This is a genomic window from Deinococcus sp. Marseille-Q6407, from assembly GCF_946848805.1.
Taxonomy (GTDB): Bacteria; Deinococcota; Deinococci; order Deinococcales; family Deinococcaceae; genus Deinococcus.
Map to the genome: position 1 here is coordinate 1 of NZ_CAMPFU010000005.1, position 53,249 is coordinate 53,249.

Here is a 53,249-nt window from a genome sequence, read left to right on the forward strand (position 1 = left end):
TGATGGTCTTCCTGGCCTTCACCCTGACGACGCTGCACCGCTCAGAGGCCCTGACCTTGAAGGAAGCTGCACGCTTGGCTCTCTACGCCTTGTTCCCCGAAGTCAGGCTCAACCACCTGCTGGGCCAAATTCAAAAAGAGCAAGAATTCCTCCACCAGCACGGCTATTCGCTCAGCTATGCAAGGTGCAAGTTATGAGTCTAAAGGAAACCTGGTACCCTGACTACCCCTCAAAACGTAGGCTAAACCGTGCCAGACGTATCCAGTTCTTAGGGCTTGGATGCCTGAGCAAATCTCTCCACCCATACAACTCCAGTCAAGACGGATTCTTGCTGGCGTAGCAACTCGTTTTTGACAGATGCTGCCCTTCTTACGCTGACAAAATCTGTGTCTCTGAAGGCATCAGTAGAGTTTTGAGGGGTAGTCAGTTTTCACCTGTCCCCAACGTATTCCAGCACCGACTAGAACAGAGAATGCCGATTCGATACACTTCTTGGCCGCCCCGAATTCAGGTCCCTATCTTTCAGGTTGTGTGCGAGGCCCCTGATTTCCATTTCTCCCGAATCACCTTTTCAGCTCAGTCCCAGGTGAATCTTGAGCTTGCGGTCAACGTCGCTCAGCTGCTCTTTGGTCAGGCTCCCCAGGTAAGAGCTGAATCTCCTCCTGTTCAAGCCGCGGATGTAATTGAGCTGTATCCGGCTGGTCTCCGGTAAGCCGCAGGTTCCGACCTCCAGCATGACGTCAAAGGGATACTCACGGCTGACATTGCTGGTGATGGGGGCAACAACCAGGTGTGGCAAGGCCTCATTCGCCAGGTCATTGGTAAGGATCACTGCAGGACGCGTCTTTGCTGGCTCCCCCTGCACACTTGGCTCGAAGTCGACCCGGTAGATATCACCGCGCTTCATCGCTGTTCCTGCATAGGCAAATCTAGCCAGGCTTCTGCCTCTTGCTGAGCTTCCTCATCTTGAGCGTAATCCTGAGCGAACTGCGCATATCCGGCCCGGAGTTCTTGCTCCTGCAGCGCCAGAGCCGCAGCTTCGACGGCTGCACTAAAAGAAGGCAAGCCATGGCGCTGTTGATAGTGCTCCAGAAACCGGGCTACCTGTGGTTCAAAGGCCACATGTTTTCTATGGGCTTGAGTCATGGATATATTTTGGCACACTCTTTATGTGCTAAATCTGAACACACCCCGCTGACACCGCCTAGTAGGCCTAAAAGGTCATAAGTGGCTTAACTTCCGCTTGGTTATGCCAAGTGTTCTTGGCGTAAGGTATTCTGACTTGTCTATGGACTCCGCCTCTCCGACCTCCTGGGACATCATCCGGTACGCCGCTGATCCCTTAAGCACCGCCCGCGAGTGGTCAGAACTCCCGGAAGATGATCGCCGCCGCCGCGCCGTCCAGGCGGCTCAGGCTTACGACCTGCCGCCGCTCTGGTCACTGACCCAGGCACATCTCACCCTGTTCGGCAGAGCTGGCGCTTCGGCGTCCAACCGTACGCTCAGGACGTACAAGCAGGGCATAGCAAGGTACCTGGACTTTGCCCAAAGCCGCGCCGTCAGTCTGTTGCGCCCTTCCAGAGACAGTGGTGCGCTCTATATACGTACCCTCGAAGCCGAAGGGCTGGCCCCCAGTACGGTACAGGTCCACCTCGCCGCTGCCCGCGCCCTTTATAAGGCCCTGCGCTGGGCAGGAGTCACGGACCGTGATCCCTTAAGTGATCTCAAACCGGCTCCTGAGAAAACGGCGCCCTGGGATAAGAGACAGCCTTACCGTGAAGACGAACTGCGCCGCTTGCTGCAATTTGCTTCCCTGCGGGACCGTGTGCTGATTCTCCTATGCGCCCATGGTGGCCTGCGTATCTCGGAAGCGGTAGCCCTGCACTGGGAGGATGTCCAGCTGGCGGCCGGCCAGCTCACGGTGACAGGCAAAGGTGGAAAGGTCAGACAGGTTCGCCTTAGCAAAAGCCTGAAAGGCGAACTCCTGCCGCTCAGGGATCAAGCCCAGCCTGGAGATCAGGAGCCTGTCATCGGTGCCTCTCAGACTGCTGCCAGAGAGCGGCTCAGAAAGTTATGCCAGGAGTCAGGGGTGAGGTATCTTGGCTGGCACGCGATGCGGCACTACGCTGGCACCCGGCTCACCCGGCAGACCGGCAACCTGGAACATGCCGCCCGGCACCTGGGCCACAGCTCGCTGGAGACCACCCGGATTTATGCCAAATGGGCCGACAGCGCCTTGGACGAGGCCCTCGAAGGCTGGTAATTAGGCTCAATCCCAGGAAGATTGTTCAGGTTCCCAGACTCCAGAGGACCTCATCTGACGTTGGTTATCGCATTCCTCCTTCGTCCAGTTTTCTGGATATCGCTTCGCCAACTACCAAGCGCTTTTGTTGCTCCAGGGCTGCTTGTTCCATCTGCCCGCGGTTTTGGTTGAACCAGATTCTCATCTCCGGATGAGCAGCAAGAGTGCGGCCAATCTGAGACTCTGCCTCAGCCTTTCGCCCAGCCAAGAGCTTACTGGTGTAGTAGCCACTGAGCGGCGACTGCCAGCCTTCGTCCAGCTGCTCGCCTGGGTTACTGAGGTAGCTCTGAAGCCACGCCAATTCCATGGCTGCGTCCTTATTAAGAATCTCTGGATACTTCGCTGTCTGATATGTCAGGCGTTCCTTCCTTTTATCCCAGCCCCAGACGGAACTCAGGTAGTTGAGACTTGCCATACTCCAGCCTGGAAAAAAGGTAGAACTCTGGGTCACGATGATCTCCTGAGTTCTGTCTCCGTCCAGGTCGCGGTACTTTGCAGTACCGTCGAAGGCACCGATGAGTTTGAGGGCACCACCATCTTGCGTATAGATGGCATTGACATAGCAGCAATGCGCTCCCCCGGAGTCGAGCGTGACAACCAGTTCCTTATATCCACCAGGGCGCAGTGGAAATCCAGCTGTTCGAATGCGGAAACCACTTAACCGCTGTTTGACCTTGCCGCTTTGGGAAATCTCCAAGGTGCTTCCGTCGCCTTCAAGATGATCATCTACAGTTTTCAGGGTGAAGTTTCCCCATGTTCCTGTGGTCACCGTAGGCGCGGCCAGCACGGCACTCTGAAAGGCGAAAAGTAGCAGGAGCACTCTGCGGTACATGACCCTAGGCTACTTATTCAGTGTCCGCTCTGCTGCACTTTTGCGCGTTATCAGTGACAGTGCTTCCGCGCCTGCTATGCCCGGTGGCAACGTTGCCACCGGTTCACTTTCCGGGTCTTCAGCAGTCACAATAGAGATATGTCAATGCGACAAACTCAGGTGCTGCAGGTATTTATCCATGCGGGCGGTGCTTCCAAAACCAGTACGGTAAGGGACGTCGGGTATGAACTGTCCCGGCGCGGGAAAAAGGTTTTGCTGATCGATCTCGACCCCCAGGGTAACCTGACCGAGTGGCTTGGCGTCGACAACGTGCAGCCTGAACAGACAGTCAAAGATGCCCTGGAGAAATACCAGCCTCTGCCGGAACCGGTGCAGGTCCACGGCATGGACCTGATTCCTAGCCATATTGACCTGGCCTATACCGATGTCAGCATCGCTGGCCTCCGTAAGGTGCGGGCGCTGCGAGTCAAGGTGACGTCCTTTCCAGTACGGTGTCCCGCACATGCTGAGCAACAGCGCGGGTCATGAGAGGCGGCACGCTGTTGCCAATGCCGGCCCAGGACTTGATGAACGTATCCACGTCGTCCTTGCCAGGAGCGAACTGGTAATCGTCAGGGAAGCTCCCCAGGCGTTTCAGCTCGGCCACGGTCATCAGGCGGGGAAAGCGCCAGTGGAACATGCCCCCGTGGGCGTCACCGTTTTTGTTCAGCCCCATGGTCTTCACGATGGTCGGGCTGGTCCGGTCAGGGTGAATCTTGCGGCTGGAGAAGAAGTGGCCCTTCGGGTGGATGTCTCCGAAGTCCTGGCCCGGCTTGACCTTCGCGTACACCGCCAGCCACTTAGGCTTCAGGATGCGGTACCCGTCAGGCGTCTGCGGCAGGTCGCACAGGGCGTCCCGCACAGTGATCACCCGGCTGAAGGGGCGGGGCAGGGTGGGCTGGATGCCCAGGTCCTCGCGGACGCCGATGACAATCAGGCGCTCGCGGGCCTGCGGCACCCCCAGGTAGGCAGCGTTCAGCACCCCGGCCACAGTCCGGTAGCCGGCAGCCTGGAAAGCCTGGATGGCCTCCCGGTAGACACCGCGCATCTTGCCCGCCACCATGCCCTTCACGTTCTCCATCACGAAGGTGCGGGGGCGCAGGCCTTCCAGCAGCCGCAGGTATTCCCGGAACAGCTGGTTGCGCGGGTCATCCATTTGGCGCTGCCCCATTAGGCTGAAGCCCTGGCAAGGCGGGCTGCCGTCGAACAGATCCAGTTCGCCGGGCTGCAGGCCGCAGCGTTCCAGCACCTCATCCACGCTCAGGGCCGCGATGTCACCGTGGTAGACATCCAGCTCCGGGTAGTTGAGGCGCAGGGTGGCGGCGGCGTGGGCGTCCCATTCCACCGCCAGCAGCTCATGGAACCCCGCCATGTGGTAGCCGGTACTGGAGCCCCCCCGGCCTGCGAAGGTGCTGATCACCGTCGGGGCATCCGGTGCGCGGGGGGCGTGGGCAGCGGTGGCCGCAGCGTCCAGCTCGGCAGCATAGCTGCTGGACTTCACGGCTCGAAGGTCTCGCCACAGTGGGGGCAGGTGACGGACCGGGGCTTACTGTCTGGGGCGCCATCTGCGCTGGGAATCTCGGCAAACGACTCTGGCAACGCGCCGCCCTGCTGGGCCAGCAGCACTTCCAGGTCCTCGTTGGTGAAGCCGATACCGTCCAGGCCGAGGTCACTCTCGGCTATCTGCTGCAGTTCGTGAATCAGGCGCTCGCTGTCCCACTCGCCCAGTTCCTCGGTGCGGGTGTCGCTGATGGAATAGGCCTTCCACTCGCCTTCCTGCAGCGCAATATGCACCGTGGGCACGGTCCATTCGCCATCCTCACGGACGGTGACCCGCTGCGGGGCCGCCTGGTCATCTTGGCGGGCAATCAGCAGGGCGGCCAGCAATCCGTTGCCCACCACCACGCGGCCGGAGGTGTCATCAATCACCAGAGGGCGGGCGTACCCGAAGCGGGTCACGCTGGCGCGGATCTCCTCCAGCTTGTGGCGCCGGGGGGTCTCACCCCAGGCGCGCTGGACCAACTCGGACAGGGCATGGTGTTCGATGCGGTGGGTTGCGGTCATACCAAGCCTCTCCTTTCCGCTTTCAGCTCGTCAAAGCTGCGGCCATCGCTCTTGCGCACGGCACTCAGGCCCGTCTGCTCCTGGGCCCGCTGGACAATCACGTCCACATAGCGCGGGTCCAGGTCGTTGGTGCAGCAGACGCGACCAGAGGTGTGCGAGGCCAACAGCGTCGTCCCGCTTCCCCCGAAGGGGTCGTACACCAGCTCGGTGGGGCGGCTGCTGGCCTGAATCAGCTTCCGGAACAAACTTTGAGGCTTCATGGTAGGGTGCAGCCCATTTCGGTTCGGTTTCTTCACCCGCACCACGTCGCTCGCGTCACTCATGCTCTGCAGCAGGGCCACCAGCTCGTCCTTGCTCAGCCTGCTGTAGTCCTGGGCCGCGTCAATCACGGTAGTCTGCGTAAAATCGCCGTTGAACCAGTGGCCGGCGCCGGGCTTCCAGCCATAGATGATCGGCTCGTACTGGTTGTTGTAGTCCTGACGGCTCAGCACGGGCGCGTGCTTGACCCAGACCAGCACCTGACTGAACTTGAACCCCGCACCCCGGAAGGTGTCGTGGAAGGTGGCCGCCTCGCTGTCCGCGTAGGCCACATAGATGCAGGCACCTTCACGCATGGCCCCGAAAGTCGTATCCATCGCTTCGGTCATGAAGTTCCGGAACTCCTTGGGCGTCATGGCGTCGTTGGCGATGGTCAGCCGGTCCTTGGTCTTGCCCTCGTAGGCCACGTTGTACAGTGGATCAGTCACCACCAGGTCGGCCAGGCGCCCGTCCAGCAGGCGGCGGACATGCTCAGGGTCCAGGCTGGAGCCGCAGCCGACGCGGTGGGGGCCGAGGGTCCAGATGTCGCCCGGCTGGCTGACGACCAGCACTTCGTCCGGCACGGCAGGGACGTCATCCTCGTCGGCGGTGACGTCCTTATTGGTCATCGCCGGCTCCAGTTCGGCCAGCAGGTCGCGCAGTTCGGCATCGGTACTGCCGGTGCCGAGCAGGCCCAGCTCGGTGTCGTACAACTGCTGCAGCAGGCCGGCCAGGGCCCGGTCGTCGAAGCTGCTCTTACGGGCCGTCAGGTTGTCCGCGAGGGCAATGCGGGCGGCCGATTCGTCGTCCACGTCCACCCAGGCCACGGAGATGGTGGCGAGTCCCGCCTGCTGGGCAGCCTGGAAGGTGTGGTTGCCGGCCAGGACGTACCCCGTGGATTCCTGAACCACGATGGTGCCGTAAAAGCCGTTCACCTGGATGCTCTCGGCAATGGCTTTCACGTCGCCCTGGTTGTAATTCCGGGGCCAGACCTTCAGTGGGCCACCCTGGACAGGGACTGCGGGGTCCAGGCGTTTGTTGACCGTCTGCGGCTCACTCATCCTTGCCTCCGGCGTGCATGTAGGGGCGGGCGCTGCGGTAATCCAGCTCATCTTCTAAGGCCAGGCGGTGGCGGGCGGGCAGCTGGGAAGAATGCTCGGCCCAGTCGCGCAGGTTGTCCCAGCTCACACCACGCAGGTACATGCGGAAGGCCGCCGGGGTAGGGAAGAGGTAGGCGGCGTAGGCGATATGCTCCGGCGCACGTGGATCGCGCCGGCGAATGCGGGGTTTAAACACGTGCCCTCCAAGGCAAAGCCCCCCGAACCTGAACGGAACGGGGGGCTGGGTTATGGTGTCTACAGATACACTTCGCTATAGTAAAAAGATTTTAGCTGAATTTGGGGAAGGGTGCAAGGGCTACGACTTTTGGCAGAAGGTCTTGGCGATTACGTCACCAATGGACTTGGCAAAGTCGGCCTCTATCGGGGCGTTCCAGACAATCCTGGCGGGTTCTTGATCAAGATTCAGCAGCACCTTGTTGCGGAAGTTCACGTCGTAAATAACCAGGCGGGCTTCCCCTATACGCGACGAGCTTCTGCCCTGATAGTTCTCCCAATACTCCGCGTCGCCTTTGATGCCGATGCTGGCAAGGTCAACCAAGTCATGGGAGTAGTCGGGAACCACCTGAAAGCCGCGCCGTGTTAAGTCGTCACGCAGAGCTTCGGTCAGTTCGTAACCGGCGGTGCCGCCCATCCTTTCCACCGTGATACCTAGAACGGGGAAGGCCTTGGCTGCGCAAGTCTGGACGGCCGGGGCAGTGACCTTCAGTTGAGCGTGCGCGGCGCCAAGGGTGGAGAGCAAAAGTGCAAGGAAAATGCGTTTCACGCCCTCAATGTACGCCGTATAGGCTGGCGATCATGCTCCAAATGTGCTCTGGGTCATCTCACCAACCGCTACCCTGAAGGGGTGAACCCGCAGGATTTTGCCGACAAGTGGCGCCAGCTCGCGCCCCACACCTCCGAGCGTGCCGGCTACCAGGAACATTTCCGTGACCTGTGCGCCCTGGTCGGTGAGCCGACCCCCAGCAGCGACACCACCGGCCAGGACTACGCCTTCGAGAAAGCCGTCAAGAAGGCGGGGACCGGCGAGCAGGGGTTTGCCGACGTGTTCAAACGCGGCCACTTCATCTGCGAGTACAAGGCCAAGGGCAAGAGCCTGGGCAAAGCCCTGCAGCAGGCGCTCCTCTATGCCCGCGAGCTGGACAACCCGCCGCTCCTGATCGTCAGCGACCTGAACCACACCGAGGTCCACACCAACTTCACCGGCAGCAGCCCGCGCCGCTTCGACCTGAGCCTGGACGACATCACTTACGACCGTCCCGTGGCCGGTGACCTGACTGCCCTGCAGATTTTGCGCGCCGCCTTCACCGACCCGGCCCGGCTGGACCCCCGGCAGCTGCGTGAGCGGGTCACCCAGGACGCCACCGCGAAGATTGGTGAGGTCGCTGCCAGCCTCAGAAAGAGTGAGGCGGGCAGCCAGACCCAGATTGCCCACTTCCTGATGCGGGTGGTCTTCGCCATGTTCTCTGAGGACGTGGGCCTGTTGGAACGCGGGCTGCTCACCCGGCTGCTGGAGGCGGCCCGGCGCAACCCAGCCCAGAGTCAGGGGCTGTTCAGTCAGCTGTTCGGGGCCATGCGGGGCGGGGGGTACTTCGGTGTCTCGGAGATTCGTCACTTCAACGGCGGTCTGTTCGACGATGACTCGGCATTGCCCCTGACCGTAGAGCAGATAGACGACCTGCTGGCGGCGGCGCGGCTGGACTGGTCGGAGGTGGAGCCGGCCATCTTCGGCACGCTGTTCGAGGGCAGCCTGGAGAAAGACGTACGGAAGAAGCGCGGCGCGCACTACACCGGGGTGCAGGACATTCTGCGGATCGTGGAGCCGGTGATCATGCAGCCACTGCGCCGGGAGTGGGAGGCAGTGAAGGCGGAGGCAGAAGCGCAGGCCCAGAAGCGTGGGGGGAAGCGCAGGGCCCTGGAGACGGTGCAGGCGTTCCGGGAGCGGCTGGGGGCGGTGCGGGTGCTGGACCCGGCCTGCGGGTCGGGCAACTTTCTGGTGGTGGCGCTGACCCTGCTGCTGGATCTGGATCAGGAGACGCGAGTAACGGCGATGGAACTGGGGGCGGGAGCTTTCGATGTGCCGCCGATTGTCCATCCCCGGCAGTTTCATGGGATTGAGATTGAGCCGTTCGCGCATGAGCTGGCGAGTGTGAGTATCTGGATTGCCTTCTTCCAGTGGCAGGCCGCGCACGGGGGCCAGTGGCCGACGCCGGTGCTGCAGCGGCTGCACACGATTGAGAACCGGGACGCGCTGCTGAATGAGGACGGGACGGAAGCCGCGTGGCCGCAGGCAGACTTCATCGTGGGCAACCCACCGTTTCTGGGGGACAAGAAACTGAAGCGGGTGCTGGGGGATGACTACGTGGCCGCCCTGCGGGGAGCCTATGGTGAGCGGCTACCGGGTCAGAGTGATCTGGTTTGCTACTGGCCGGAGAAGGCCCGCGCACTGATTGAGGCAGGTGAAGTGCGAGCTGCTGGCTTCGTGACCACCAACTCCATTCGGGGCGGGAAGAACCGGACGGTGCTGGAGCGCATCAAGGAGACAGGTGACCTGTTCATGGCCTGGAGCGATGAGCCCTGGTTACAGGACGGGGCAGCAGTGCGGGTGAGCCTGTTCGGCTTTGATGGGGGTCAGGAGAAGGAGAAGATCTTGAACGGTCAGCCGGTGGCCGCCATCAATGCCGACCTGAGCAGCCGAGTGGACGTGAATCAGGCGGTGCCCCTAAAGGAGAATGAGGGACTGGCCTTCATCGGTACCCAGAAGGGTGGCAAGTTCGAGATTTCAGCCGCGCAAGCAGAGCGTTGGCTGCGGTTGCCTAATCCGGATGGGGTGAGCAATGCCGATGTGATTCGCCCCTGGGTGAACGGGATGGACCTGACCCGGCGACCCAGGGGCATGTACATTATTGATTTCAATCAAATGACGGAGTCTGAGGCGGCCCGCTACGTGGAGCCGTTCGAGTACGTGCGGCGGGAGATTAAGCCAGGGCGGGACGTCAGCAAGGATGCGCCATCTAGAGAAAGGTGGTGGTTGCATCAGCGTTCCCGGCCAGAAATGCGGGAAGCTTTCCAGAGCCTGAAACGCTATATCGCCATTGCCCGTCTGGCCAAACACCTCCTACCGGTCTGGATGGACGTGGGCACCTTGCCTGACAGTCAGGTGGTGGCTGTGGCTGCTGACTCCGATTTCACCTTTGGCGTGCTGAACTCTTCCATCCATGCCCAGTGGGCCAGAACGATGGGAACCGCGTTGGAGGACCGCCCCCGCTATACCCCATCTACCTGTTTCCAGACCTTCCCGTTTCCCCGGCCCACGCCTGAGCAGCGGGCTGAAGTGGAGAAGTGGGCGCGGTATCTGGACAGTGTGCGCAGCAGCTTGCTGGCCGAGGACGGTGCAACCCTCACCGGCATCTACAACGGGCTGGAGTCTTTACGGGAGAATCCCGATTCCGGCCACCCCGTCATGCCTCTGCTGACTGCCCACACCCGCCTGGACGAAGCCGTGGCCGCCGCATACGGCTGGGAGTGGCCGCTCACTGAGGAAGAGGTATTAGGGCGGCTGCTGGCATTGAACGGAGAACGGGCACATGCAAATTTAGTCACACGGTAAGACAGACAGTGAAATACTTGGACTATGCCAAAGCGCACTGAGGGGGAAGGGACGTCTAGACGAGGGCATGTGTGGACGGCAGACAAGCTTGAATTCCTAGAGAGGTATCTGCCGGCTTTCCAGCTGGCCTGCAAGCGATTCTGGAATGAGCAGGAAGGCCATACCAACACGTATTACGTCGATGGTTTCGCAGGTCCTGGGAAGAATGACATTAATGGCGTGCTACGCAAGGGATCACCCCTCATAGCGGCCAGCGTGAAGCCTCCGTTCAAAGAGTACTTCCTCATCGAGAAGGGTCTCAAAAACGTCAATCAGTTGAAGGCAGAGCTTGCGGCGGATGAATACAGCGGCATCCGTCAGCATATCCACCTTCAACGTGGGGACTTCAATAAGGAAGTGGCGTCCATCCTGCGGCAGATGCAGCGCAACCTGCCCACCTTCTACCTGATGGACCCCGAAGGCCTAGAGCTGGAGTGGGAGACAGTGCGGCAAATCGGTGATCGCCCAAAGGCAGACCTATTCATTCTCGTCTCCGCAGGTGGCGTAACTCGCTGCGCAGGAAGCCCTCCGACGCACGACAGGGTGACACAGTTTTACGGGCACGAGCGTTGGCGTCCTATCGCAGAAGGACTTAACCCCCAGACCGTAATGCGTCAATCTAAATTTGAAGCCTTTCTGGAACTGTACTTGGAGGGCCTGCGAGGCCTCGGGTTCAGCCACGTTGAGCGCTACTTGATTGCGACCAACAGCAAGAACAGCAACCTTCACACCCTCGTGTTCGCCTCAAAGAATGGTACGGCCCTGCGCATTGCCGAGGACATTCTGAAGAAGATTGAGCGGGATAAGCAGGGAATGGACCGCTTGTTCTAAGTCAATCTGCCGCCGAAGGTAGAGGTCTGGGCATCTGGCTCCACTCCATTCCATCCAACAGGCGTCCGTTCGATTTAGGGCGGGCGCCTCCCCATTGCTTGTGGAAGAAGGCCACATCGGCGGACAAGCACTGATCACGGATACTCCGCACCCAGTCTGGGTCTATCGGGCGATGCTTTGCGCCCGATTCCCCACCAGTAATGACCCAGTGGATGCCCTCAAGATTCAGGTCCAGGGGGCCGAGCAGAGGCTCACAAGAGAGAAAACGTACTGAGCAAGGCACCGTGCGTAGAGCGTCCACGCGATGAACATATTTTTGCGTCTCGACGGAGACGCCCATCCAGACATTGTCAGGCCAATCCAGATAGGGCGCCAGCTCTTGCATCCGCTCAGCACGCTTAGTCAACACCTGAAAAATATGCTGGGGGCAATCCGCCATGACCTCGAAGATTTGCTGCAGGTAAGACAGTGGCATCTGTTCGTGGAAAAGGTCCGACATAGAGTTCACGAAAATTCTGCTGGGCTTTTTCCACGACCTGGGCTGTTGCAACCGGTCCTCGTGAAGAGTGAAGGCAAAGCCGTTCGGGAACGTCCCCTTGAAGCGGCGAGTAATCTCTTCCGCATAGCAATGCTTGCAGCCGGGGGAGACCTTGTTGCACCCAGTCGTTGGGTTCCAAGTCTTGTCAGTCCACTCAATCCCGGTTTTCGTACTTGCCATATATTTCTCCAAACTTACGATTTAGACGAAGTATAACTGACTGTGCCCTGTTAAATCTGAGCACTTGAGTAGGATTATTCACTGCGGCGCCCGGGCCTCCATCACCAGGCTCAGCCGCAGCGCTTCCAGGGCCTTGAGCGCCTCCGGGAAGCGCTTCTTCACGTGGTCACGCACCACCAGGCTGCCCTTGTGGCTGCGGTACACCAGCTCTTGTGGGTCCGTCTTCGACCCCGGCTTACTCTCTGCCCGCGTCAGCAGCGCCACCAGCTGGCGCCAGGCTTCGGCGTCCACCGCCAGCCCTGACTGCACCTCAATTTCCCGGCCATTCACCACTTCCACCGTGGCGCCGCGCTCATCCCAGACAGCCACCAGGTTGAACGTGTAGCGCCGCAGCGGGTGCCCTGGCGTATAGGGGTCTGGCTGCTCAATCCAGAAGGTCTCCGTGTCATGCCAGCGGCCGGTGTTCTGGTGCTCACGGCGGGCCAGGCGGTACCGGCGCTCATGGGTCCAGTAGGCAGCCTCGGCGGCGTATGCCCGCTCGGCCAGGTCCAGGGCCTGCATGGGGTGGCCGGCCAGCACCGCGTGGGTCACTTGCCGGGTCAGCGCATGGAAGGTCTGGAACGCCTCGGCCATGCGGGCGCTGTTCCCGTCGGCGGCCGTCAGGGTGGGCCTGTGGCCCCGGTCCCGGTAGCCCTGCCCCGTGTAGAGGGCGTGGGCGATGCGGTTGACCGTCTCGCGCTGCTCCTGCGTAGAGGGCGGCAGGTGCAGGGTCCACGCCTTGTCCGTGCGGCCCACGTAGAGTTCGGCAGCGTTGGGGCAGGGGCAGCGGTAGGCGCGGTCGGCGTGCTCTGGCTTGATCGGCAGTTCGCGGCCACAGCCACGCACGGGGCAGACAGCGCAGTGGGTGGACTGCGGCAGCTGGCGCTGGCGGGGTTCGGCGGCCAGCAGGCGGGCCTGGGTCAGCACCCCCTGCGGATCATCCTCCGCGAGTCGGGCTGCGAAGTCCTGGACCTGCCGGTCATGATCGGCCAGCTCCGAGCGCATGACAGCGGCCTCTGCGCTGTCCTCATCCATGTCGGCCAGCAGCGCCTGCCGTTGCAGGGCCGCCCGGCAGACCTTGACCAGCTCTCCGAAGCCTTCAGGGGGCTGAAAGGGAGCCTTACTCACCCGCAGCCTCCTGGGCAAGAATGCGCCGCGCCAATTTCTGGACGGAGGGCAGGCCGTGCACAGCGTCGTAGAACGCCTCCTGGGCATTACCCGCAGCGGCCATTCCAGCTTCCAGCAACCGGACGGTCAGGGCCTGCTCGGTGGTCAGCGGGGCATGGAGGTCGCGGGGAGAGTCGGCACGGCTGTCGAGGACCAGGCGCCCGCTGCGCCGGGGCGGCGCGGGCTCTGCAGGGCCGTCCGGGATGGGCGGAGCGGGCTGGAACTGGGGAGAGCTACGGGTCACCGACTGCGCGCCCAGGCCCCGCAGGCTCTCCACCGTGGCGGGCTGAAACTGGACCACGGGTGGCCGCGCATCTCGCTCACCGCTCAGCCAGGCCTGAGCCTCGGCCACGTCGGCTGCCGTGTCCTGCTCGTGGGGGTCAGGGAGGGGCGTGGGCTGGGCTGGACGCGGTTGCTGAGCCAGCTGCCTGAGGACGTCACGCTGCATTTTCTTGGATTTGGACATGGGAGTACCTCGGAAAAAGAAAGACGCGCCCAGGGTGGGCGCGCGGCGGAAGGGGAGCGCAGAACAGAACTACACAGGCTTGCCTCTGTGGACCGCCTCCTCGGCAATCCACATGTAGCAACGACACTGCGGCGCGGTCAGCAGGTTGCTGCCGCCGTAGCTCTCGGTGGCTGGTCCGGTCAGGCCAGGGCGGTAGCCGGCGGGGCCACCTGCGCCGCAGGGCCGCCAGGTCTGGTACTCGGTGGCCTCGCAGCGGTCAGGCTTCTGCCGGCGGCGCCATAGGTCCCTGGTGGCTGCAGGTCTTCTCGCTCACCGCTTCCCGCCCTTGATGATGTCCTGGGCGGTCAGGCGGTAACGCCGGGCCATCAGCCGCACGTGTAGTACGTCGATCCAGTCGAAGACCCGCAGCCACCAGGGACCGGCGAGCCACTCGCTGTAATTGAGTCCGTCCAGTTTTTCCTGCACCAGATGCACGGCCCGCGCTCGCTGCGGCTGATGGTTGTCGTCCATATACTGGCCGTACTTCCGCACGCCGATGCGCTCGCGCTCCAGTACCGCTGGGGCCAGATCCGGCGGCAGCCTGGCGGCCACCCGCTGCGCGATGCGCGGGCGGTGGCCCTCCTGGGCCGCCTTCTCTTCCAGGCTCTGCCACGCCGCGCTCAGGCTGCGGTCCAGTTCGGGATCGCGGCTCATAGTCTGCGTCCCCCATGCCGGTACCCGCGAGTGGCGTTCTTGTCCAGCACGCGGGTGATGACGTCCTGGGCGGTCAGGTTCTCGCGTGCAGCGAAGTGCTCCAGCAGCATCAGAGCGTACAGGGCCAGTTGGCCGAGGTGGGGCAGGACTGCGTTCAGGGTTTCTGGCCCTGCCTCTGTGGGATTGGCAGGCGCATCCCCACCTGGGGACTTGCGGAACGCCTGCTTGGCATCCTCGATCAAGCCGTACATGTTGTCACGGTGCAACATATCGTTGCCATGCATGTAATAGCGAAACGGGACGGCCATCACCAGGGCCAGCGTGAACGCCCCGCGCTCCAGCAGCTCGCAGGTGTCCATCGTACGGATAATGATGTCAGCCAGTTCGTTCAGCGCCTGCTGCTCGTTGCCCGGACGGTTCTCCAGCTGCCACTCGCGGACCTCGGTGCTGATGAGGCTGATCTTGGTGAAGGCGTCAGCTTGGGTATAACCATCGTGCCAGCCGTTGGCGCCGTTGATGGCATAGGTGCGTTCGGCAGCGGCGGCCAGGAAATCGGGGTCGGTCATTTGGCCCTCACCAATCCCTTCAGGCGACCACCGGCGCGAATGGCGGCCGCGAGATTCTCCACTTCGCCCTGGCTCAGGCTGTTCAGGTGCTCCTCGACCTCGAAGCGGGCGCGGCTGGCAGCCAGCTGCTCATCCCGGCGGGCGTAGAACTGATTTCTGGGAGTACTGGCGTCGCCTGCGCTCCCAGACATCAGCTGGGCTTCAAACTCCCTGAAGCCCGGCGCCAGCAAGCTGAATGCCTTCTCCCCATAAAGGATGCGGCACTGACCCAGGATGTATGCTCCCCGACCGATTCCCACTCTGATCGGCCCTTCTGGGGCGGCGGGGTCAGTGCCTCCCGTAGTTTCAAGGGTAGGGAGCTGCTGAAGGTGAGGGGCGAGGCGGAGCAGCTCACCTTCGGCCCGCTCTGAGATTGAAGCAAGCCCTTCGGCTATGGCAAGAAACTGCGCGGTGATCGGTTTTTTCGTCATCTTGAATACCTCGGAAAATTTCAGCCCCAGCGTGGCGGCTGGGGCAGGGAAGAGTAGATTCAGCGTTCGCCAGGGCGCGGCGCCCGGACGCGGTAGGGGCCAGGCGGCCACCACAGGCGGCACTCCTGCTCGGCGATCAGGTCACGCACCCGCTCCAGGGCACGCTCACGGTGGAAGCTGGGCGGCAGGGCCAGCAGGCACCGCTCTAACTCCTGCAAATCAGCCAGGGTGGACATGGGCAGCCCTTTGCCGGTCATCGAGATACTGCTCGCCCGCCGGCGTCAGGCTGTAGCCGTAGCGCCGGTCGTGCAGGGCCAGGCCTCGCCGCGCCAGCCGGTGCAGTCGCTCCGGCACTTCGGTCATGGCTTGGCCCTGCGCTTCCAGGCGCGTGCGGACCACGACGGGACGCAGGGGCTGGGCGGAGAGGGCGGCAAGAAGGTGCAGGTCGGCGCTCATGCAGGCTCCTGAGTGTCCGCTGCGGCCAGAGCATCCTCCGCTTCCAGGGCCGTGTCAAAGCACAACAGCAGCGGCACCAGCGCGTCGGCCGGGCCTTCCACGGCGTAGGTTTCATTGGGGGTATAGATGCCCACCACGGTGCCCTGCCGACCACTCCGCAGTCGCACGACCCACCCCCGCGCGTAGCACAGCCGTTCCACTTCATTCATCAGGGCCTCGATATGCGCCTCTGAAGGCTTCAGCAGACAGATGCGGTGGGTGCCCGCCTTCGGTGAGGTCAGGGTCAGGACGTCACCTTCCACCTGCATGACCAGCGGCAGCTTGTCACTCAGGCGGCGGCAGGTGTCAGCAAAGTTGGTGCTCACAGTTTTGTCCATGGTTCTCCCTCAACTTTCCCCGCGTAGATCTGCGGCATTTCCCAGCCCGGCACTGGGTGGGGGTCGTAGCGACTGACCGCCCAGCCGGGGTCGGTGCCTTCGGCAGCGCAGCGGTCCAGATACAACGGCTGGCGTACCACCTGATGCAGCAGGAACAGACCGTCCTTGACCCGCGCCAGCTCCGGCGAGCGGGCCTTGAAGTAGTTGGGCCGCTCGCCGGTCACCAGCGGGCCCAGTTCCGCCAGGCGGTCGCGCAGCTCGCAGAACTCGTCAGTAGGCAGACCTGCCAGAAAGGTGAGCGTGACGCTATCCGTCTGGCCGATCAGGAACCGGGCGCAGACCTCGGTGGCGTCGCGCATCAGCGCCAGCTGCTCAGCCGTGACGGTCAGGGTGTAGTGGGTGGGCGGCTGGGCCGCCGCGGCTGGAGCCTCGGTCATGACTGCTCCAATCTGCGGAGCCGGAAGGCACCGATGCGCGTCACTTCATGGTGCCGCAGCACGGAATCCACCAGCCCGTCCGCGAGGTCGGCCAGGGTTCGGGCGCACTCGGGGTCAACCTCAAGAAAGGCGTCCACGAGTTTCTGGCCCGTCAGCACCTCCCCCAGCGGCACAAAGACATCGGCATAGGTGTCGCATTCCAGGTCGGCAATGCGGTAGGTGGCACCCGCAGCTGGCTGCGCCGGCGGCTCCGGCTGCACCAGCTCCCGTGTCGTCACCGGCCCGGTCTGGGTGACGCTCACCAGCTGGCAGATGTAGAACGCTTGCCCCAGATGTGCGCCGGCCAGCCGCTCGGCTTCTGCCCTGGCGCGGGCAGGGTCGTCGAACCGCACACGCGGCGGGGTCTTGCCTTCGGGGTTCCAGATGATGTACTGCACGGGTTCGGTGGTCATGCTTTCTCCTTATGGTCGGATGGATAGTGGCCGCAACAGGCACAGCGCACATTGCCTGCGCTGTCCAGTACCGGGTCGCAGGCAGCGCAGGCAGTAGGGGCCGGCAGGGCGCAACGGCAGTTGGGGTTGGTACAAAACGGGGCGTAACTGGGACGCCGACGTTTTATGGCCCATGGCAGCAGGGCCAGCAGCAGAACCAAAGCCAGGGTGGCGAGCATCAGTCCACTCCCAGGCCTGGCAATTCGCAGGCCGTGCCCTTCCTGGGCACCCAGTACCACTCGTGCACCTCGCCCGCGAGGTAGGCCAGCAGCTGAATGCGGCCCTGGCGCCAGCCGCGGGCAACGTCGGCGGCGTAGCCCTGCTGGCGGTGGGCGATCATCCAGCCGCGCTGCTCTGGGCTGGGCGTGTTGCCCTTCAGGTCCTTCAGTTCAATCCGCAGGCCGTGGTAGCCGTGCAGCGGCACATCCAGCAGCAGATCCGGGTAGCCGGCGCGGGTGCCCATGCGCTTAAACTTGGCGCCTTCAGGGCTGTAGGTTCTGCCCTTACGGGTCACGGTCTGCCGCTTGCCCCCATTGGGCGAGTGGTGCAGCATCTGCAGCTCCGGCAGGTCCGTGAGGTGGTTTCTGGCCCAGCTGATCAAGGTGATCTGGTGCTGATCCTCATCCCAGAGTTTTTCGGCGGCGTCCCGGCCCTGCTCGGCCAGCCGGGCGTCCTGCTCGCGGACTTGCAGTAAGAGATCACAAGCACTCATGATTTTGCCTCCGTTTCCAGAGCTCGTCGAGCCGCGCCTCACCCGCTGGGGTCAGCAGCAGCCCTGACGTGCGGTACAGCCGCCCCCAGCCCTCCCGCTGGAAGGTCGCCCACAGGCGCTGGGCGCCGGGACCGGCCAGGCTAGGCGCCTGCGCGCCGGCCGTCAGCACTTCCCTCAGTTCCGGATGCCGCTCACAGAGTCGGGTCACCGCCTCATTCAAGGAAGTGGGCTGCCGAACACTCAGGCAGCCCAGCAACAGACGTTCCAGCTCAGAGGTCAAGGCTGCACCTCACGGGGGTAGCCCAGCTGCTGGAGCTGGACGCGGTACCCGGTCACCTGTGCTTCCAGCCCCGGCGCCAGCGGGCCGCACTCATCCAGCTCAGCCAGGGCGCTGCGCAGGCCCGCCAGCAGCAGATCTATCTGCTCTACTTCCGCCTGGGGGCGGTTGCCGCGTTTTCCCCAGCGCTGGTGCCTTGGCGGCCGGGGAGCGTGAACCTCGCGGGCCGTCTCGGCCAGCAGCAGGCCACCGGGCAGCAGTCGGCCCCGCACCTCTGCGGCGAAGGCCTCCGGGCACAGGGCAGTCAGGACAGCGCTCGTCGCGTGCATGGTCAGCTTGAGGGGCCGGACAGTAGGCACATCCGGCCAGACACTCACCTGAATGATGCCGAGGCTCCGGTCCAGCCTCAGTACCCGGCCGACAACGTACAGCTGCGAGCCGTTGGCGCGCCGGCCGGCACCCCGGATGCGGCCTTTGGGGGCCTGGAAGCGCACCAGCTGGCCGGCTGTGTTGCTCCAGGGATGGCCAGTCACGGTGAGGCGCTGGCCGGCGCGCCCGGGCGGCCCCTTAAAAGAAACACCCGAGAGGCTCAGGCCTTTCGGGTGTTCGGCGGCCCACCCGGTCAGGGTCAGCACAGCGGTATGTCGGAGTGGGGGAGAGTCATTCACGGGAGAACTCCTTTTCGGCCTGACGGGCCACGATGTAGGCATCCTGTAGGGCGAGGTCGCGGAAGTGGCCGACCTGCACGTCCAGAACACGTGAACAGTAGTTGGTGAGGTAAAAGATGTCCTGCGCGTCTGGCTGCAGCAAGGAGCGCATGCGGCCTACGAAGCGCTGGGCCTCCGGCATCGTCATGCGCTCCGCGCCGGCTGGGCGCTGGTACCGCTTCGGCGGCGGCCCCGCGGGCTTAGGCGGTCGCTTCCACATGGGGCACCAGTTGCTGGGGCGCGCCGCCCGGCCCGAGGCGGGTGATGACCACCTCAGAGCCAGCCTGCAGCAGAGTGAAGCTTTTGACCGGCAAGGCCAGCGGATCAAGTTCAAACCCGGCCAGCCCTGCGGCGTAGGTCAGCACCTCGTCAGGACCGTACTCGGTCCAGGCGCTGGCGCGGCGGCCAGCATCCAGCTGGGCCTGGAAGATGCAGGCCAGGCGGTCGGCAAAAGTCTGAACCTGCTCAGGCGTGTAGCGGGCCTCGCTGCGGAGGTTCAGGCTCAGGAGGGCAGGGAGGTCGGATCCGGACTCGCCTGGGCTGGGGTCACTGAGGAACTGCGCCCACCAGTCGGCCGCGGCCTGGGCGGCCGGCCCAGGGACGCACTCCCGTGAACCGGGGTGTAAGTCGGGCATGGGGAAACTCCTTGAAGGACATAGGGTAAGGGCTCAGAGTCCCAGGTCACGAAGAGGTGACCGTGAGGGGCCTGGGGGTCGTTTCGGTGGTTATCAAGTGGCATAAGTACAGGCTGCACCATCCCCCGGGCATATCCCGGACCGCCCCTGTTAACGACCCGGCCGGGTCACTGCCCCATAGGGCAGGCTGAGGCTTCACCTCAACCAGTCCGCTGCTCAGATGCCAGGTAAGGCCGCAGGGTACTGGGGGTCATGCTGCTGCGGATGATGTCGCACTGAATGTCGCGGTCGCTCAGCAGGGCCACGGTGATTTTCAGCGGCGTGACTGCCACGATCTCGTGCGGCTCCCGCATGTAGACGACCTGGTCACCCACCTGCCACTCGCTGCGCCCGCTGACGCGCAGGCTGCCGGCCACTTCGCCGGCTGGCCGTTGCTGCACCATCTCGCGGACGGCCAGACGCTGCTCGGCATGTTCCTGCAGGAGACGCAGCAGCTCGGTGGTGTAGTTCAGCCCCGGCAGCCCTGGGTTGGTTTCCTGCTCACGGCGGCGCTGGGACATATTGCGGCGGGCCTCGTTGTGAAACTCGCGCAGCTGCTCCAGGCTGATCAAGCTGGCAATCTCGCGGCGGTCCAGGCCACCGACGACTTCCGTGCTGAGAGGAGGCATCTTCTTGTCTCCCAGCTGATACGGCGACAGCCAGCGTTTGTTCAGGTAGCGGTCCAGCTGGGCGTTGACAGCCGCCACCGCGCCCGCCGGAGCCGCGCCGCCCGGAACTTCTTCACCAGCAGTGGGCTGGGTATCCTGCTGCCCGCCTTGGCCGATAGCTGACTCAGAAAGGTCAGGCCCGTGAAGTGAGGCAGTGTTTGCGGGCTGTGCTGTGATGCCCTCTTCCTGCCCGCCTTCGGCTTCATCGAGTAGAGCCTCCAGCAGATCTTCTGGCGAAGCCTCCTCAGAAGAAGAAGCGTTCAGGGTGGCGTCCTGCTCCCCAGCTTCCAGTGCGGGTGCTTCTTCTTCTGAATCTAAGGAAGAAGCTATGGAATGAATCTCTTTATTCATCCGGAAGTTTTTCCGAATGGTTATTATCTTCGCTTCCATTTCCATCCGGAAGTTTTTCCGAATGGCTTCCAGACGCATTATCTTCGGGTTTTTGCCCTGTGCCGGGTTCTGGCTGTTCGGCGCCCTCTTCAGTGGAGCCACCATCTTCACCCTCTGCCGGGTCGAGGTCGGGCTTGGTCCGTGTGGCTGCCCAGGCATCGACTGCCGCTTGGACATTGGCACGGCAAAACAGGTACTGAAGCTTGCGGTCGTAGGGCTGGTGGGGGTTATTCCGCAGCTTGAGAAAGCCCAGCTGCTCCAACAGTTTCATTTTCTGCGAGACCGTCTTGTCGCTGAGGGTACCGAGCAGGTCCTCGGTGGCGATCTCTGTTGCTGAGCGGTAAATCCACAGGCCCTCATCCTGATCTGCGGCCTCTCCATGCGCTTTCTTGGTGGAGTTCTGGGCGCGGGCCTGCGCGCGGGCCTTGAGTTTGTACTTGTACCACTGCTCGCCCCAGTTCAGCAGGATGGCGGCACTCTTGTCGCCGTTGGTGATTGCGAGGTAGGACTCTCTGATGACCACGAAGGTCTCTCCAGCTGGTCGCTGAATGATGTCGGTTGAATCACTCACGTAAATCCTTCAACGCTCTTGGGGTTTCCCCCCTAGTGGGCCTATGATTGACCCCTGACGTGTAGGCGCGTTACACTACACGTAAGCGAAGGCCGCCGCCTAAGCGACAACCACAGCAAAAAGTTGTTACCACAACCCTGGGAATTCCCTCGCAGAAGATTGGCGTCAGATGCGGGGGTTTTCCCTTTTCTGGTCTCTCGCCAGAATCGGGTTGCCCCTACAATAGCGTCTGACCTGCGTGAATGGAAGATAAGACTCATAAGTTGCACCTTGCATAGCTGAGCGAATAGCCGTGCTGGTGGAGGAATTCTTGCTCTTTTTGAAGCTGGCTCAGCAGGTGGTTCAGCCTGACTTCGGGGAAGAGGGTATGTAGGGCCAAGCGGGCTGCCTCTTTCAGGGTCATGTCCTCAGAGCGGTACAGCATGGTCAGGGTGAAGGCCAGGAAGACCATCAAAATCCAGCGGTCCAGACCCCTGGCAGTTCGCAGCGCGAACTGCGCCAACCCAAACTGATGCTTTCCCTCCTTAAAAAAGGATTCCAGCGCCCAGCGCCGTTTTCCTTCAGCAAGGATGTCCTTCCCCTCCAGCAGCTCGGATGACACCGCGAAGAATTCACGGTCCCCACGGTCTATTCTCCCCAGGGTCAGCGTTTCTAGAGGCCAATTGGCGAGGTTGACATACCCTCCGTGCGGACAATCCGCCACTGTCACCCGCCCAGGATGATCCGTGCGTCGGTTGCTCCGCACACCCACCACGAACTCGAAACCGAGACGCTGCACACCGTCCAGAAAGACAGCGGATTCGAATCCACTGTCTGCCAGTACGCAGACCTGAAAGCGCTTCCCGACGAAGTTTGGCACCTCTTCCAGCAGGTCAAGGGCTAACGTGACGGGAGTGCTGGTGTACTTGCCCTGGTAGACCCGGTAAGAAATGGGGAACTTCAGTTCCCCATTTTCGGCGAACAAGACCACCAAATGAATGCCGTGCCTGCCGTTGTAGACGCTGACGTAGGGCAGTTGAGTCCCCACCTTTTCCACCGTGGTCAGATCCACGCTGAGACGCAGACGAGGTCTGCGTTTGTGACGAGCCGCGTCCAGCAACATGCGCCACTGGAAGTCCTGCATCTCTTCCCAGCAGCGGTCTGAATTCCAGTCATAGATGTTGAAGAAACGGCTGAGTGCACTGGGACTGACTCCCTCAGCCTGGCTGAAGTTGGTCTTCTGACCTGGACTGTGGAAGAGGTGCAGCGAAGCTTGCAAGCTTCGCTGCTGATACAGCGTCTCTGGAATATCCAGAATCCGCTGTGAGAGAATATGGGTGCGCTCCCCTGAAACCGGTTGATTCACACTTCCAGAATTTCAGCTCTGGGAGCGCTTTTTGTCCGCCTATTCAGGTGCAAGTTCTGAGAATAACCGTTTTTTGCTTTTGAAACGATTCATAGAAGTTATGTCGCGGAGAGAAAAATGGGGGAATATAATATAACCCAAGTCGTATCCGGCAACTACTTATCTTTCCTCTCTTCGTCTGATAATGATCCTAAAGTAGGGTGCTTTTCCGTTAATTCGCAGATCTTTCCCGTCATTCCCCTTGCGAAATCCTACGATCTCAAATTGAGCAGGATTGTGTTTATGGAGGAAGGTAATGGGCACTCCCATTAGTCCGAACCAATCAGAAGGGATATCCTTGGTTTTATTGACGTTGATACCATCGAGGTTGTCATAGTGAGGATAATCAGCCTCGTTAGCGCTGTAGGTCTTCACGAGAGGAATATCCTGATGACGTCGTTCAGAGTCTAAATTAGTGAGCCAGAGGCTGTTATTTGTGGACACGATCCGCTCGCCTCGGTCATTCAATCTGGCTTCGGTACCATAAAGCTCATAATGATCAGGAACAATAAACCCAGAAATATCACGCCCCAAACCGACCCCGAGCCAAATCTTGCCAGCATGAATGAGTCGGAATATCTCCTTGTAGGTAATGGCATTGACGGTGGCAATAATCAAGAAATCTTTGTTAAAAGATTCTATGCACCCAACAAACTCGCGAAGCAAGGAGTATGGGGGATTAGTAACAATGATATCTGATTCCCGAAGCAAAGCAACACACTCATCGCTTCTAAAGTCCCCATTCCCTTGCAGTAGTGTTAACTCATCGTTCTTCCAAGCGACAAGCTCATCTGGATTCCCTGTGTATGAAAAATAGGTACCGCAATTGCTACCATCCACTGCATATCCGGTAGCAATGAGCCGCCTTAAACCAAGACGGGTAAAGTTATCTAAAAAATATCGGACAAAATTACTCTTTTTTGGGTGATCTGTATTACAATAGACGGTCCTGCCTTTGAATTGGCCCTCATAATATTGAAGCTCACGGTCAATATCGACCCTCTGAGTATAAAACTCATCCTTCTTGTTCTTTTTTGCTTCCGTTAAGAAAGAGCGATCGATAAGTCGTGACATTACTGCTGGTTACCCGTTTCATTCTTTGTCATCTGGCTGAATAAGTCACTTGCAAGTAATCTAATTGATGTTCTAGCCACGTCTAGCATGACATCCGCCATTTTGTCTGCATCCCATTTCTGACCACGGCCTTCAGTATAAATTGAAGCTGCCTGCAACATTATCGCTTGATTTCGGCTAATCACACTGATATTTTCACATAGATTCGTGTTGATTGGCATTGAATAGTTAGCGGCAGTAAGGCGATCAATCCTATTCAGATTACTTGAGTTATACTCGAGTATAACTGTTCGTCCGTCTGGGCGAGTAACCTCTATAGTTTCAGTGAGAAAATTGGAACCCTCCAGAAACAATACGTAAGGAAAGTGCTGCTCGTCTAGCATATAGTTAGCTATTTCTTTTATATTTTTGTGAGAACGCTCTATTGCATTCCCTGCTGCCATAATGTCCTGATCACTGTTTTTACCGACAAGAACACCTAGTTTAATATTTTCGACATCTTTTCCCTGATATTTTGCTTCTGTGACTAGAACGATACGCCATTCACCTTTATCGTCTTTGACCTCAATGATACCGCCATCCGGACGTATTGCTGCATTACTGACGAAAAGCTCATGCCCAAGCCTGTCATCTATTGCATGCAAGCGTTTATTGATTGTCGATTTGCTTAACGAAGCACGCTTGCGGAACTCCATCATAGGAAACTCTATGCAAAGCATTTCCATGACCTTTGTCGCGACTTCCCCTACGTCTAGGTCATGCTTGCGAGCCAACTCACTAAAAATGCCTTCCACGCCTTTGCTAGCTATGTGCTGAGTAGTCAATCGATCTGTTTGACCTTTTTTGCGTGCCACTAGTGAAACCTCCTGAAGACTGAACGAGAACTCAAGCCATTAAAATACAGTACATGGGTGGATAGTCTCTCAGTAGGTGACAACTTCAGTTCGACCTCGTTCCAGACGGCAAAAACCAACAGACGGCCCCATCAAGCTTGATGGGGCCGTCTGTGTGCGGTCTTCTGAGAGTGTGAAAACAACAGAATCCGCTGCTCAGCAGGCTACCGCACTCACCCAGCACTTCAAAGCGCACGCCAGTCATCTCCGCATTGACACCCTTCAGCGCTTGATTGACGTCCTTCTGGCGATGATTGCCGCGAGGAGCATCAATCATCACGACCTGAGTGCCCACATGCCGGGTATCAGCATGCCCCAGGCTAAGAAAAGGCGGGCAGACCGCACCTTCCGGGATGAGCAGCTGGACATGGACTTTTTCATCGCTCTGCTCGTCGTCCATCTTCCACCGGGGAAGGTGTTGCTGAGTCTGGACCGCACCAATTGGGAGCATGGGGAAACGCCCATCAATTTTCTGGTGCTTGGAGCCGTGGTTCATGGCTTCACCCTGCCCCTGATTTGGGTTCCTCTTGATGAGTCTGGGAACAGCCACACCTACGCCCGTATGTGGTTGGTATTGAAGCTCCTCCGCGTCTTGCCAGCGAAACGCTGGCAAGGCCTGGTGGCTGACCGTGAGTTCATCGGTGCGGAGTGGTTCCGTTTTCTCCGTCGTCAAGGCATCAAGCGGGCGATCCGCATTCGGCACAGCGACATGCTGGACGACATGAATGGGAAGGAATGGTTTAAGCACGTCCAGCACGGTCATTTCCATGAAATCGACGAAAAGGTGTTCGTGTTTGGCGAACTCATGCGGGTGGTCGCGACGAGGTCATCCACAGGTGACCTCGTCATCATTGCCACAGATTTCAGCGCTCGGAAGACCTGGAAGCTGTACAAGCAGCGCTGGTCAATCGAGTGCACCTTCAGCAGCTTCAAGAAGCGAGGCTTCGACCTGGAGCGGACTGGGATGACGGAAAGGAGCCGTCTTCAGCGGCTCTTCGGCCTTGTGACACTGGCCTGGATGTTTTGTTTGCGCTTGGGGGTCTGGTTTGACCAGACCCAGTCCATCCCCATTCTCAAGCATGGTCGTAGAGCGGTCAGTCTGGTGCGGTACGGTGCTCAGCATCTCGTAGATGCCTTACGATGGAAACCACAACAGTTCATGGCTGTCCTAGACCTGTTGACCCAGCCTTTTTGCCCACCAGGAGGGGCTGGAAGTGAAGTTGTCACCTACTGAGATCCACGCTTAAAGAGCGGGGTTAGATAAGGACCAACATTGGTGCGTTCACCTAGCCCAAGATGTTCCCGAATTTCCATATGTGACGGAGCTTCGCGGTTAGCAGCAAAATATTGTCCGATGTAGAGCAGTATCTCTGTCTGTCTTTTCGAGAGACTGGGAATTGGCTCTAATGGGTCAATGGGCATAGCAGGAGTATAGCAGTCGACTAGCAGTAGATATAGCAGTTTCTCCTGGTGTCTGGCCTCAAGAGGCAGTCATGATCTTCTTGAAGAGTTTCTGCCAGACGCTACTTGCTGTCTTCTCAATGGTTGGCGGGGACTTGGCGATCATCCGAGCTTTGAACTGCTTTGCCAGTGTGACCTTCCAGCCGGGATCTAGCGTGATGCTGTTCTGTGCTGCAAATTCCTCAATCTGGTCGACAAGGGGACGTGTGGGCTCATATTGATCACTGAAGATCTCATCGGCATCCCGGAACAGTTTGTTGAGAAGTGGGTCAAGAACATTGATGGGAATCAGATCCTCGATTTCGGCGTCTGGGATCGTGGTGTAGTCACTCACGGGAATGATGTTTTTTGGATTGGCCTTGTAAAGGTCTGCGGCGAGCTGTGCTTGCATTGCGCGGCCAGACGTATCACTGTCTACCACCACGGGTGGTAGCGCTCCTTCCCTGGCCACCAGGATGCTCGTCAGGGGTTTAATGCCCTTGGTGCCACCGGACGGCACAAAAAGGAGTTCCTGCCCTGGGGCGATCAGTTTCTCTTTGATTAGCCAGTTCTTGATAGCACTCAGGTAGATCTGATCCGAGACGCCTTCCACGATGACAGGGAAGCAGCCTTGCAAGAGCGTATCGGAGATACTCAGGCCCAACGCGGCATGTACTGCATAGATGGACCGTTGCTGGTTACTCTGCCCCTCAGCCGCACGCAGATTCTCGGAGGCCACCGTGAAGCCCTCAGGATCGACATAGACCACTTTCACGCGGTCTACGTGGTTCGTATCTACCAGAAATGGGGACTGGGTGGTGTGGATTACCTGGTTCGTCTTTGAGAGGTTGGCGAAGAAATCTGCCAGGTCACGCTGCGCAAGAGGGTGCAGGGAGTGCCCCGCCTCGTCGAGTAGCAGAATTGTGTTCTGGTGGGCATCTTTGCTTTCCACGAGGAACACCAGGTAGAAGCTCAGGAACCACTGAAGGCCTGTGCTGCGGTTTTCCAGCTCAATCTGTTCGGGTCGCTGTCGGTCGGCTACGAAGATACGGAAGTAGTTTCCGTCTGCACGGAAGTCGAAGATGTATTGGCCCTGTTTCCACCACTCCTGGAATTCACGGGATAGGCGGCTTTGGGCGGAATGCAGCAAGGCCTGACGCTCAGTTTTCCTAGCAGCGGCCTCCTGCGCAGCTTCAGGGGTAACCTGTTGGTAAGCAGACCCAGTGGGTTCGGCACCCATCTGCACTATTTCCTTAGGGTCCAGACCTACATACTCAAACAGTACTCGCAGTGTTCTGGCTTTCGCTTCGGCGATGCCGGTGAGATCCTTACGAGCCATGTTCTCGATTGCATGAGGCAAGTAGATCTCCGAGTCAAGATTGCCGTAATTGGAGTAGTAGACGAACTTGGGAATGGCGTCCAAGACCATATCTTTAACACCTCGGATGAGGTGCGGCTCTCCGAAATATTTTTCTATTACGAGAACTTCCCTATAGACCTGCCGCAGCGCTTCCCTGAAGGGGGATGATTCTGGGAGCTTGGTCCAGGAAGCGGTATTACTCCGTAAAGCCATGAGCAGCTCAGGATTTATAGGAGTGCCAGCGCTTGGATAAAGTTCCAATGCATTAGAAAGGCTGGCTTCGGCAGTCTCTTTACTCTTTTGAAGTTCTTCAGTCGGCGCTGCCTGCGCCTGCACTACAGCTATTTGTTCCGTCAGGACCTTATGGAGTGAGGTTGATGTTAGAGATTGGGTGGGCGTGGCGTTCAGGAACTTGATGTGAATCTCCCCATCAAAGGTTCGCGATACTCGGACATCTAAATCCCTATCTGACGATAGATAGGTTTTCTGCTTGATCTCCTCCGCCGCTTTTCCAGTAATGGAGAAGTCCGTCTCAATAAACGTTATCGTTTCCGGCTCCTTGCGAGCTGTGGAGTATATCCGGCGGGGCATATCTGCGAGCAGGTTGATTTCCCCGCCTTGGGCTGGATTCAGCTTCCATAAGGCCAACAGTAGATTGGATTTTCCGGCTTCGTTCATGCCGACTAAAGTAGTAACAGCGTCACAGGTGATCCAACCGCTGTCTTCCACAGACCGGAATTGTTGTACACGGAATTGTAAGAGTGACATATGTTCTCAGACTATCAAGTGCTTTTACTTCAGCGCTGCAACCCTGACACAGATCATGCTGTACTCATTGTTGATGTAAGCCTGAAATTCCGTCCCACCTCTTGGCCAGAATGCGTGACACTGTCGCCTGACTGACGCCGAAGAGCCGGGCGCAGTCCGCCGCTGTCTTTCTGCCTGACCGAACCGCTTCCCGGATTTCTTCTTGCTGAGCCGGAGTCAGCTTGGGACGGCGGCCCCCCACCCGACCTGCGGCTCTGGCTTGCTCCAGGCCAGCTTTTGTGCGTTCCTGAATCATGGCCCGCTCGAACTCCGCGAAGCTGCCGACCATCTGCATCATCATCCGTCCTGCTGGGGTGGTGGTATCAATGTTCTCGGTCAAGCTACGGAAACCTGCTCCACGCTGTTCTATTTGCTCCAGGATGGTCAGGAGGTCTTTCAGGCTCCGGCTGAGTCGGTCCAGTTTCCAGACCACCAGGACATCTCCCTCGCGGAGCTGCTCCAAGGCTTTGTGCAACTCCGGTCTATCCCAGCGGCCACCACTGGCCTGCTCCTTGAAGACCTGACCCACCCCAGCTCCCTGCAAGGCCTTCAACTGAAGGGCGGAATCCTGGTCGCCTTTGGAGACTCGTGCGTAGCCAATCAGCATGGGGGAAAGCCTTACACAAACGGAGACGCAAAGTCACACGGTATCTCTTAGTACGAACACCGTTAGAATAGGGTATGCGAAAGACTCATAAGTTGCACCTTGCATAGCTGAGCGAATAGCCGTGCTGGCGCAGGAATTCTTGCTCTTTCCGAAGCTGGCCCAGCAGGTGGTTGAGCCTGACTTCGGGGAACAAGGCGTAGAGAGCCAAGCGTGCAGCTTCATTCAAGGTCAGGGCCTCTGAGCGGTGCAGCGTCGTCAGGGTGAAGGCCAAGAAGACCATCAAAATCCAGCGGTCCAAACCCCTGGCAGTTCGCAGCGCGAACTGCGCCAACCCAAACTGGTGCTTCCCCTCTTTGAAGAAAGATTCCAGCGCCCAACGCCGTTTTCCTTCGGCCAGGATGTCATCTCCCTTCAGAAGCTCGGATGACACCGCGAAGAATTCGCGGTCCCCACGAATCACTCTCCCCAGGGACAGCGTTTCCAGGGACCAATTGGCGAGGTTGACGTACCCCCCATGCGGACAGTCTGCAACCGTCACCCGCCCAGGATGGTCCGTGCGCCGGTTGCTCCTCACACCCACCACGAACTCGAAACCGAGGCGCTGCACACCTTCCAGAAAGACAGCGGCCTCAAAGCCGCTGTCCGCCAGTACACAGACCTGAAAGCGTTTCCCCACGAAGTCTGGCACCTCTTCCAGCAAGTCGAGGGCCAGTGTGACCGGGGTGCTGGTGTGCTTGCCCTGGTAGATCCGGTAAGAAATGGGGAACTTCAGTTCCCCATATTCGGCGAACAAGACCACCAGATGGATGCCGTGCCTACCGTTGTAGACACTGACATAGGGCAGCTGAGTTCCCACCTTTTCCACCGTGGTCAGATCCACGCTGAGCCGCATTCGAGGTCTACGTTTGTGACGAGCTGTATCCAGCAGGATGCGCCACTGGAAGTCCTGCATCTCTTCCCAGCAGCGGTCTGAATCCCAGTCGTAGATGTTGAAGAAACGGCTGAGTGCACTGGGGCTGACTCCCTCAGCCTGGCTGAACTTGGTCTTCTGACCTGGACTGTGGAAGAGGTGCAGCGAAGCCTCCAGGCTTCGCCGTTGGTACAGCGTCTCTGGAATGTCCAGAATCCGCTGTGAGAGAATATGGGTGCGCTCCCCTGAAGCCTGTTTGTACACACTTCCAGAATTTCAGCTCTGGGAGCGCTTTTTGTCCGCCTATTCAGGTGCAAGTTCTTAGAAAGACCCTTTCTCGAATTGGGAACAGCGAGGCCCTGGTCATCACCAAAGAGATGAAGGAGCTGACAGGCATCGGCAGCGAAGTGCAGATCGAGATTCAGGGGAATGCCATTATCATCACGCCGGCCCAGGACGCATCGCGTCCTGAGACCCTGGCTCGTCAGCAGCGTTTTGCTCAGGCGCGTGACCAGGTGCTGAGTGAGTACGATGACCTTTTCCGCCAATTGGCCGATGCTTGAAGGCTTAAGTCGGGAAGAAGTGGAGGCGCTGCATGACGCTCAGATCGAGCGCTATGGCGGCTCGCCCGGTTTGCGAGACCCAGGGTTACTGGAAAGTGCACTGGCGCAACCGCTTCAGGAACTGTTTGGGCAACGGCGGTATCGACAGTGCCTGCCCAGGCGGCGGCCTACCTTTATTACCTGTCACGTGCCCACGCCTGCGTCGATGCGAACAAGAGAACTTCCCTGAGCTGTGCCCTGGTGTGGCTGGCCCTGCATGACCTTCGGTTACGCCTGCCTGAGTCAACAGGAACTGTTCGACCTGACCCTGGCGGTGGCCCAGGGGCAGCTCTCGCTGGAAGAGGCGATCGAACGCTTTGAGCGTGCAGTCTGGTAGTGCCCACTTCAAGTTCCATTGCACAAACCTGTTGCATTTGATTTTTATTCTGCAAGGAGTTTTTGCAAGGCAAGAACGCCGTGTTCTTCGCCTTGCCAGAAACCTTTCCAAAAACGACCGTTTACGCAAGTCTGCTCTGTTAGGCGAATTTAAGAGAAATCTATTCGCCCACTCAGGCGGCGGCTTATGATCTGTTTTCCAGATGATTGCTATTCAGTGGGAGCACCTAGAAAGGCCAATGCTTTACCAGCTTCGGTTAGATTTTCTTGTCCATTCCCTCAGTAGGTGACAACTTCACTTCCAGCCCCTCCTGGTGGGCAAAAAGGCTGGGTCAACAGGTCTAGGACAGCCATGAACTGTTGTGGTTTCCATCGTAAGGCATCTACGAGATGCTGAGCACCGTACCGCACCAGACTGACCGCTCTACGACCATGCTTGAGAATGGGGATGGACTGGGTCTGGTCAAACCAGACCCCCAAGCGCAAACAAAACATCCAGGCCAGTGTCACAAGGCCGAAGAGCCGCTGAAGACGGCTCCTTTCCGTCATCCCAGTCCGCTCCAGGTCGAAGCCTCGCTTCTTGAAGCTGCTGAAGGTGCACTCGATTGACCAGCGCTGCTTGTACAGCTTCCAGGTCTTCCGAGCGCTGAAATCTGTGGCAATGATGACGAGGTCACCTGTGGATGACCTCGTCGCGACCACCCGCATGAGTTCGCCAAACACGAACACCTTTTCGTCGATTTCATGGAAATGACCGTGCTGGACGTGCTTAAACCATTCCTTCCCATTCATGTCGTCCAGCATGTCGCTGTGCCGAATGCGGATCGCCCGCTTGATGCCTTGACGACGGAGAAAACGGAACCACTCCGCACCGATGAACTCACGGTCAGCCACCAGGCCTTGCCAGCGTTTCGCTGGCAAGACGCGGAGGAGCTTCAATACCAACCACATACGGGCGTAGGTGTGGCTGTTCCAAGACTCATCAAGAGGAACCCAAATCAGGGGCAGGGTGAAGCCATGAACCACGGCTCCAAGCACCAGAAAATTGATGGGCGTTTCCCCATGCTCCCAATTGGTGCGGTCCAGACTCAGCAACACCTTCCCCGGTGGAAGATGGACGACGAGCAGAGCGATGAAAAAGTCCATGTCCAGCTGCTCATCCCGGAAGGTGCGGTCTGCCCGCCTTTTCTTAGCCTGGGGCATGCTGATACCCGGCATGTGGGCACTCAGGTCGTGATGATTGATGCTCCTCGCGGCAATCATCGCCAGAAGGACGTCAATCAAGCGCTGAAGGGTGTCAATGCGGAGATGACTGGCGTGCGCTTTGAAGTGCTGGGTGAGTGCGGTAGCCTGCTGAGCAGCGGATTCTGTTGTTTTCACACTCTCAGAAGACCGCACACAGACGGCCCCATCAAGCTTGATGGGGCCGTCTGTTGGTTTTTGCCGTCTGGAACGAGGTCAAACTGAAGTTGTCACCTACTGAGGAGGCAGACTTATGGGGTTCAGATTTACTGTCCGAGTGCTCTCAGTCAATTCCTGCTGAGTCTTCAGCTCATAACTTGCACCTTGCATAGCTGAGCGAATAGCCGTGCTGGCGCAGGAATTCTTGCTCTTTTCGAAGCTGGCCCAGCAGGTGGTTGAGCCTGACTTCGGGGAACAAGGCGTAGAGAGCCAAGCGTGCAGCTTCCTTCAAGGTCAGGGCCTCTGAGCGGTGCAGCGTCGTCAGGGTGAAGGCCAAGAAGACCATCAAAATCCAGCGGTCCAGACCCCTGGCAGTTCGCAGCGCGAACTGCGCCAACCCAAACTGGTGCTTACCTTCTTTGAAAAACGACTCCAGCGCCCAGCGCCGTTTTCCTTCAGCAAGGATGTCCTTCCCCTCCAGCAGCTCGGATGACACCGCGAAGAATTCACGGTCCCCACGGTCTATTCTCCCCAGGGTCAGCGTTTCTAGAGGCCAGTTGGCGAGGTTGACATACCCTCCGTGCGGACAATCCGCCACTGTCACCCACCCAGGATGGTCCGTGCGCCGGTTGCTCCGCACACCCACCACGAACTCAAAACCCAGGCGCTGCACACCGTCCAGAAAGACAGCGGATTCGAATCCACTGTCTGCCAGTACGCAGACCTGAAAGCGTTTCCCCACGAAGTCTGGCACCTCTTCCAGCAAGTCGAGGGCTAACGTGACGGGAGTGCTGGTGTACTTGCCCTGGTAGACCCGGTAAGAAATGGGGAACTTCAGTTCCCCATACTCGGCGAACAAGACCACCAGATGGATGCCGTGCCTGCCGTTGTAGACACTGACGTAGGGCAGTTGAGTCCCCACCTTTTCCACCGTGGTCAGGTCCACACTGAGACGCAGACGAGGTCTGCGTTTGTGACGAGCCGCGTCCAGCAACATGCGCCATTGGGTGTCCTGCATCTCTTCCCAGCAGCGGTCTGAATCCCAGTCGTAGATGTTGAAGAAACGGCTGAGTGCACTGGGGCTGACTCCCTCTGCCTGGCTGAACTTGGTCTTCTGACCTGGACTGTGGAAAAGGTGCAGCGAAGCCTCCAGGCTTCGCCGTTGGTACAGCGTCTCTGGAATGTCCAGAATCCGCTGTGAGAGAATATGGGTGCGCTCCCCTGAAACCTGTTTGTACACACTTCCAGAATTTCAGCTCTGGGAGCGCTTTTTGTCTCCCTATACAGGTGCAAGTTCTGAGGAAGGTGCTGTTGCCCGGAGATGGTCAGCAAAAGCGGACTGGGCCTTGTTTTTCGGTGGAAGCTCGGGGAAGGTGCCCACGGTCTATACAGAAGCTGGAGCTGACCCAACAGGCATCAGCTCCAGCTTCCTTGTGTTTTGTGGTGAGGCGCTTACTTGTGGAACGACACCCACGTCTTCGTCAGTGTGCCGCTGCGAACCACCAGATCACCCTCTGCCGACAGCTGACTGTCGAGCTTGTTGGTGGCCTGCAGGACGTTCCAGCCCGGCTTGACGGTGAAGTCCACGTCGTAGCTCTTCCGGCGGTCGGCGCAGACCGCACTGCCAGTCACGTGACCTTCGCCGCGTGCGAAGACCAAATGGTTGATCGTGTAGAAGGTGCCTGCCTGACGCGGGGTCTGGGTCACGGTGTTCAGGAGTTCCCTCGGCTGGCTGCCATCACTCTGTTCACCCAGCATCAGGTCATTGATGCTGCTGAGGGTCGCAGGGACGCTCAGGGGCTTGTTGATCACGCAGTTGCTGGCCTTGGCTCCAGCTTCCAGTTCCCGCAGTACATCCACCAGATTGGCCTTGTCCTCCAGCTGGGCCGGCAGCTTCAGCGTGAAGTTGCCCTGGGCGTCGGTGGCTGTGCGTGCCACTTCCTTGCCGGTCACTTCGATGCCGATCACCGTGGTGGGTGCGGTCAGTGGGGAAATCTTGCCGTTCTGTTCGCTGCTGACGGTGCCGCTGATGGTGTCACCCAACTGGGCAGCGGGCGGACGCTGGTTTTGGCAGGAAGCCAGCAGCAGAGGCAGGGCCAGGCCGGCGGCGGTCAGTTTCATCAGGTGGGTCATGGGGTGTCCTTTCTGGATGCCAGCGCATCACAGCTGGGGGAGTGAGTGTCAGGGGACGGTAACGGTTAGCTGCGTGTCTGCCGCACGGCCAGGTTGCACCTGGTAGAAGTTATCCACGGCAGACTGCTCCGGAACAGATGGGTCGGCGTATTCTAGTGCACTGACACCGATGGCGTATTCTAGTGCACTGACACCGATGTTGAGCCTGTGCTGTCCAGGGCCGAGTCCCAGCGTCGCGGCGTCCACTGTCCAGACAGTTTGCCAGATACCACCCTGCTGAACCAGCGGGATGGTGGCCAGGGGGTGTTCGAACGAATCACGGTGAATCCTCAGACTTCTGACCCGGCTTTCTTTGGTGCCAGCGCAGGTATCGGCCTGTCTGGGGTCATACGTGACAGTAATCTGGGCAGGCAGGGTGACGGTTTGGGTGGACAGCTGATAATACCGGGCAGTCCCCGACAGTTGTAGGCAGCTGTCTTTGGGCATGAGTGTACCGGCAAGCTGGTGGCAGCCGGTTATCAGAGGAGCAAAGAGAAGCAGGGGAAGCAGACGTTTCATAGGTATCCTCCAGGGATAACGCCGTTTAGGGCCTAGCGAGGTTGTGCGCGAGTACAGCCAGAACGACGCGGAGCTTGAGTGACGCCAGAGTTTTGGTCTGAACGGAACGAATTTGCGCTTCTACGAGCGCAGAGAAGACCGTTTCAATGCGTTTGCGAATTCTGGGATGGCGAGATTCTCGCCATCCCGTGTCGTATTTGGTGTTCTTCTTGGGTGGATACACGTAGCCTAGACAGCAATAGCCTTTGTCGCCAATGATGGTTGGGCCTTCAAACTCTGGCCACCTGAGATTCAGCTCGTAACTCACCGTAACGTCGTGGAGGTTTGCAGGTCGGATGACGTACTGAACGATTTGTCCACCTGGTGTGACCCAGGCGTGCAACTTGTATCCGAAGAACTCACCCTGAGTTCCGAAACCCCACTTTGCTCCTGGGAATTGACAAAGATGAGTGCGTTTGGGACGGCAAATGGGGAGGGGCATCGAATCAATCACAACCTCGGCGCACGGCTGAGCTGGGCTGGCAACATGTTCCAAGAGTGGTAAAAGCTTGATGCCCCTGGTGTAAGCCTGTGTGTAGGAAGGAAGACCGGGACGGTCTTCCTTGAGGATGTTCCACCAGATGGAAGCAAATGGATGCTTGAAGATGAGACGGGAGAGCAGCAGAGCAACCAGCATGGCATCTGTGACCTTCTGGTGCTGGCAGGATTTCCGGTCACTGAAGTGCTTCCTGGCCCAGAGATAGAGGTGGCGAATGACGTGTCGACGTCCTAAACTATGGTGGAGACGATATTTAGCCATGTCGTCTCTATTTTTATGTGCCTGAGACGCACTTCAACAGTGGTCGGTCAGCCCTAAACGGCGTAAGCGACTCAGTGCACTGGGGCTGGCTCCTTCAGCTTGGCTGAATTTGATCTTCTGGCCTGGACTGTGGAAAAGGTGCAGCGAAGCCTCCAGGCTTCGCCGTTGGTACAGCGTCTCTGGAATGTCCAGAATCCGCTGTGAGAGAATATGGGTGCGCTCCCCTGAAACCTGTTTGTACACACTTCCAGAATTTCGGCTCTGGGAGCGCTTTTTGTCCGCCTATTCAGGTGCAAGTTCTGAGTCAGGCCACTGAAATCAATGATGTAACGCTGGGCGTCATGGCCGTTGACATCTTTACCTACCTTAAAGGGTCGGATAACAGCGCTGTTATCGTGGCTCTCAGGATTGGGCAAGATTTGCATGTTCTGAGCATCCTGCTTGCTCAATAAGAAATGCTTACTGCCGGGAATCACCCCGATAAAGGACCGCCCTGCATTTCTGCTCAGCTGGGCGGCACTCCGTAAATCTGGGCCACTGCAAAGGTCGACGTGAATAGCGCCTACCTCCGTGCGGATAGTGCGGCGGCGTTTGGGATCACGCTCGTCACCCTCATGGAGCAGCAGTGCTTTGTCTGTCTGGCTTCCATCGTCGAACATCACGATGGCTGTCCGAACGGCGGCCCCGCTCTGAATCCAGGCACGGTCAGGCCACGCGGCAAAGATGCTGCCGCTTTCGTTAATGCGTTCCAGTACGCGGGCATTTTCTCCCATGCCAATAGAGTTGGTAGCAATCAGGCCAACGCGACTGGTTCTGCCGGTGGCAACATTCTCTCTGGCCTGCTCAAAGAAGTAACACACGAAGTCGCTCTGGCCTGGAATCTTCCCGCTGTAGGCGCCGCGCAGCTTGTCCACATAGACACCGCCCAGTTGCTGCCGCATAGGCGAGTAGCCCAGGAAAGGCGGGTTGCCCACAATAAACTCGGCCTCCGGCCATTCCCGTGCTGCTGGACCGTCCATTACGGCGTCACAGTGCTTGAGACCCGGCAGGGAGCGCAGCACCGGAGAGACCTCCCGCTTCTCGCCATGCTCAGACAGCCATTGCAGGTAGCCGATGTGCAGCACCATGCCGGCGATTTCGTGGGCGTAGGCGTTCACTTCCATACCTAGAAGCTGTTGTGGAGAAACCTGGGCTGCTGGAACTTGGTCAAGGGTAACTGCCCGGATGGTTTGGCGAACTTCCAGCTCAAGGTCCAGCAAAAGCCGGAGTGACACGTACAAAAAGTTGCCTGACCCCATTGCCGGGTCCATGACGCGCACCGACGCAAGCCGCTGCTGAAAAGCCTTCAGGCGCTCAACGACTTCTTTGGTCAACTGTTCGGTTTCAGCCTGCTGGGTAAACAGGTCACCGCTCGCGGCACGGTTCTCTTCAATCTGGTGCAGCATGGGCTGAATCTCTGCACGTACCGTTTCCCACTCTTTCCTGAGTGGAACGAAGATGACCGGCTCCACCACGTCCAGAATGTCGGCCAGTGGGGTGTAATGTGCGCCCAGCTGCCAGCGCTTCTCCGGGTCAATCACCAGCTCAAACAGAGTGCCGAAAATAATGGGATCGATCTTTGACCAGTTGCGCTGCGCTGCGTCGTGCAGCCGGTTCAGAGCCGTCCGGTCTAAGTTCGGGGCCTGGGTAGCTTCAAAGACCCCACCATTGATATAGGGAATGCGTCCCTGCATGGTCAGGCGGCCTACCTTCATGGCCTCGAACAGCTCCTGGCACATCGGGGAAAAGTCTTCCGGGTGCTGCAAGGCCGCTTTGAGCAGTCGTGTGAACGTTTGCTTCGGCAGCAGTCCCACGTCCTCTGCGAACAGGGTGAACATCACGCGAATCAGGAAGTGAGCCGTCTCCTCCGGGTCTTCTCCCTCTTTTTTCAGGGCGTCACTGATTTTTGCCAGAGACTCCACAGCAGCGACGGTTGCCAGCTCAATGGCGCGGGCGGGATTAAATTCCTGGAGCGCCGTCCACAGCAGGCGCAAACGCTGCCGCGTCTCTTCTTTCAGCAGGTCTTCCAGGTCGTACTCTTCGACATGCTTCTGGGTGCCGGTGAAGTTGGTATGCACCCGGATGGTCTGCATGTCACAGACCACCAGCAACGGCGGATTTTCGAGGTCTTCCCGGTAAGTCAGCAGCTGTTGGTAGGCGCGGTTCAGGTCTTTGCCCTTCCCCTTGTATTCCCAGCCAAAAGCGCCACGTTTCCATATGTCCGCAAAACCACTGCCTCCGGTGACCTTGAGGACCGGCTTCTCGAAACGGTACTCGTTGCCTTCGGGGTCTGCCTCCATCGGCGTTGGAACACCTAAAAGCTGGCACAGGTCCATGAAGTGACTTTGTGCCGCCCCTTTCTCATTCACGGTGGCGTGCTTATAGCGCTGCACAAAGGTTTCTGGCGTCATGGGCATGCGAAGCAGTTTATTACGTCAGCGGCCTAGCCCTCTTTTTGGCACTGGATGATCTTTGGGATTAATCCACCAGTCGCGTCCCTGCAACTCGGCAGTTGGCAGACGGCCCGCCCGTGCCAGTTTGCGGGCATTGCTGGGGTCCATGTTGCGTTTTTTGGCCCATTCACTAAGCGGCACTTTGTCTCCGTGCTTTTTAACTTTCCAGTCGCGCCCCTGTTTGAACGCACCTGGCACCTTGCCGTCTGCGGCCAGGCGGCGTGCCCACGAAGCCTCTACGCCATTTTCTTTTGCCCAGTCGGTAAGTTGCATGGGTTTGTCCATGCAGACAGATTACCCTCTAGCGTGCCCAGAAAAGAAGGGAGTTTGGCCTGACCCCTGTTTCATAGCAGCTGCCACTGCTCTTCTCCCCCTGCGGTGGTTTCTTCCAATCGCCACGTCTGGCCGGTCACGGCGTCCTGCCAGCCCTGGGGGATGCGGCACATCAGGTAGCAGTGATTGTCCAGGGAGTCAGGGCGCACGCGCAGGCTTTCGGTCTGAAGCACAGCGGCGAAAGACGTTTCACTGTCGCGGCAGACGTGCAGTGCAGTTCCGTCCTGCTGCCAAGCGTGGGAGGCCTTGACCTCCGCCCAAATCCAGCTTTCGCGCTGCTGGGGTGTCAGTTGAGTCAGCAACGTAGGAAACTGCGTCTGCACAAACTCCTGCTGTTGGTGGTAGGCGTCCAGAGACTTTTGCTGCTCGTCGCTGACCGGCGTGGTGTCATACAGATAAGTGCGGGCCGGGGACGTACCGATAAGCGTGGGGCGCTGACCTTCTCCGTGGACCTGATGCCACGCTTGCCCCTTGCCGTGGCGAACATAGCTCTGCTCGCTCAGGTGCAGTAACAGGTTCGCTGCGGCGCTGTCCAACACCGTTACTGTTGATGGGGTGCCCATAGTCTCAACTCCTTTTTGCCCTGATGGCGGTGAGGTTCAGTGGTCAGCCGGCTGGGCCAGCTGATTCAGCAGGTACTGCTGCCGGCGATACAAGGTCGAAGGATGGACGCCAAAGCGTTCGCTCAGCTCCTTGCGGCTGTAGTCGGGCGACAGAATCATTTCGTCTTGTTCCTCCGTCCACTGGACCGGAGGCCGGAACGCGGGGTTTTTGCCTTCTTTGAGCAGGCGGCGGCGGTAGGCGGCGGTGCCTTTGGTCTCCCCAAAGATGTTCAGGGCACGGCGCAGCTTGGTGACCTGTGCCCGTGAGATGCCGAAAGTCTCTTCTACTTCGGGGCCAGCCCACTCGCGCAGCGCTTTTTCCAGCGAGCCGAACACCAGAATGGACGCAGGGCCACGGCGAGTGCTGCCCTTCGCCCGGCCCATCGGCCAGGGCACGGTTCCGTTCGTAAAACGGATGATTTCGGCATCGACATTATCTAAATTGCAGTGGACAGTATCGCCCACCTTCAAGTTCAGAGGTGGGACTTCCTGACTACGGTCGTTTTTCATGTGCTTCCTCCTGGGGGCGGGACATTGTCTTCTGTTCTGGCGTCGGCCACCACATCGTGTAACCAGCCGCTCAGCCAGCCGCTCAGGTCGGCGTCACCGTCCACATCCTCCCCATCCACGATCACGGCACTGGCGCGGCGCTTGGCCTGTCTGAGACTGTACAGTCCCTCATCAATGGTGCCCTTTGCAAGTACGTTGGTGACGTGTACTGTCGACGATGACTTTGACTCAAACGATGCCCCGCGTGGTCAGTAGACAGCAGCTCGGTATGGGCGCCGTCTCCCTGGCAGCGCTGGCAACCGTGGGACTGGTCGCTTATCTTGCCGTGAACTCGGTAGGCACTGTTGCGTTCTGGAACAGCCCCCTTCTGACGCTGATTCCCCTGGTGGGACTGATGGCGCTGGCCGTGGCTTCTGCCACCGTGATGAGTGTCTGGGCTGTGGCGATGTTCATGGCTCCTGCCCAGTACCGCGCTCAGCGCTTGGTCGAAACACAAGTCTGGTTGGCCTTGACCCTGCTTACCGTGATGACTCAGTTTGCCTGGGCCAACATGGTGGTTGGCCTTACCTGCACCGGCTGAGCGTCCTTTGCCGCTCCAGCAAGAAAGCGTCCCGCGCATCACTGCGGGACGCTTTCTTGCTCCCCAGCCCTACAGGGAGATGACCTGCGGAAGCTCAGGCTTTTATGGCCTGGTCTGGGGAATACAGATCACCCCGTACCATTGCTGTCATGTTGTCGTAGTTCTGACGCATGCTCTGCACAACGTTTTTATCAGCTTCAGACACGGCCTGTGCAATAAAGTCCATCACACCCAGGGGCTGCTCATTTTCATTGTCAGAAATGGCGCTGGCTGTCTGAGTCTCATTGATTAGAATGGTCTGTTCAAACAGATCAGGTATATTCTCTATTTCAATCTGGGAGTTCAGGTCTTCTAGTTCTACCCCGCGTAGGGCGGCAATGGCCTCAATATCGTTTCCGTCCAGCTCTTCAGCCATGATCTTGAGGCGTTCTTCCACTTCAAGCGGTGATTCTTGCACCACGCGCTGTACTGCGAAATCGCACAGTACCTCCAGGTTCTGTTCGCCACGAACGCCAATCCACAGTTGTCCTCCTGAGCGCCCGCAGCGGGCGTAGTTCTGGCTCCCATCACCCCCCCACCATCCCGTGACGAAGGGTTGCCCACTTTGGATCAGAACGAGCAGGGCGGTGGCTGCTTCGGGATACAGGTCGCCCAGATGCCACGCGCTCCGTGCATTTTCGTCGCTTGGAAGGTTTACAGTCGGCTCACCATACTCTTCGCTCAGCACCAGATAGCGCTGATACAGCTGGTCGAGAGGGTCGAGCGCCATGCCGACGCGCACGCGGACACCTTTGCCTTCGAGACCAGCCATTTCCACGGCCACACCTTCGGGTACTTCAATGAACTGGTGGGTATAGCGGTGCAGTCGGTAGACCGGATGATAGGACGTTTCCATCAGGGTAGTGGCTGCATCAACGTGACAAGTTGTATCGGTGGAAGGCCAGAGTCAGGCTGGCTTCGAGCATTTCGTCCGTCTTCGAGAAAGACAACGACTTACGAACAAGCCGACCCAGCCGCTGTCTCAGCGTGCAGTTCAATCGTTCGACATGATTCGTTTCTCCCTTCCGGGTTAGCCGCTTTACCCCCAAGAGCGGTTCATCGTAGGCTCGCCACAGATCGGTGCAAAACGTCCCTTTCAGTCGCTGCTCAAGGGACAATGGTAAGCGTTCCCAGAGCTTGAACGCTGTTTGCTCACTGCGGTCACCCAATACCCAGGCCAGCACCCTGCGGGTGCTGCGCTCCAGGGCAATCCAGATCCACCTCGTCTGTTTTTTCTTGGCAACGAAGGTCCACATTTCATCCAGCTCAATGACCACTTCTTCTGGAGGTGTCATGCAGACTGTACCAGTCTGCATCACTTCACGGGCCCCTTTTTTATCCACCGGATCACGGTGTTGCGGTGAACACCAAAGACGCGCTGTACTCCTCTCAGACTCATCCGCTCGTGGACAGCATCAAGAATTTGTTGCCGGGTCGCTTCACTGTGCGCTATAGGGCGGGCCTCCGGGTGGAAACGACGGCCACAACCCTTACATAAGTAGGTCTGGGTGCCATTTTTGGCCTTCCCATTTTTGACAGTGTGTGTGCTTTGACAGGCTGGGCACTCCGGCATCCTGTCAGTAGATCACGTTGGTACAGCCACTACCCCAGCTGATAGCTTCCCCTTCACGGTCATCGTCAGTAGCGAACAGCACGCGGTCACAGCGGCCTGCCAGCGTTTGCAGACGGCTGACCAGCTCTGTTTTATCAGGCGAGATGATATAGACGGGTTTGTAGCCGTCAGGATTGATGCCGGTGTTGGCCCAGGGTTCACTGCGGTAGCGTTCGGGCAATTCGTCGGCCTTGCGCGGAAGATCACGGATATGCCCTACAGAGGCTTCAACGATGTAGTCCGGGCCGAGGTATCCCCTGAGTGTCTTGGCCTTTGAAGGCGACTCGACGATAACCAGAGTTTTCACTCCCCTAGCCTAGCGGGTCAGAAAATACCCGTCCTCTAGCGGAATGATTTTCAGCCGGCATCCTGAAATTACCGCAGGTGGGGTCACCAGCAGCGCCTCGGAATGTAGACGGGTTTCTTTTCCTTCCCAGAATCCGTTTGCTGAGTGCTATCCCCTTTGCATCCGGGCGGCGAACCAGGCTGCCTCGACACGGATACCGTCATATTCGGTAAGGTCGGCCAGCAATCTGCCCAGCTGCGCTTGGAGCGCTCCTACCGCCTCCCAGCGTCCCACCACGGCCCAGAGTTGGCCGTACCACCACCTGATGCTGTGCATATCGTGCAGTGAGTCGGCCAGCCACCCTGCGAGCTGCTGCACCAGCCTGCGGCGCTCACTTCCTGGCGGTGAATCGGCCAACATGGACAAGCTGGAAACTGCGTCCTGCACGTTGCCAAGTTTTATTTCCAAACTAAAAGATTCAGTAACGGGGCTGAGTTGATAAAGCCCAGTAACGGCCATGCGGTAGAGCTGTTCACATAGTTCTACCCTCATAGGGTTGTTTAGACCGGAAATCAGGCTTAGGGCGGTGTTCTTCCGTTTGAAGTCGCTTTCCAGGTCGCGCCAGGTTGCCCCCCACTCATCCGGTCTGAGTCTGGGGGTGGTGTCCGTGGTGCTGGTCTTGACTGCCCAGAGGGTCGTTGCCCAGAGGTTCTGTCCCTGAACAGCTGCGGCGTGCGCTCCAGAGTCGAGCAGTCCAGCGGCATGCAGCTCTGCCTGGAGATTCCTGATGTGGCGGTCGGTGTAGCCCAGTGCGGCAGCCACGATACTTTGCGGCAAGTGGAATGTCACGGTGCTGACGGCCCCGTTGTAACCCTTCTGAGCAGCCACTCTTACTGCTGTGGCATGCAAGGTCTCCCAGAGCTTCTGAGCGCCTTTGCTGAGCTTTGGTGCGCCGGCTGCTATGACAACAGCTTCAGCGCTGGCGTACCGGCTGAGCCGGTTAATGGTCAGGACTTTCGGCAAAACCGGCTGCTGGGCCTGTTGGAAGGACTGTGAAAGTGCCTGCGCCTCGGCTGGCGTAGGCGCATAGGGTGTTTGTGGCTCTAAGGCAGTTGCCCCTTTTGCGGTCTTTTGTGCGTCCAGCACGGCAGCATGACAGCGGCCAAGCACCTCTGAGAGAGATGGGGAAATGGTAATTGTGTTCAAGGTGTAGCGCACTTTCCCCAGATGCGCTACGCTGAGCTTGTCAGGGCTGGGTGTGCGTAGCGCATCCGGTTTTTTTTATTGCTTTGAGAGTATCACTCCTTGTGGCCTTTACGAGCGCGGCCAGCAGGTCTCTTGTCTAAACTAAGTTATATCTAGTACCTATACCGTGACAGAATGTGACACCCGGCGCCAACAAAAAAAGGCCTTCCCTGCCAGCGCCGAAGCGGAGGCAGGGAAACGGGGTGACTTTTTGGAAGCAGGAAAGTTTTACTGCATCTGGACTGACTGGACATGCCATGCGTCACCCTGTTTGGTCAGGGTAAAAGTCTGGATGACTTCAGGTTTGGGCGCCAGCACTTTCAGGCGGTTCAGCAGGGCCGTGTTCTTGTTCCAGGGGGTCGTCCCGTCGTCCTGGGAGATGGCAGTTACCGTGGCAATGTCACCGTCAGCTTCCACCTTGTTGACCTTCTGGACCTTGTAGTTGACCGTACAGACTTCTCCGCGCAGGCTCTGGTCGGCGTACTGAAAATCACGCTCAAAAGCTGGAGTGACTTTGATTGGGTAGTATTTACCCAAAATTGTGTCTTTTGGGGCGTCTATGACCAGCAGGCCGGCGTCACGCATCAGCTGCGCCGTTGTCAAAACTGTTTTTAGCGACTCTGAATACTCCCCCTGCGGTTTTCCTATGGTCGTCAGGCCAATCTGGCACACACGGTTCTCTTTGGGATAACCGGCCTGATAGGTCTGGATGACGTTCATGGCTTCATTTTCGCTTGGTCCTGCTGCGGCACCGCAGGCGCTCAGGCCCATAGCCAGCAGTGCGGGTAACACGAATCTGTTCATAGTCCCCTCCTGGCAGCCATAGTAAATCAAGGCAACTCAGGAGAGGAACAGTTGGGGAGCAAAAATTATGCTGTACGGCTGTTTTTTAGGGAGCAAAGTCTTTGGGCAAAGGCTCTGCCCAGCGGGCCACCTTGCCGCGCTGATCTTGAAGCACCACGGTGTAGTGGTCTTTCTCAACGCGAATAAGGGTTTGTGCAGGCGGCTGGCTATAACTGACGCCCGCTGCCCCGACTTTTGGACTGTCGCATGAGAGACCGTCAAGAGCAGTGACCTTGCTGTAGGCGTCCTTTTCCAGCAGTTTGGCACCAATGGCAAGAACGCAGGCGGTCAGCTGCTGCTCTGCTTCCATGTCCTGCCACTCACTCGCCTCGCTGACCTCAGCTGGAGCAGGTGAACAGGCACTTAGGAGAGCGGCCAGCAGCAGCCACCGCCTCCGGCGCACTGGGTGCCTCATCTCAGATTTCGCTTTTGAGATAGTTGGACGGGCGGAAAGAGATTTTGCTGCTGCGTGTGGACATCACGCTTTCGCCTGTGCCGGGCTTGACGAAGCGGCGCGGAGCAATTGCAATCTTCTTGAAACGCCCGATGCCAGGGAGAACGACGCGGCTTCCAGTGTGAAGCTCATTGATAATCGTTCTGAGAATAATGCTGTACACGTAGTTCGCGTCTTTCAGCGACATATTGCAGCGTTGCGCTATGGCCCGGACAACCTGGGCCTTGCCTATCCTGGCACGGGCCGCTACAGCAACTTGATGCGGCTGCTGACGGGGGGCCGCGCGGACAAGAAAGTGGTGCTGCTGACCGCTACGCCCGTCAACAACACCATCTGGGACTTCTACTATCAGGTGCTGCTGATGACGAAAGGCCGCGAGGACGCCTACAGCGCTTACGGCATCCCCAGCCTCAAGTCGTTTTTCACGGGGGTCAGCAAGGGCAATCAGGAGTTCTACGACCTGATTGAGCACAGCATGGTGCGCCGCAGCCGCCGCGACGTGCGCCGCAGGCAGGAGCAGGGCGAAGCGGTGATTATCGGCGGGCAGGAAATTCGCTTCCCGAAGCGCAAGCTGCACCGCGTGGAGTACAGCCTCACAGACCAGTTTGGGGACTTTTATCAGGGGCTGGTGGGGCGCATCGAAAGTCTGCGCCTGGTGGCCTATAACCTGGAGCGCTACAAGGTGGACGCCGATGCCACCGAGGTCAATAAGCGTGAAGCCCTGACCGGCATCTTCAAGACCAACTTCCTCAAGCGCCTGGAAAGCAGCGTGCATGCGCTGTCCAGCAGCATTGCCAACCAGCGCCGCTTTCAGGAGCGCTTCTACGAGCAGTTCAGGCAAGGGCGGCTGCTGGACGCTGGCACCAACCGCAAAATCGAGCAGGTGCTCCGTCTGGCCGCCGCCGAGGACGACAGCGAAAGCAGCGGCAAGCAGGAAGGCAAGCAGGACAAGCTGCTCGAATCCCTGCCCGAAGTCAAGGCTCTTGAATACGACGTGTCCCGTATGGAAAAGGACATTCAGGAGGACCTGAACGCCCTGAAGTGGATGGAAGCGGCCATCAAAGACTTGCTGGTCTCACGCGGCACCGGCGGCGAGCAGGACGCCAAAGTAGCGGCCATCAAGCAGTCACTTGTCGAGCGGGCTGCCCAGCAGGGACACCGCAAAGCGATTATCTTCAGCTATTACCACGACACCGCCGAGTACATTTACCGTGCCCTGGTGAACGACCCCGCATTTATGGTGGCCATGAACCTCACGCCAGAGCGGGTGGCGTTCCTCAGCGGCAGCAGCAGCGGCGAGACTCGCAGCAATGTGGTGCGCCGCTTTGCCCCGCACTCCAACCGCCGCAGTGAGGACGATGACCAGATGTATCAGCGGCTGCTTGACGAACCGATTGACCTGCTCATCAGCACCGACGTGCTGAGCGAAGGCCAGAACCTGCAAGATGCGGGCTACCTGCTCAACGCCGACCTGCACTGGAACCCTGTGCGGATGATTCAGCGCGCAGGCCGCATTGACCGCCTGGGTAGTCAGTTCGAGGAGCTGGAAATCAGTAATGTTTTTCCTGAAGAGGGCCTGGAAGACGTGCTGGGCCTGGTCGAACGCCTTCAGATCCGTATTGCTCAGAACTTGCACCTGTATAGGGAGACAAAAAGCGCTCCCAGAGCTGAAATTCTGGAAGTGTGAATCAACCGGTTTCAGGGGAGCGCGTCCGTATTTTCGCACAGCAGGTTCTGGATATTCCAGAGACGCTGTATCAGCAGCGAAGCTTGCAAGCTTCGCTGCACCTCTTCCACAGTCCAGGTCAGAAGACCAAGTTCAGCCAGGCAGAGGGAGTCAGCCCCAGTGCACTCAGCCGTTTCTTCAACATCTACGACTGGGATTCAGACCGTTGCTAGGAAGAGATGCAGGACACCCAATGGCGCATGTTGCTGGACGCGGCTCACTCCAAACGCCGACCTCGGTTGCGGCTCAGTGTGGATCTGACCACGGTGGAAAAGGTGGGGACCCAGTTGCCCTTTGTCAGTGTGTACAACGGTAGACATGGCATCCATCTGGTGGTCTTGTTCGCCGAAAATGGGGAACTGAAGTTCCCCATTTCTTACCGGGTCTACCAGGGCAAGTACACCAGCACTCCCGTCACGTTAGCCCTTGACCTGCTGGAAGAGGTGCCAAACTTCGTCGGGAAGCGCTTTCAGGTCTGCGTACTGGCAGACAGTGGATTCGAATCCGCTGTCTTTCTGGACGGTGTGCAGCGTCTCGGTTTCGAGTTCGTGGTGGGTGTGCGGAGCAACCGACGCACGGATCATCCTGGGCGGGTGACAGTGGCGGATTGTCCGCACGGAGGGTATGTCAACCTCGCCAATTGGCCTCTAGAAACGCTGACCCTGGGGAGAATAGACCGTGGGGACCGTGAATTCTTCGCGGTGTCATCCGAGCTGCTGGAGGGGAAGGACATCCTTGCTGAAGGAAAACGGCGCTGGGCGCTGGAATCCTTTTTTAAGGAGGGAAAGCATCAGTTTGGGTTGGCGCAGTTCGCGCTGCGAACTGCCAGGGGTCTGGACCGCTGGATTCTGATGGTCTTTCTAGCCTTCACCCTGACCATGCTGTATCGCTCAGAAGGGATGACCTTGAAAGAGGCGGCACGCCTGGCCCTCTACACCCTGTTCCCCGTAGTCAGGCTCAACCATCTTCTGAGTCAGCTCCAAAAAGAACGAGAATTTCTTCTCCAGCACGGCTATTCGCTCAGCTATGCAAGGTGCAACTTATGAGATAGAAGCTTTCGAGGAGCATACCGATAGAGGTAAACGTCTGAGCGCGGTACTTATTACCCAGAACGGCAAAGAGACGGAAGGTCTGCTGGGTATCGTTACCGTTTACGACTTGCCGGAAGCCATTGCCAGCCTAGGTTGAGGGCCGAGTTCACCGTGCCGTGCAGCGGTTTGCAGACAGTTTCTATCCATCATGCCAATCCCAGTGCTGGGGAAAAATCCGCGCCGGCACGTTTTTCAGACACACTTTAGACCTGCAGCTCAGTCTGAACATTGCTGTAAACGGAACAGAATCCGGCCGCCCAGCCTGGTCGAACTAGGAAGTTGACGAGCAATAACATTTGCGGCAACGCTTTTCGATAGCCTGACAATATGCGTGTCATTCTCAATCTTCAGAATGGGCAGGAGCAGACGCTGGAGCTTTCTCCCGAACAGATTCAGACTCTTGGCCTGAATGACCTGACGCCGGGAGAAACGGTCACGGCGACCATCCGGAGAGAAGCTGGGGACGAACGTGCTGTTCGGCTGGAGCAGGCGCTAGAGGAGCTGATGCAAGAACAGGCTGGCCTTTACCGGCGGCTCAATGACGCATGATCTATTTTACTGAGGCGGAGATTCTCTACTTCCACGACCGCGTCTTAGCCCAGTTCGGTGGAACGCCAGGTGTCCGGGACAGCGGCTTGCTCCGCTCCGCCCTAGAACAGCCGGCCATGAGTGTCTTTGGGCAGGAGACCCATCCCACGCCAGAGCTGAAAGCGGCCGCTTACCTGTACCATTTGGCGCGGAATCATCCTTTTATCGATGGGAACAAGCGCACAGCCTATACGGCCATGGCCCTGTTTTTGCGCCTAAACGCAATACGGCTTCAGGCCAATGAGGACGAACTGTTCGATTTGACGTTGGCCGTTGCCAATGGCCAGATGAGCAAGGCAGAGATTGCTATGTGGATAGCCGAGCGGCGCTGATTTTTGAAACCGAACTCTACTTAACAGCAGCTCAGCTTCCTGTACCAGCGTTTAGAAGAAGAGGCCTGGAAATTTACAGCAGCAAGGTCCTTTTGGTCCCTCTTGGCGACTTGGCGTAACAGGAGTTCAATAGGAGAAGAACTCTTAGGTTAATCTCAGCGAATTACCGAAGTAGAGCTTCACACCGACCACTCCCTTCCCCCATGCTTCAGCTCAGGCAAAAGCGGAGGGGAAACCGTTTGGAATTGTTATTTTGTTATTCAGTATATTAAACTCTTGCCACAGTTCGGCATATGTCTGAAGAAGATACTGGCGCGGATTTTCACCTGGTCCTGGGCATGGCTGCCTGTCCGAGCGACCCCACTGATGCCGAATGGGAAGCAGAAAACAATATCTGGCTTGGACGCTGGAAACCCTTGAACATTTTTGGTCTGGTTGGCAAGGAGCCTGGGCACCAACGCACTGTGAACATGCTGAGAGGGTGCGCGCCCAAGCGTCGCTGAGTCGCTGACACCAAGCCGATGGGCACGGCCTAAGCTGCGACCGTGAGGAAACTCGTCCTGTTGGCCCTCGCCGCCGTCCTTCCGTCCGCCAGCGCTCAGGGCACCTTGCTGTACTTCAACGACGCCCATGAACTGGCTCCCCTCGGCGGCGGTCAGCGTGGCGGCATGGCCCGTCTGGCCACACAGATCGAGCAGATCCGCAGCGAACAGCCGGAAACACTTGTCCTCTTCGGTGGCGATCTGGCCGGTGGCACCCTATTTGGCGAGTTCCGTGGCGAACCGATCGTCGAAGCATTCAACCAGATCGGCGTAGACCTGGCCAACTTCGGTCAGCATGAATTCGATTTCGGAGCTGCGCAAGCGCAGCGACTGGTCCGGCAGTCCAAGTTTCCCTGGATCAGCTCCAACCTCACCCAGCACGGTCAGCCGTTCGCCGGTGCAGCCACCCGTAAAATCCTCAGCGTGGGCAATGTCAAAGTGGGCTTCATCGGCCTGACGACAGCGATGGAGACCACCAACGCTGGAGACACCGTTCAGCAAGGTGAGGTCGTCGAAGCCGCCAAACGTGAGGTGGCCGCCTTACAGGCTGAGGGTGCGGAATTGATCGTCGCCATCACGCAACAACCGTTGGAGGCCGATCTGAAACTGGCCAAAGAGGTTCCCGAGCTGAACCTTATTCTTAGCGAAGAGGAAAGCGAAACCCGGACCACCATGATCGCTGAAGGGGGCACGGTCATCGCCAAACCGGCCGGCAACATCGGCTCGGTCATCCGCGTGGACATCCATGCACCGCAGCAGCCGCTCAAGCTCTCCGTGCTCCCTATCGGGCCCGAACTGGTGGAACAGCCGCAGATCGCCGAATTGGCCACCCGGTACATGACCCAACTGGAACGAAGACTGGACCGAGTGATCACCCAGAGCAGCGTGGACCTGGACGCGGGTGCCAAAGTCAGCCGGGTTCAGGAGACGGCGCTCGGCAGCCTGATCGCCGACGCGTTCCGCGAAGCGACCGGTGCCGACATCGCCCTGATGCAAGGAGGCGGCATCCGGGGAGACAAGGTCTTCCCTGCTGGACCGGTCACCCTCAAAACGCTGACCGAAATCCTGCCATTCGGTAACCAGGTCATGATGGTCGAAGTGGACGGCCGTACCCTCCAGGCCGCACTGGAGAACGGGGTAAGCAAGGTCGACGAATACTCCGGACGTTTCCCGCAGGTCAGCGGACTGACCGACCGTTTCGACCCGGCGAAGCCGGTCGGTCAGCGGGTCTCCGAGATCCGGGTCGCGGACAAGCCGCTTGACCCACAACAACTGTACAAGGTCGCTTTGGGCAGCTACCTGGCCGCAGGCGGTGACGGCTACACCATGTTCAAAGGGGCCCGGGTGCTAATCAGTCCAGCGGACGGGGTACGGGACGTCACTGCCCTCAGCGAATACCTGCAAAGTCAACCGACCATCGCTCCTCAGGTGGACGGCCGGATTCAGCAGCCTTAGCTGTGTGACTGGAACGGACCGGTGCTGCCTTCTGAACGCGGCACTGGCCACTTCTGGAGGTGAACCTGGATTTGGACCGTTCATGCGCAACTGGGGACCCCGGTTCCGCCCGCAGAATCTCCAAGAGACTCCGCCTGCCATGCTGCGTCACAGACGCCACGGAACGCGCACCAGTAGCACCTCTCTGATGACGGCTCAGGGTGGAAATCCAGTGCCTTCATCCTGTCAGTGGCTTCTGTAAGTTGCTTCAGAGTCGCTTGAAGAGTGTCTGGCCCAAAGGTCACCAGTACGCCGTGCCGCAGATAAGCCAGTGCCGCCTGCGAGGCGCCAAGCTGATAGGCATACAGCGCCAGCTGAGGCAGATACTTCTCCGACTGCATTCGGCGGAGAGCGGCGCAGGTTTTCGGTACGCCGGGCACCGTCTGGCAGCGCCGCATGAAGTTGACAACCCCGGTTCAGGTTCCGTCCATATTCGTCGTCCGTCGCCCCAACGTTGAAGACGCATTCGCCTGTGGCACTTTGTGGTGTTTTAAGGCGCTGCCTGTGGCACTTTGTGGACTTTGGGTGGGCTTACCCGTGGCACTTTGTGGAATTTACCTGTGGCACTTTGTGGTGTTTTAAGGCGCTGCCTGTGGCACTTTGTGGACTTTGGGTGGGCTTACCCGTGGCACTTTGTGGAATTTACCTGTGGCACTTTGTGGTGTTTTAAGACGCTGCCTGTGGCACTTTGTGGACTTTGGGTGGGCTTACCCGTGGCACTTTGTGGAATTTGGGGGCTCCTGCCCGTGGCACTTTGTGGAAAAATTCGTGCAAACGCCCTCCCAGACTGAATTTTTTTGCCCACCTTGATGATGATCATCATATCTTTTTCCTTATCTTTTAAAAGATATGATCATTCATCAAAGTACCGGAGAGAACGCAGCGGAGCAGGTACACTTTAACTATGGCAACCAAGGACATGGTCATCAGACATGACGAACCAAACTTGGCACGCCTCAATCTGGTTCTGGCACTTAACCGTACCGAGCTGAGCGAGTGGGCCCGTGAGATCTCTGTCGATGCCATGGGTACCATCTCTATCCGATGCACAGCACCTCGTCACGGTCTGGTGCCACACGGCATTGATAACGACATTCTCTTGGGGCTGGTCAACGCAGCAGTCTTGCAGGGTATGCCAGAAGACGACACCGTCAGGCTGTCGACCAGAGAACTGCTTCAACTGAGTGGAATCACGCCCAGTGCCCGAGCGTATAAGAACTTGCAGGAGACGCTGCGGCGTTTACAGTACACAGCTTATGACCTGACCGACAGCTGGTACGACGGAACCAAGCATCGCTGGCGGACGGTCAGTTTCAGTTTGATCAGTCGCCTGGGTGCAGAGGACAATACCAAAGACGTATCGAACGCTGGGCAGTGGCGTGCGGAGACGCTGTTGGCCATCCGTTTGGACGACAGCCTGATGAGCAATATCCGTGCAGGGCACCTGCTTCCTCTGGACACCGAAGTCTTGTCGCATCTCCGGCAGCCCATGACCCGCAACGTGTTCCGTACCCTGTCTTTTCAGTGCACTGGCGCTTCACAGGATTCGGTTCTGGCCTTTCACGTGCCGCTGAGCATCTGGGCGACCCACCTCGGGATGCACGAATTGCGGTCAGATTCGGTGATGCGGGCGCTCAAACCAGCTCATGACGAGCTGATCAAGGTGGGTTTTCTGAAGAGCGTTGATTACACTGGCCGCGGAAAAACCCGGACCATTCGCTACATTTTTGACAATATTCGGACGGTGGCCGATCCCGAAACGGTCGCGCTGCTGGTCCGCTACAACGTCAGCGGTAGCCGGGCCCTGACTCTGGCCCAGTCATACGGCGCGGAAGGGGTTCAGCGGGCTGTGGCGGTCCTGGAAGCCTTACTTCAGGGCAGCTACAAGACCAAGATCCGAAACCGCGCCGGCCTGCTGAGTGACATTCTGGAGAATCCAGACAAATACGACACCATCCTGACGGATGTGGAGGGTACGGCGGTATCGGTAGAGGTAGACCGCAAGGCACAGAGGGTCGAAACGGAGGAGTCACCTGCTCCCAGAGACGAAAAGTCGGCACGGATGATTCTGCTGAATCAGCTTGACGACACCGAGGAGCGTCGCCGCCTACGTGACCGCGCGGTTGAGTTGTACGTTCATCACCGTGCCAGCACGCTTGAGCTGATGAAGCTGCTCCGGCTCAGTGACGAGGAGGCGGACGCCTTCTTGACCGAGTTGGAGGGGCGATAGGCGCTCATCTGTAGACGTTCCTCGTGCCAGAGCTGCCGAGCCTCAAGAGGCCGGCAAACGCTTGACAGAAAACGGAACAGCACTCACAATGCAGGTATCTAAGCTTTCTTAGAGAGTTTACCCAGGAGCCTGCCAGATGCCACCAAGACTGACCCATCTTCGGATGCATTATCTACAGGTCATTGCTCGCCTGACCGACCTTGACGGCCCGCCGAGTGCAGCCGAGCTGGCCCGTGAACTGCGCCTCACTGAAGCGACTATGAGTTATCACGTCACTGCCCTGACGGAACTGGGCTATCTATTGATAGCGGCGTAAGTTGGCGTCCATAAGCTGACGGGGCAGGTGAATATAGCGGACCCGCTGCCAGGCGGTGACAAGCCTCTTTTTCAGCGCTCTGATGGAGTGGGCACAAAAGTTCCCCAACACATTGCGCTTGACGTAGGCCCACACCAACTCGATCGGGTTCAACTCTGGAGCATACGGAGGCAGAAAGATCAGAGAGAGGCGTTCGTGGGTTCCCACGAACGCCTGGGTCACTTTCGCGTGATGAATTCTCGCATTGTCCAGCACCACGACGATGTTCCCCTGAACTTGGCGCAGGATGTGCCCAAAGAATCGGATGACTTCTCCACTGCGGATCGCTCCGGATGTTGTGTGCTGGAAGAATCGTCCATCTGAAGTGATCGCCCCAATCGTCGAAAGCTTCTCCCAGTTCGCTCTGAGCGTGACCAGGGGCGTGACGCCCCTGGGTGACCACGTTCGCCTTCGCACGCCTTTCAACGAGAATCCGACCTCATCCAGATAGATGATTGTGGCTCCCTCAGCGACCTTTTTTTTCCAACTCCGGGAGCACCTGTTCCCGCCAGGATGCAATCCGAAGTTCGTTCCGCTCAGCAGCCCGCCCATCTGGCATCTGTGGGCTGAACCCCAACTT

At 58.7% G+C, this 53,249-nt stretch carries 66 protein-coding genes and 3 pseudogenes (1 of these 69 running past the window's edge); 17 read left to right on the forward strand and 52 right to left on the reverse strand.

Features of this window, described 5'->3' with window-relative positions; genetic code table 11:
• Positions 1-197, forward strand: a pseudogene (locus OCI36_RS11575) (IS701 family transposase); the annotation flags it as partial.
• 204 nt (positions 198-401) lie between these two features.
• Here OCI36_RS11575 and OCI36_RS11580 read toward each other — a convergent pair.
• From OCI36_RS11580 to OCI36_RS11590, 3 genes and pseudogenes are all read right to left on the reverse strand, one after another.
• Positions 402-509, reverse strand: a pseudogene (locus tag OCI36_RS11580) (IS982 family transposase); the annotation flags it as partial.
• 62 nt (positions 510-571) lie between these two features.
• Entirely contained in the window at positions 572-907 is a 336-nt protein-coding gene (locus tag OCI36_RS11585) for a type II toxin-antitoxin system PemK/MazF family toxin (RefSeq protein ID WP_261665237.1), read from the reverse strand.
• Complete coding sequence (locus OCI36_RS11590) at positions 904-1,146, reverse strand: hypothetical protein (RefSeq protein WP_261665238.1); 243 nt, start codon at positions 1,144-1,146, stop codon at positions 904-906. Before OCI36_RS11590 ends, OCI36_RS11585 begins: the two co-directional genes overlap by 4 nt.
• Before the next feature lie 142 nt (positions 1,147-1,288).
• Between OCI36_RS11590 and OCI36_RS11595 the strand changes: the two genes are divergently transcribed.
• A complete protein-coding gene (locus tag OCI36_RS11595) occupies positions 1,289-2,263 on the forward strand; it encodes a tyrosine-type recombinase/integrase (protein ID WP_261665239.1) in 975 nt (324 codons plus the stop codon).
• A 64-nt stretch (positions 2,264-2,327) separates the two neighbouring features.
• Here OCI36_RS11595 and OCI36_RS11600 read toward each other — a convergent pair whose 3' ends face one another.
• On the reverse strand, positions 2,328-3,134 hold the full coding sequence (locus OCI36_RS11600) for a hypothetical protein (RefSeq protein WP_261665240.1): 807 nt from the start codon (positions 3,132-3,134) through the stop codon (positions 2,328-2,330).
• A gap of 138 nt (positions 3,135-3,272) precedes the next feature.
• Here OCI36_RS11600 and OCI36_RS11605 point away from each other — a divergent pair, with 138 nt between their 5' ends.
• Entirely contained in the window at positions 3,273-3,662 is a 390-nt protein-coding gene (locus OCI36_RS11605; RefSeq protein ID WP_261665241.1) for a ParA family protein, read from the forward strand.
• Here the strand turns inward: OCI36_RS11605 and OCI36_RS11610 are convergent.
• The 5 genes from OCI36_RS11610 to OCI36_RS11630 form a co-directional block, all read right to left on the reverse strand.
• Complete coding sequence (locus tag OCI36_RS11610) at positions 3,601-4,674, reverse strand: DNA cytosine methyltransferase (RefSeq protein ID WP_261665242.1); 1,074 nt, start codon at positions 4,672-4,674, stop codon at positions 3,601-3,603. The genes OCI36_RS11605 and OCI36_RS11610 overlap by 62 nt on opposite strands.
• Positions 4,671-5,237: a hypothetical protein gene (locus OCI36_RS11615; RefSeq protein ID WP_261665243.1), complete on the reverse strand. Its 567-nt coding sequence runs from the start codon at positions 5,235-5,237 to the stop codon at positions 4,671-4,673. The genes OCI36_RS11610 and OCI36_RS11615 overlap by 4 nt, the downstream gene beginning before the upstream one ends.
• Positions 5,234-6,595, reverse strand: coding sequence for a DNA methyltransferase (locus tag OCI36_RS11620; protein WP_261665244.1), 1,362 nt, complete (start codon positions 6,593-6,595; stop codon positions 5,234-5,236). The genes OCI36_RS11615 and OCI36_RS11620 overlap by 4 nt, the downstream gene beginning before the upstream one ends.
• On the reverse strand, positions 6,588-6,830 hold the full coding sequence (locus OCI36_RS11625; protein WP_261665245.1) for a hypothetical protein: 243 nt from the start codon (positions 6,828-6,830) through the stop codon (positions 6,588-6,590). Before OCI36_RS11625 ends, OCI36_RS11620 begins: the two co-directional genes overlap by 8 nt.
• Positions 6,831-6,950: 120 nt before the next feature.
• On the reverse strand, positions 6,951-7,418 hold the full coding sequence (locus tag OCI36_RS11630; protein ID WP_261665246.1) for a hypothetical protein: 468 nt from the start codon (positions 7,416-7,418) through the stop codon (positions 6,951-6,953).
• A gap of 81 nt (positions 7,419-7,499) precedes the next feature.
• Between OCI36_RS11630 and OCI36_RS11635 the strand changes: the two genes are divergently transcribed.
• Positions 7,500-10,262: a class I SAM-dependent DNA methyltransferase gene (locus OCI36_RS11635; protein ID WP_261665247.1), complete on the forward strand. Its 2,763-nt coding sequence runs from the start codon at positions 7,500-7,502 to the stop codon at positions 10,260-10,262.
• Between the two features lie 69 nt (positions 10,263-10,331).
• Positions 10,332-11,132 carry a three-Cys-motif partner protein TcmP gene (tcmP, locus tag OCI36_RS11640; RefSeq protein ID WP_261665248.1) on the forward strand — a complete coding sequence of 267 codons (801 nt, stop codon included), beginning with the start codon at positions 10,332-10,334 and terminating at the stop codon, positions 11,130-11,132.
• Position 11,133: 1 nt separating this feature from the next.
• Here the strand turns inward: tcmP and OCI36_RS11645 are convergent, their stop codons facing one another.
• From OCI36_RS11645 to OCI36_RS11745, 21 genes are all read right to left on the reverse strand, one after another.
• Positions 11,134-11,850 carry a DUF5131 family protein gene (locus OCI36_RS11645; protein ID WP_261665249.1) on the reverse strand — a complete coding sequence of 239 codons (717 nt, stop codon included), beginning with the start codon at positions 11,848-11,850 and terminating at the stop codon, positions 11,134-11,136.
• Positions 11,851-11,928: 78 nt separating this feature from the next.
• A complete protein-coding gene (locus OCI36_RS11650) occupies positions 11,929-13,017 on the reverse strand; it encodes a hypothetical protein (protein ID WP_261665250.1) in 1,089 nt (362 codons plus the stop codon).
• Positions 13,010-13,522: a hypothetical protein gene (locus tag OCI36_RS11655; RefSeq protein ID WP_261665251.1), complete on the reverse strand. Its 513-nt coding sequence runs from the start codon at positions 13,520-13,522 to the stop codon at positions 13,010-13,012. Before OCI36_RS11655 ends, OCI36_RS11650 begins: the two co-directional genes overlap by 8 nt.
• Positions 13,523-13,831: 309 nt before the next feature.
• Positions 13,832-14,215: a hypothetical protein gene (locus tag OCI36_RS11660; protein WP_261665252.1), complete on the reverse strand. Its 384-nt coding sequence runs from the start codon at positions 14,213-14,215 to the stop codon at positions 13,832-13,834.
• On the reverse strand, positions 14,212-14,781 hold the full coding sequence (locus OCI36_RS11665; protein ID WP_261665253.1) for a hypothetical protein: 570 nt from the start codon (positions 14,779-14,781) through the stop codon (positions 14,212-14,214). Before OCI36_RS11665 ends, OCI36_RS11660 begins: the two co-directional genes overlap by 4 nt.
• Positions 14,778-15,251 carry a hypothetical protein gene (locus OCI36_RS11670; RefSeq protein WP_261665254.1) on the reverse strand — a complete coding sequence of 158 codons (474 nt, stop codon included), beginning with the start codon at positions 15,249-15,251 and terminating at the stop codon, positions 14,778-14,780. Before OCI36_RS11670 ends, OCI36_RS11665 begins: the two co-directional genes overlap by 4 nt.
• 59 nt (positions 15,252-15,310) lie before the next feature.
• Entirely contained in the window at positions 15,311-15,487 is a 177-nt protein-coding gene (locus OCI36_RS11675) for a hypothetical protein (protein ID WP_261665255.1), read from the reverse strand.
• Positions 15,471-15,707, reverse strand: coding sequence for a hypothetical protein (locus OCI36_RS11680; protein ID WP_261665256.1), 237 nt, complete (start codon positions 15,705-15,707; stop codon positions 15,471-15,473). Before OCI36_RS11680 ends, OCI36_RS11675 begins: the two co-directional genes overlap by 17 nt.
• On the reverse strand, positions 15,704-16,084 hold the full coding sequence (locus tag OCI36_RS11685; protein ID WP_261665257.1) for a hypothetical protein: 381 nt from the start codon (positions 16,082-16,084) through the stop codon (positions 15,704-15,706). Before OCI36_RS11685 ends, OCI36_RS11680 begins: the two co-directional genes overlap by 4 nt.
• Positions 16,069-16,521, reverse strand: coding sequence for a hypothetical protein (locus OCI36_RS11690; RefSeq protein ID WP_261665258.1), 453 nt, complete (start codon positions 16,519-16,521; stop codon positions 16,069-16,071). The genes OCI36_RS11685 and OCI36_RS11690 overlap by 16 nt, the downstream gene beginning before the upstream one ends.
• Entirely contained in the window at positions 16,518-16,973 is a 456-nt protein-coding gene (locus OCI36_RS11695; RefSeq protein WP_261665259.1) for a hypothetical protein, read from the reverse strand. Before OCI36_RS11695 ends, OCI36_RS11690 begins: the two co-directional genes overlap by 4 nt.
• A gap of 217 nt (positions 16,974-17,190) precedes the next feature.
• Positions 17,191-17,724 carry a VRR-NUC domain-containing protein gene (locus OCI36_RS11700; protein ID WP_261665260.1) on the reverse strand — a complete coding sequence of 178 codons (534 nt, stop codon included), beginning with the start codon at positions 17,722-17,724 and terminating at the stop codon, positions 17,191-17,193.
• Positions 17,711-18,004 (reverse strand): hypothetical protein, encoded by a 294-nt coding sequence (locus OCI36_RS11705; protein ID WP_261665261.1) that lies wholly within the window; start codon positions 18,002-18,004, stop codon positions 17,711-17,713. Before OCI36_RS11705 ends, OCI36_RS11700 begins: the two co-directional genes overlap by 14 nt.
• Positions 18,001-18,669, reverse strand: a complete 669-nt coding sequence (locus OCI36_RS11710; protein ID WP_261665262.1) for a hypothetical protein — start codon at positions 18,667-18,669, stop codon at positions 18,001-18,003. The genes OCI36_RS11705 and OCI36_RS11710 overlap by 4 nt, the downstream gene beginning before the upstream one ends.
• Positions 18,662-18,856, reverse strand: coding sequence for a hypothetical protein (locus OCI36_RS11715; RefSeq protein WP_261665263.1), 195 nt, complete (start codon positions 18,854-18,856; stop codon positions 18,662-18,664). Before OCI36_RS11715 ends, OCI36_RS11710 begins: the two co-directional genes overlap by 8 nt.
• Before the next feature lie 52 nt (positions 18,857-18,908).
• On the reverse strand, positions 18,909-19,343 hold the full coding sequence (locus OCI36_RS11720) for a hypothetical protein (protein ID WP_261665264.1): 435 nt from the start codon (positions 19,341-19,343) through the stop codon (positions 18,909-18,911).
• Positions 19,344-19,543: 200 nt separating this feature from the next.
• Entirely contained in the window at positions 19,544-20,401 is an 858-nt protein-coding gene (locus OCI36_RS11725) for a hypothetical protein (RefSeq protein WP_261665265.1), read from the reverse strand.
• Entirely contained in the window at positions 20,394-21,011 is a 618-nt protein-coding gene (locus tag OCI36_RS11730; RefSeq protein ID WP_261665266.1) for a hypothetical protein, read from the reverse strand. Before OCI36_RS11730 ends, OCI36_RS11725 begins: the two co-directional genes overlap by 8 nt.
• Before the next feature lie 256 nt (positions 21,012-21,267).
• Positions 21,268-22,356: a transposase gene (locus tag OCI36_RS11735; protein WP_261665267.1), complete on the reverse strand. Its 1,089-nt coding sequence runs from the start codon at positions 22,354-22,356 to the stop codon at positions 21,268-21,270.
• Positions 22,357-22,515: 159 nt separating this feature from the next.
• Positions 22,516-23,469, reverse strand: coding sequence for an adenine-specific methyltransferase EcoRI family protein (locus tag OCI36_RS11740; protein ID WP_261665268.1), 954 nt, complete (start codon positions 23,467-23,469; stop codon positions 22,516-22,518).
• Positions 23,469-24,293, reverse strand: a complete 825-nt coding sequence (locus OCI36_RS11745) for an EcoRI family type II restriction endonuclease (protein WP_261665269.1) — start codon at positions 24,291-24,293, stop codon at positions 23,469-23,471. The genes OCI36_RS11740 and OCI36_RS11745 overlap by 1 nt, the downstream gene beginning before the upstream one ends.
• Before the next feature lie 319 nt (positions 24,294-24,612).
• Here OCI36_RS11745 and OCI36_RS11750 point away from each other — a divergent pair, with 319 nt between their 5' ends.
• Positions 24,613-25,596, forward strand: a complete 984-nt coding sequence (locus OCI36_RS11750; protein WP_261665233.1) for an IS4 family transposase — start codon at positions 24,613-24,615, stop codon at positions 25,594-25,596.
• 246 nt (positions 25,597-25,842) lie between these two features.
• Here the strand turns inward: OCI36_RS11750 and OCI36_RS11755 are convergent, their stop codons facing one another.
• The 3 genes from OCI36_RS11755 to OCI36_RS11765 all read right to left on the reverse strand — a co-directional run bounded on the left by OCI36_RS11755 (position 25,843) and on the right by OCI36_RS11765 (position 29,750).
• Positions 25,843-27,930, reverse strand: a complete 2,088-nt coding sequence (locus OCI36_RS11755; RefSeq protein ID WP_261665270.1) for an AAA family ATPase — start codon at positions 27,928-27,930, stop codon at positions 25,843-25,845.
• Between the two features lie 64 nt (positions 27,931-27,994).
• Positions 27,995-28,576, reverse strand: coding sequence for a recombinase family protein (locus OCI36_RS11760; RefSeq protein ID WP_261665271.1), 582 nt, complete (start codon positions 28,574-28,576; stop codon positions 27,995-27,997).
• A gap of 85 nt (positions 28,577-28,661) precedes the next feature.
• On the reverse strand, positions 28,662-29,750 hold the full coding sequence (locus OCI36_RS11765; RefSeq protein WP_261665272.1) for a transposase: 1,089 nt from the start codon (positions 29,748-29,750) through the stop codon (positions 28,662-28,664).
• A 47-nt stretch (positions 29,751-29,797) separates the two neighbouring features.
• Here OCI36_RS11765 and OCI36_RS11770 point away from each other — a divergent pair, with 47 nt between their 5' ends.
• Positions 29,798-30,049 (forward strand): AbrB/MazE/SpoVT family DNA-binding domain-containing protein, encoded by a 252-nt coding sequence (locus OCI36_RS11770; protein WP_261665273.1) that lies wholly within the window; start codon positions 29,798-29,800, stop codon positions 30,047-30,049.
• Positions 30,050-30,703: 654 nt separating this feature from the next.
• Here OCI36_RS11770 and OCI36_RS11775 read toward each other — a convergent pair.
• The 10 genes from OCI36_RS11775 to OCI36_RS11820 form a co-directional block, all read right to left on the reverse strand.
• A complete protein-coding gene (locus tag OCI36_RS11775; protein WP_261665313.1) occupies positions 30,704-31,687 on the reverse strand; it encodes an IS4 family transposase in 984 nt (327 codons plus the stop codon).
• A 289-nt stretch (positions 31,688-31,976) separates the two neighbouring features.
• Positions 31,977-33,065, reverse strand: coding sequence for a transposase (locus OCI36_RS11780; protein ID WP_261665274.1), 1,089 nt, complete (start codon positions 33,063-33,065; stop codon positions 31,977-31,979).
• A 212-nt stretch (positions 33,066-33,277) separates the two neighbouring features.
• On the reverse strand, positions 33,278-33,958 hold the full coding sequence (locus OCI36_RS11785) for a hypothetical protein (protein ID WP_261665275.1): 681 nt from the start codon (positions 33,956-33,958) through the stop codon (positions 33,278-33,280).
• Between the two features lie 48 nt (positions 33,959-34,006).
• Positions 34,007-34,516: a hypothetical protein gene (locus OCI36_RS11790; protein WP_261665276.1), complete on the reverse strand. Its 510-nt coding sequence runs from the start codon at positions 34,514-34,516 to the stop codon at positions 34,007-34,009.
• Between the two features lie 25 nt (positions 34,517-34,541).
• Complete coding sequence (locus OCI36_RS11795; RefSeq protein ID WP_261665277.1) at positions 34,542-35,315, reverse strand: IS982 family transposase; 774 nt, start codon at positions 35,313-35,315, stop codon at positions 34,542-34,544.
• A 71-nt stretch (positions 35,316-35,386) separates the two neighbouring features.
• Entirely contained in the window at positions 35,387-37,771 is a 2,385-nt protein-coding gene (locus OCI36_RS11800) for a DNA methyltransferase (RefSeq protein WP_261665278.1), read from the reverse strand.
• An 18-nt stretch (positions 37,772-37,789) separates the two neighbouring features.
• Positions 37,790-38,092 carry a hypothetical protein gene (locus OCI36_RS11805; RefSeq protein WP_261665279.1) on the reverse strand — a complete coding sequence of 101 codons (303 nt, stop codon included), beginning with the start codon at positions 38,090-38,092 and terminating at the stop codon, positions 37,790-37,792.
• A gap of 59 nt (positions 38,093-38,151) precedes the next feature.
• Positions 38,152-38,703 carry a hypothetical protein gene (locus OCI36_RS11810; protein ID WP_261665280.1) on the reverse strand — a complete coding sequence of 184 codons (552 nt, stop codon included), beginning with the start codon at positions 38,701-38,703 and terminating at the stop codon, positions 38,152-38,154.
• 36 nt (positions 38,704-38,739) lie between these two features.
• On the reverse strand, positions 38,740-39,252 hold the full coding sequence (locus OCI36_RS11815) for a hypothetical protein (protein WP_261665281.1): 513 nt from the start codon (positions 39,250-39,252) through the stop codon (positions 38,740-38,742).
• Positions 39,249-39,377 carry a hypothetical protein gene (locus OCI36_RS11820; protein WP_261665282.1) on the reverse strand — a complete coding sequence of 43 codons (129 nt, stop codon included), beginning with the start codon at positions 39,375-39,377 and terminating at the stop codon, positions 39,249-39,251. The genes OCI36_RS11815 and OCI36_RS11820 overlap by 4 nt, the downstream gene beginning before the upstream one ends.
• Before the next feature lie 143 nt (positions 39,378-39,520).
• On the opposite strand from OCI36_RS11820, the gene OCI36_RS11825 reads away from it, so the two are divergent.
• A complete protein-coding gene (locus OCI36_RS11825) occupies positions 39,521-39,832 on the forward strand; it encodes a hypothetical protein (protein ID WP_261665283.1) in 312 nt (103 codons plus the stop codon).
• A 94-nt stretch (positions 39,833-39,926) separates the two neighbouring features.
• Here the strand turns inward: OCI36_RS11825 and OCI36_RS11830 are convergent, their stop codons facing one another.
• From OCI36_RS11830 to OCI36_RS11860, 7 genes are all read right to left on the reverse strand, one after another.
• The gene (locus OCI36_RS11830) at positions 39,927-40,727 is read right to left on the reverse strand and encodes a hypothetical protein (RefSeq protein WP_261665284.1); all 801 of its coding nucleotides are present in this window, start codon (positions 40,725-40,727) and stop codon (positions 39,927-39,929) included.
• A gap of 16 nt (positions 40,728-40,743) precedes the next feature.
• A protein-coding gene (locus OCI36_RS11835) for an IS1 family transposase (RefSeq protein WP_148231767.1) occupies positions 40,744-41,444 on the reverse strand; the annotation gives its coding sequence in 2 pieces (ribosomal slippage) (positions 40,744-41,210 and positions 41,210-41,444; 702 coding nt in all).
• Between the two features lie 4 nt (positions 41,445-41,448).
• Positions 41,449-41,790, reverse strand: coding sequence for a toprim domain-containing protein (locus tag OCI36_RS11840; RefSeq protein WP_261665285.1), 342 nt, complete (start codon positions 41,788-41,790; stop codon positions 41,449-41,451).
• Positions 41,791-41,937: 147 nt separating this feature from the next.
• Positions 41,938-42,975: a hypothetical protein gene (locus OCI36_RS11845; protein ID WP_261665286.1), complete on the reverse strand. Its 1,038-nt coding sequence runs from the start codon at positions 42,973-42,975 to the stop codon at positions 41,938-41,940.
• 267 nt (positions 42,976-43,242) lie between these two features.
• Complete coding sequence (locus OCI36_RS11850; RefSeq protein ID WP_261665287.1) at positions 43,243-43,818, reverse strand: hypothetical protein; 576 nt, start codon at positions 43,816-43,818, stop codon at positions 43,243-43,245.
• A gap of 85 nt (positions 43,819-43,903) precedes the next feature.
• Positions 43,904-44,167 carry a hypothetical protein gene (locus OCI36_RS11855; RefSeq protein WP_261665288.1) on the reverse strand — a complete coding sequence of 88 codons (264 nt, stop codon included), beginning with the start codon at positions 44,165-44,167 and terminating at the stop codon, positions 43,904-43,906.
• A 106-nt stretch (positions 44,168-44,273) separates the two neighbouring features.
• Positions 44,274-44,663 carry an HU family DNA-binding protein gene (locus OCI36_RS11860; protein WP_261665314.1) on the reverse strand — a complete coding sequence of 130 codons (390 nt, stop codon included), beginning with the start codon at positions 44,661-44,663 and terminating at the stop codon, positions 44,274-44,276.
• Between OCI36_RS11860 and OCI36_RS11865 the strand changes: the two genes are divergently transcribed.
• The 7 genes and pseudogenes from OCI36_RS11865 (at position 44,571) to OCI36_RS11895 (ending at position 50,045) form a co-directional block, all read left to right on the forward strand.
• Entirely contained in the window at positions 44,571-45,998 is a 1,428-nt protein-coding gene (locus tag OCI36_RS11865) for a C-terminal helicase domain-containing protein (protein ID WP_261665289.1), read from the forward strand. The genes OCI36_RS11860 and OCI36_RS11865 overlap by 93 nt on opposite strands.
• Positions 45,995-47,083 (forward strand): annotated as a pseudogene (locus tag OCI36_RS11870) (transposase). Before OCI36_RS11865 ends, OCI36_RS11870 begins: the two are co-directional and overlap by 4 nt.
• Entirely contained in the window at positions 47,064-47,225 is a 162-nt protein-coding gene (locus OCI36_RS11875; RefSeq protein WP_261665290.1) for a hypothetical protein, read from the forward strand. The pseudogene OCI36_RS11870 and the gene OCI36_RS11875 overlap by 20 nt, the downstream one beginning before the upstream one ends.
• A gap of 230 nt (positions 47,226-47,455) precedes the next feature.
• A complete protein-coding gene (locus OCI36_RS11880) occupies positions 47,456-47,677 on the forward strand; it encodes a hypothetical protein (RefSeq protein ID WP_261665291.1) in 222 nt (73 codons plus the stop codon).
• Positions 47,674-48,048, forward strand: coding sequence for a type II toxin-antitoxin system death-on-curing family toxin (locus tag OCI36_RS11885; protein WP_261665292.1), 375 nt, complete (start codon positions 47,674-47,676; stop codon positions 48,046-48,048). The genes OCI36_RS11880 and OCI36_RS11885 overlap by 4 nt, the downstream gene beginning before the upstream one ends.
• 293 nt (positions 48,049-48,341) lie before the next feature.
• Positions 48,342-48,551: a hypothetical protein gene (locus OCI36_RS11890; RefSeq protein WP_261665293.1), complete on the forward strand. Its 210-nt coding sequence runs from the start codon at positions 48,342-48,344 to the stop codon at positions 48,549-48,551.
• A 42-nt stretch (positions 48,552-48,593) separates the two neighbouring features.
• Positions 48,594-50,045, forward strand: coding sequence for a bifunctional metallophosphatase/5'-nucleotidase (locus OCI36_RS11895; protein WP_261665294.1), 1,452 nt, complete (start codon positions 48,594-48,596; stop codon positions 50,043-50,045).
• A gap of 80 nt (positions 50,046-50,125) precedes the next feature.
• On the opposite strand, the gene OCI36_RS13450 is transcribed toward OCI36_RS11895, so the two are convergent.
• Positions 50,126-50,482 carry a PD-(D/E)XK nuclease family protein gene (locus OCI36_RS13450; RefSeq protein ID WP_409996743.1) on the reverse strand — a complete coding sequence of 119 codons (357 nt, stop codon included), beginning with the start codon at positions 50,480-50,482 and terminating at the stop codon, positions 50,126-50,128.
• A gap of 506 nt (positions 50,483-50,988) precedes the next feature.
• Between OCI36_RS13450 and OCI36_RS11900 the strand changes: the two genes are divergently transcribed.
• Together OCI36_RS11900 and OCI36_RS11905 are read left to right on the forward strand one after the other, a co-directional pair.
• Positions 50,989-52,314, forward strand: coding sequence for a replication initiator protein A (locus OCI36_RS11900; RefSeq protein WP_261665295.1), 1,326 nt, complete (start codon positions 50,989-50,991; stop codon positions 52,312-52,314).
• A 136-nt stretch (positions 52,315-52,450) separates the two neighbouring features.
• Entirely contained in the window at positions 52,451-52,630 is a 180-nt protein-coding gene (locus OCI36_RS11905; RefSeq protein WP_261665296.1) for a helix-turn-helix domain-containing protein, read from the forward strand.
• Here OCI36_RS11905 and OCI36_RS11910 read toward each other — a convergent pair.
• Positions 52,613-53,249 (reverse strand): IS630 family transposase gene (locus OCI36_RS11910; protein ID WP_261665297.1). Its coding sequence is split into 2 segments (ribosomal slippage): positions 52,613-53,149 and positions 53,151-53,249, totalling 1,005 coding nucleotides; it runs 369 nt beyond the window's last position; the frame shifts between segments, so codons are not numbered across the junction. The genes OCI36_RS11905 and OCI36_RS11910 overlap by 18 nt on opposite strands.

Bases quoted from the DNA above. Each gene is read 5' to 3' on its own strand.
- OCI36_RS11585 (WP_261665237.1), bottom strand. From the start codon at position 907: ATGAAGCGCGGTGATATCTACCGGGTCGACTTCGAGCCAAGTGTGCAG.
- OCI36_RS11590 (WP_261665238.1), bottom strand. From the start codon at position 1,146: ATGACTCAAGCCCATAGAAAACATGTGGCCTTTGAACCACAGGTAGCC.
- OCI36_RS11595 (WP_261665239.1), top strand. From the start codon at position 1,289: ATGGACTCCGCCTCTCCGACCTCCTGGGACATCATCCGGTACGCCGCT.
- OCI36_RS11600 (WP_261665240.1), bottom strand. From the start codon at position 3,134: ATGTACCGCAGAGTGCTCCTGCTACTTTTCGCCTTTCAGAGTGCCGTG.
- OCI36_RS11605 (WP_261665241.1), top strand. From the start codon at position 3,273: ATGTCAATGCGACAAACTCAGGTGCTGCAGGTATTTATCCATGCGGGC.
- OCI36_RS11615 (WP_261665243.1), bottom strand. From the start codon at position 5,237: ATGACCGCAACCCACCGCATCGAACACCATGCCCTGTCCGAGTTGGTC.
- OCI36_RS11620 (WP_261665244.1), bottom strand. From the start codon at position 6,595: ATGAGTGAGCCGCAGACGGTCAACAAACGCCTGGACCCCGCAGTCCCT.
- OCI36_RS11645 (WP_261665249.1), bottom strand. From the start codon at position 11,850: ATGGCAAGTACGAAAACCGGGATTGAGTGGACTGACAAGACTTGGAAC.
- OCI36_RS11655 (WP_261665251.1), bottom strand. From the start codon at position 13,522: ATGTCCAAATCCAAGAAAATGCAGCGTGACGTCCTCAGGCAGCTGGCT.
- OCI36_RS11660 (WP_261665252.1), bottom strand. From the start codon at position 14,215: ATGAGCCGCGATCCCGAACTGGACCGCAGCCTGAGCGCGGCGTGGCAG.
- OCI36_RS11665 (WP_261665253.1), bottom strand. From the start codon at position 14,781: ATGACCGACCCCGATTTCCTGGCCGCCGCTGCCGAACGCACCTATGCC.
- OCI36_RS11670 (WP_261665254.1), bottom strand. From the start codon at position 15,251: ATGACGAAAAAACCGATCACCGCGCAGTTTCTTGCCATAGCCGAAGGG.
- OCI36_RS11675 (WP_261665255.1), bottom strand. From the start codon at position 15,487: ATGTCCACCCTGGCTGATTTGCAGGAGTTAGAGCGGTGCCTGCTGGCC.
- OCI36_RS11680 (WP_261665256.1), bottom strand. From the start codon at position 15,707: ATGAGCGCCGACCTGCACCTTCTTGCCGCCCTCTCCGCCCAGCCCCTG.
- OCI36_RS11685 (WP_261665257.1), bottom strand. From the start codon at position 16,084: ATGGACAAAACTGTGAGCACCAACTTTGCTGACACCTGCCGCCGCCTG.
- OCI36_RS11690 (WP_261665258.1), bottom strand. From the start codon at position 16,521: ATGACCGAGGCTCCAGCCGCGGCGGCCCAGCCGCCCACCCACTACACC.
- OCI36_RS11695 (WP_261665259.1), bottom strand. From the start codon at position 16,973: ATGACCACCGAACCCGTGCAGTACATCATCTGGAACCCCGAAGGCAAG.
- OCI36_RS11700 (WP_261665260.1), bottom strand. From the start codon at position 17,724: ATGAGTGCTTGTGATCTCTTACTGCAAGTCCGCGAGCAGGACGCCCGG.
- OCI36_RS11715 (WP_261665263.1), bottom strand. From the start codon at position 18,856: ATGACGATGCCGGAGGCCCAGCGCTTCGTAGGCCGCATGCGCTCCTTG.
- OCI36_RS11720 (WP_261665264.1), bottom strand. From the start codon at position 19,343: ATGCCCGACTTACACCCCGGTTCACGGGAGTGCGTCCCTGGGCCGGCC.
- OCI36_RS11725 (WP_261665265.1), bottom strand. From the start codon at position 20,401: ATGAATAAAGAGATTCATTCCATAGCTTCTTCCTTAGATTCAGAAGAA.
- OCI36_RS11740 (WP_261665268.1), bottom strand. From the start codon at position 23,469: ATGTCACGACTTATCGATCGCTCTTTCTTAACGGAAGCAAAAAAGAAC.
- OCI36_RS11750 (WP_261665233.1), top strand. From the start codon at position 24,613: ATGATTGCCGCGAGGAGCATCAATCATCACGACCTGAGTGCCCACATG.
- OCI36_RS11755 (WP_261665270.1), bottom strand. From the start codon at position 27,930: ATGTCACTCTTACAATTCCGTGTACAACAATTCCGGTCTGTGGAAGAC.
- OCI36_RS11760 (WP_261665271.1), bottom strand. From the start codon at position 28,576: ATGCTGATTGGCTACGCACGAGTCTCCAAAGGCGACCAGGATTCCGCC.
- OCI36_RS11775 (WP_261665313.1), bottom strand. From the start codon at position 31,687: ATGATTGCCGCGAGGAGCATCAATCATCACGACCTGAGTGCCCACATG.
- OCI36_RS11785 (WP_261665275.1), bottom strand. From the start codon at position 33,958: ATGACCCACCTGATGAAACTGACCGCCGCCGGCCTGGCCCTGCCTCTG.
- OCI36_RS11790 (WP_261665276.1), bottom strand. From the start codon at position 34,516: ATGAAACGTCTGCTTCCCCTGCTTCTCTTTGCTCCTCTGATAACCGGC.
- OCI36_RS11795 (WP_261665277.1), bottom strand. From the start codon at position 35,315: ATGGCTAAATATCGTCTCCACCATAGTTTAGGACGTCGACACGTCATT.
- OCI36_RS11800 (WP_261665278.1), bottom strand. From the start codon at position 37,771: ATGCCCATGACGCCAGAAACCTTTGTGCAGCGCTATAAGCACGCCACC.
- OCI36_RS11805 (WP_261665279.1), bottom strand. From the start codon at position 38,092: ATGGACAAACCCATGCAACTTACCGACTGGGCAAAAGAAAATGGCGTA.
- OCI36_RS11810 (WP_261665280.1), bottom strand. From the start codon at position 38,703: ATGGGCACCCCATCAACAGTAACGGTGTTGGACAGCGCCGCAGCGAAC.
- OCI36_RS11815 (WP_261665281.1), bottom strand. From the start codon at position 39,252: ATGAAAAACGACCGTAGTCAGGAAGTCCCACCTCTGAACTTGAAGGTG.
- OCI36_RS11825 (WP_261665283.1), top strand. From the start codon at position 39,521: ATGGGCGCCGTCTCCCTGGCAGCGCTGGCAACCGTGGGACTGGTCGCT.
- OCI36_RS11830 (WP_261665284.1), bottom strand. From the start codon at position 40,727: ATGGAAACGTCCTATCATCCGGTCTACCGACTGCACCGCTATACCCAC.
- OCI36_RS11850 (WP_261665287.1), bottom strand. From the start codon at position 43,818: ATGAACAGATTCGTGTTACCCGCACTGCTGGCTATGGGCCTGAGCGCC.
- OCI36_RS11855 (WP_261665288.1), bottom strand. From the start codon at position 44,167: ATGGAAGCAGAGCAGCAGCTGACCGCCTGCGTTCTTGCCATTGGTGCC.
- OCI36_RS11865 (WP_261665289.1), top strand. From the start codon at position 44,571: ATGCGGCTGCTGACGGGGGGCCGCGCGGACAAGAAAGTGGTGCTGCTG.
- OCI36_RS11875 (WP_261665290.1), top strand. From the start codon at position 47,064: ATGCAAGGTGCAACTTATGAGATAGAAGCTTTCGAGGAGCATACCGAT.
- OCI36_RS11880 (WP_261665291.1), top strand. From the start codon at position 47,456: ATGCGTGTCATTCTCAATCTTCAGAATGGGCAGGAGCAGACGCTGGAG.
- OCI36_RS11885 (WP_261665292.1), top strand. From the start codon at position 47,674: ATGATCTATTTTACTGAGGCGGAGATTCTCTACTTCCACGACCGCGTC.
- OCI36_RS11890 (WP_261665293.1), top strand. From the start codon at position 48,342: ATGTCTGAAGAAGATACTGGCGCGGATTTTCACCTGGTCCTGGGCATG.
- OCI36_RS13450 (WP_409996743.1), bottom strand. From the start codon at position 50,482: ATGCGGCGCTGCCAGACGGTGCCCGGCGTACCGAAAACCTGCGCCGCT.
- OCI36_RS11900 (WP_261665295.1), top strand. From the start codon at position 50,989: ATGGCAACCAAGGACATGGTCATCAGACATGACGAACCAAACTTGGCA.
- OCI36_RS11905 (WP_261665296.1), top strand. From the start codon at position 52,451: ATGCCACCAAGACTGACCCATCTTCGGATGCATTATCTACAGGTCATT.